This is a genomic window from Hamadaea sp., from assembly GCF_013362815.1.
Taxonomy (GTDB): domain Bacteria; phylum Actinomycetota; class Actinomycetes; order Mycobacteriales; family Micromonosporaceae; genus Hamadaea.
Genome location: NZ_JABFVK010000099.1, coordinates 1 through 42,095 on the forward strand (window position 1 = coordinate 1; position 42,095 = coordinate 42,095).

Annotated in this window: 35 protein-coding genes; 9 read left to right on the forward strand and 26 right to left on the reverse strand. The window is 67.2% G+C overall.

Annotation, left to right across the window (positions count from 1 at the left end):
- Positions 1 to 9,711, reverse strand: a 9,711-nt coding sequence (locus HOV77_RS31940; protein ID WP_290869194.1) for a LamG-like jellyroll fold domain-containing protein, incomplete at its 3' end; no start/stop codon positions are given.
- A 184-nt stretch (positions 9,712 to 9,895) separates the two neighbouring features.
- Between HOV77_RS31940 and HOV77_RS31945 the strand changes: the two genes are divergently transcribed.
- The 3 genes from HOV77_RS31945 to lysS all read left to right on the forward strand — a co-directional run bounded on the left by HOV77_RS31945 (position 9,896) and on the right by lysS (position 12,779).
- Positions 9,896 to 10,342, forward strand: a complete 447-nt coding sequence (locus HOV77_RS31945; RefSeq protein WP_290869197.1) for a MarR family winged helix-turn-helix transcriptional regulator — start codon at positions 9,896 to 9,898, stop codon at positions 10,340 to 10,342.
- A gap of 174 nt (positions 10,343 to 10,516) precedes the next feature.
- Entirely contained in the window at positions 10,517 to 10,969 is a 453-nt protein-coding gene (locus HOV77_RS31950; RefSeq protein ID WP_290869200.1) for a hypothetical protein, read from the forward strand.
- Between the two features lie 94 nt (positions 10,970 to 11,063).
- A complete protein-coding gene (lysS, locus tag HOV77_RS31955) occupies positions 11,064 to 12,779 on the forward strand; it encodes a lysine--tRNA ligase (RefSeq protein ID WP_290869202.1) in 1,716 nt (571 codons plus the stop codon).
- On the opposite strand, the gene HOV77_RS31960 is transcribed toward lysS, so the two are convergent.
- The 8 genes from HOV77_RS31960 to HOV77_RS31995 all read right to left on the reverse strand — a co-directional run bounded on the left by HOV77_RS31960 (position 12,776) and on the right by HOV77_RS31995 (position 21,378).
- A complete protein-coding gene (locus tag HOV77_RS31960) occupies positions 12,776 to 13,534 on the reverse strand; it encodes a hypothetical protein (RefSeq protein ID WP_290869205.1) in 759 nt (252 codons plus the stop codon). The two genes, lysS and HOV77_RS31960, sit on opposite strands and share 4 nt — an antisense overlap.
- Positions 13,535 to 13,537: 3 nt before the next feature.
- Positions 13,538 to 13,807: a hypothetical protein gene (locus tag HOV77_RS31965; protein WP_290869208.1), complete on the reverse strand. Its 270-nt coding sequence runs from the start codon at positions 13,805 to 13,807 to the stop codon at positions 13,538 to 13,540.
- A gap of 50 nt (positions 13,808 to 13,857) precedes the next feature.
- Complete coding sequence (locus tag HOV77_RS31970) at positions 13,858 to 16,050, reverse strand: TIM-barrel domain-containing protein (RefSeq protein WP_290869211.1); 2,193 nt, start codon at positions 16,048 to 16,050, stop codon at positions 13,858 to 13,860.
- Positions 16,047 to 17,108 (reverse strand): glycoside hydrolase family 15 protein, encoded by a 1,062-nt coding sequence (locus HOV77_RS31975; RefSeq protein ID WP_290869214.1) that lies wholly within the window; start codon positions 17,106 to 17,108, stop codon positions 16,047 to 16,049. The genes HOV77_RS31970 and HOV77_RS31975 overlap by 4 nt, the downstream gene beginning before the upstream one ends.
- 65 nt (positions 17,109 to 17,173) lie before the next feature.
- Complete coding sequence (locus tag HOV77_RS31980; RefSeq protein ID WP_290869217.1) at positions 17,174 to 18,454, reverse strand: sugar ABC transporter substrate-binding protein; 1,281 nt, start codon at positions 18,452 to 18,454, stop codon at positions 17,174 to 17,176.
- A gap of 44 nt (positions 18,455 to 18,498) precedes the next feature.
- The gene (locus HOV77_RS31985) at positions 18,499 to 19,311 is read right to left on the reverse strand and encodes a carbohydrate ABC transporter permease (RefSeq protein ID WP_290869220.1); all 813 of its coding nucleotides are present in this window, start codon (positions 19,309 to 19,311) and stop codon (positions 18,499 to 18,501) included.
- Positions 19,304 to 20,185, reverse strand: coding sequence for a sugar ABC transporter permease (locus HOV77_RS31990; RefSeq protein WP_290869223.1), 882 nt, complete (start codon positions 20,183 to 20,185; stop codon positions 19,304 to 19,306). Before HOV77_RS31990 ends, HOV77_RS31985 begins: the two co-directional genes overlap by 8 nt.
- Complete coding sequence (locus HOV77_RS31995; protein ID WP_290869226.1) at positions 20,182 to 21,378, reverse strand: ROK family transcriptional regulator; 1,197 nt, start codon at positions 21,376 to 21,378, stop codon at positions 20,182 to 20,184. The genes HOV77_RS31990 and HOV77_RS31995 overlap by 4 nt, the downstream gene beginning before the upstream one ends.
- 215 nt (positions 21,379 to 21,593) lie before the next feature.
- Between HOV77_RS31995 and HOV77_RS32000 the strand changes: the two genes are divergently transcribed.
- Positions 21,594 to 22,298, forward strand: a complete 705-nt coding sequence (locus tag HOV77_RS32000) for an HAD family hydrolase (RefSeq protein ID WP_290869229.1) — start codon at positions 21,594 to 21,596, stop codon at positions 22,296 to 22,298.
- Positions 22,299 to 22,747: 449 nt separating this feature from the next.
- Here HOV77_RS32000 and HOV77_RS32005 read toward each other — a convergent pair whose 3' ends face one another.
- On the reverse strand, positions 22,748 to 23,353 hold the full coding sequence (locus HOV77_RS32005; protein WP_290869232.1) for a hypothetical protein: 606 nt from the start codon (positions 23,351 to 23,353) through the stop codon (positions 22,748 to 22,750).
- 24 nt (positions 23,354 to 23,377) lie between these two features.
- Positions 23,378 to 24,106, reverse strand: coding sequence for a GrpB family protein (locus tag HOV77_RS32010; protein WP_290869235.1), 729 nt, complete (start codon positions 24,104 to 24,106; stop codon positions 23,378 to 23,380).
- 85 nt (positions 24,107 to 24,191) lie between these two features.
- Between HOV77_RS32010 and HOV77_RS32015 the strand changes: the two genes are divergently transcribed.
- Together HOV77_RS32015 and HOV77_RS32020 are read left to right on the forward strand one after the other, a co-directional pair.
- Positions 24,192 to 25,193: an NAD-dependent epimerase/dehydratase family protein gene (locus HOV77_RS32015; protein WP_290869238.1), complete on the forward strand. Its 1,002-nt coding sequence runs from the start codon at positions 24,192 to 24,194 to the stop codon at positions 25,191 to 25,193.
- 100 nt (positions 25,194 to 25,293) lie between these two features.
- Entirely contained in the window at positions 25,294 to 26,808 is a 1,515-nt protein-coding gene (locus tag HOV77_RS32020; RefSeq protein ID WP_290869240.1) for an ATP-dependent DNA ligase, read from the forward strand.
- Positions 26,809 to 26,899: 91 nt separating this feature from the next.
- Here HOV77_RS32020 and HOV77_RS32025 read toward each other — a convergent pair whose 3' ends face one another.
- The 15 genes from HOV77_RS32025 to HOV77_RS32095 all read right to left on the reverse strand — a co-directional run bounded on the left by HOV77_RS32025 (position 26,900) and on the right by HOV77_RS32095 (position 37,699).
- Complete coding sequence (locus tag HOV77_RS32025) at positions 26,900 to 27,943, reverse strand: ROK family protein (RefSeq protein ID WP_290869243.1); 1,044 nt, start codon at positions 27,941 to 27,943, stop codon at positions 26,900 to 26,902.
- Positions 27,944 to 28,059: 116 nt separating this feature from the next.
- On the reverse strand, positions 28,060 to 29,256 hold the full coding sequence (locus tag HOV77_RS32030) for a site-specific integrase (protein WP_290869245.1): 1,197 nt from the start codon (positions 29,254 to 29,256) through the stop codon (positions 28,060 to 28,062).
- Positions 29,253 to 29,474, reverse strand: coding sequence for a helix-turn-helix domain-containing protein (locus HOV77_RS32035; protein ID WP_290869248.1), 222 nt, complete (start codon positions 29,472 to 29,474; stop codon positions 29,253 to 29,255). Before HOV77_RS32035 ends, HOV77_RS32030 begins: the two co-directional genes overlap by 4 nt.
- A gap of 188 nt (positions 29,475 to 29,662) precedes the next feature.
- Positions 29,663 to 31,480, reverse strand: coding sequence for a replication initiator (locus HOV77_RS32040; RefSeq protein ID WP_290869251.1), 1,818 nt, complete (start codon positions 31,478 to 31,480; stop codon positions 29,663 to 29,665).
- Positions 31,477 to 32,436, reverse strand: coding sequence for a DUF2637 domain-containing protein (locus tag HOV77_RS32045; RefSeq protein ID WP_290869254.1), 960 nt, complete (start codon positions 32,434 to 32,436; stop codon positions 31,477 to 31,479). The genes HOV77_RS32040 and HOV77_RS32045 overlap by 4 nt, the downstream gene beginning before the upstream one ends.
- On the reverse strand, positions 32,433 to 32,888 hold the full coding sequence (locus HOV77_RS32050; RefSeq protein ID WP_290869256.1) for a DUF3307 domain-containing protein: 456 nt from the start codon (positions 32,886 to 32,888) through the stop codon (positions 32,433 to 32,435). Before HOV77_RS32050 ends, HOV77_RS32045 begins: the two co-directional genes overlap by 4 nt.
- Positions 32,885 to 33,262, reverse strand: coding sequence for a hypothetical protein (locus HOV77_RS32055; RefSeq protein WP_290869259.1), 378 nt, complete (start codon positions 33,260 to 33,262; stop codon positions 32,885 to 32,887). The genes HOV77_RS32050 and HOV77_RS32055 overlap by 4 nt, the downstream gene beginning before the upstream one ends.
- Entirely contained in the window at positions 33,259 to 33,576 is a 318-nt protein-coding gene (locus tag HOV77_RS32060) for a hypothetical protein (RefSeq protein ID WP_290869262.1), read from the reverse strand. The genes HOV77_RS32055 and HOV77_RS32060 overlap by 4 nt, the downstream gene beginning before the upstream one ends.
- On the reverse strand, positions 33,573 to 34,253 hold the full coding sequence (locus HOV77_RS32065; protein ID WP_290869265.1) for a DNA cytosine methyltransferase: 681 nt from the start codon (positions 34,251 to 34,253) through the stop codon (positions 33,573 to 33,575). Before HOV77_RS32065 ends, HOV77_RS32060 begins: the two co-directional genes overlap by 4 nt.
- Positions 34,250 to 34,633, reverse strand: coding sequence for a hypothetical protein (locus HOV77_RS32070; RefSeq protein ID WP_290869267.1), 384 nt, complete (start codon positions 34,631 to 34,633; stop codon positions 34,250 to 34,252). Before HOV77_RS32070 ends, HOV77_RS32065 begins: the two co-directional genes overlap by 4 nt.
- Positions 34,630 to 34,986 (reverse strand): hypothetical protein, encoded by a 357-nt coding sequence (locus HOV77_RS32075; protein WP_290869270.1) that lies wholly within the window; start codon positions 34,984 to 34,986, stop codon positions 34,630 to 34,632. Before HOV77_RS32075 ends, HOV77_RS32070 begins: the two co-directional genes overlap by 4 nt.
- A 97-nt stretch (positions 34,987 to 35,083) precedes the next feature.
- Positions 35,084 to 35,380, reverse strand: coding sequence for a hypothetical protein (locus HOV77_RS32080; RefSeq protein ID WP_290869273.1), 297 nt, complete (start codon positions 35,378 to 35,380; stop codon positions 35,084 to 35,086).
- Positions 35,381 to 35,398: 18 nt separating this feature from the next.
- Positions 35,399 to 36,232 (reverse strand): FtsK/SpoIIIE domain-containing protein, encoded by an 834-nt coding sequence (locus HOV77_RS32085; protein ID WP_290869289.1) that lies wholly within the window; start codon positions 36,230 to 36,232, stop codon positions 35,399 to 35,401.
- 21 nt (positions 36,233 to 36,253) lie between these two features.
- Positions 36,254 to 37,225: a hypothetical protein gene (locus HOV77_RS32090; protein WP_290869276.1), complete on the reverse strand. Its 972-nt coding sequence runs from the start codon at positions 37,223 to 37,225 to the stop codon at positions 36,254 to 36,256.
- A gap of 126 nt (positions 37,226 to 37,351) precedes the next feature.
- Positions 37,352 to 37,699 carry a hypothetical protein gene (locus HOV77_RS32095; protein ID WP_290869279.1) on the reverse strand — a complete coding sequence of 116 codons (348 nt, stop codon included), beginning with the start codon at positions 37,697 to 37,699 and terminating at the stop codon, positions 37,352 to 37,354.
- A 152-nt stretch (positions 37,700 to 37,851) separates the two neighbouring features.
- Between HOV77_RS32095 and HOV77_RS32100 the strand changes: the two genes are divergently transcribed.
- The 3 genes from HOV77_RS32100 (at position 37,852) to HOV77_RS32110 (ending at position 40,901) form a co-directional block, all read left to right on the forward strand.
- Positions 37,852 to 38,211, forward strand: coding sequence for a GntR family transcriptional regulator (locus HOV77_RS32100; protein ID WP_290869281.1), 360 nt, complete (start codon positions 37,852 to 37,854; stop codon positions 38,209 to 38,211).
- 230 nt (positions 38,212 to 38,441) lie between these two features.
- Complete coding sequence (locus tag HOV77_RS32105; RefSeq protein ID WP_290869284.1) at positions 38,442 to 39,929, forward strand: helix-turn-helix transcriptional regulator; 1,488 nt, start codon at positions 38,442 to 38,444, stop codon at positions 39,927 to 39,929.
- 9 nt (positions 39,930 to 39,938) lie between these two features.
- The gene (locus HOV77_RS32110) at positions 39,939 to 40,901 is read left to right on the forward strand and encodes an NAD-dependent epimerase/dehydratase family protein (RefSeq protein WP_290869287.1); all 963 of its coding nucleotides are present in this window, start codon (positions 39,939 to 39,941) and stop codon (positions 40,899 to 40,901) included.
- Positions 40,902 to 42,095: the final 1,194 nt, after the last annotated feature.

A 42,095-nucleotide genomic window follows, 5' to 3' on the forward strand; every position in this document is an offset into this window, starting at 1 on the left:
CGCTCCACCGGCGAACCCGGCGATCATGCGCCCGCCGACCTTCGCCGCGAAGCCGCCCATCGCTCCGGCCACCTTGCCCGCGACCAGACCGCCGACGCCGCCGGTGACGACCCCGATGCCGCCTTGAAGAGCGCCTTGGCCCAGCGACCCGAGAGCGTCCTTGAAGCCGTGGATGTTGCCTTGGGCGGCGTCCTTGCCGAGGTTGATCAGCGCGGCCGCCCCGATGGCACAGGCGGCGGCTCCGGCCCCGGCGGTGACCGCGGTGCAGGCGATGCCCGCCGCCACCCCCGCGACGATCGCGCCGATCTGGATCAGCGTGTCCTTATGTTCCTTCACCCATTTCGCGGTTGCGTGATAGGCGTCCTTGACCTTGTTGGCCGCCGCTTTGACGGTCTTGGTGACCTTGGCGACGATCCGCGAGCCGGCCTGCTTGATCCGGTGGTAGGCGTTCTTGACCTTCTGTTTGATGTGGTTGTAGGTCTTCGCCACGTAGTGCTTGACCCGGTGATACGTGTGTTTGACCCAGTTGACGGCCTTCTTGTACTTCTTCTTGACGTAATGGACCGCCCGGTGGACGACATGTTTGATCGCCCGCGTCACCCGGTGGACGGCCTTGCGGATCTTGTGCACCGCCTTCTTGACGTGGTGCACGACCTTCTTCGCGACGTGCGTCGCCGCGTGCCAGGTGGATCGCGCGTAGTAGGAGGCGTAGCTCCAGGCGGTCGAGTGGGTGACCTTGTGCACGACCTTCTTTACGGCCTTCTTGACCGCCTTGAACGGGTTCCAGCCCCAGTGCCCGGTCGTGTCGATGGTCTGCAGCGGGTTGCCGTCGCCGTACTGGTAGTGGTTGGCGTCGATGGAGTCCGGGACCGGGTCGTTGTCGACGGTGTCGCGGTTGTCGAACTGGCCGGTCGCCGGGTTGTACCAGCGTGCGTGCATGTTCACCCGGTTGGCGACACTGTCGGTCCACTCCGACTGATAACCCAGGTTGCCGACCTTGCCCGCGGTCGCGGTGACCGTCCCGAACGGGTCGTACGTCGACGATCCGGCCAGCGCCGCCCCGGTCGCGGTGAACTGCCCGACCAGGTCGGTGTGCAGATCGGCCCAGGCGAACACCCCGGTGCCAGAGGTGGGTTTGACGCCGAGGACGTCACCGTCGGGGTCCCGGCTGTAGGTGGCCGTCCCGTCGCCGGCCACATCGTTGGCCAACCCCGAATAGGACAGGCTGGTGGTCCCGGCGGTCAGCACCCGGCCGAGACTGTCGTAGGTGTACGCCTGCCCGCCGATCGCGGTCTGCTGCCCGTAGGCGTCACTGGCCAGGGTTTGGGTGGTCGACCCGGTGACCGTCGACTTCAACGTGCCCCGGGCGGTGTAGGTGTAGGTCGTCGACCCGTCCCCGACGAGCTGGTCGCGTTCGTCGTAGACCATCGCCTTCGCGCCGAGCTGCGTGCGGTTGCCCGACGCGTCATACGCGTACGTGGTGGTCGTGGCGCCGTTGTTCCACGACGTCAGCCGACCGGCCCAGTCATAGCTGTAGGTGTGCGCCGCCGACCCGGCGAATCCGGTCGTGGTCTTCGACGTCTCCCGCCCGTCCAGGTCATACCCGTAGACGATCGAGGCGACCGTTGCCCCGGCGGAGGTCTTCAACGTGTCCGACGCCAACCGGCTGGCACTGTCATACCCGAAGTTCCGCGAGTCACCGCTGCCGTAGGTCTGCTTGGTCACCCGCGACAACCCGTCATAGGTGTACGCCACGCTCTGTCCAGTCGCAGCGTCGGTCACCCCCGACAGCCGATCCACCGTGTCATACGAGTACGTGCTGGTTCCGGAGGCGTCCGTACGCCCGGACACCAACCCGTCACCGTTGTAGGTGAAGCTCGACGCCCCCGACGGACCGGATGCGGTGGTCAGGAACCCGCGGTCGTTGTAGGCGAACGTGTCCGTCCCAGACCCGGCCTTCATCGACGTCAACTGCCCGGCCAGGTCGTAGCCGAACGTGCGGTCGGCCGTGGCGACCTCCGCCCCCGACCCGGTCTGGGCGGTGAGGTTGCCGACGGTGTCGTAGGTGTTGGCGACCACCACCCCACCGGGCTGGGTCTGCTTCACCGCCCGCCCCGCCGCGTCGTAGGAGATCGTCCACGTGCGGTCGTTCGGGTTCGCCGATGTCGCCGGCTCGATCTGCGACTCCAGCAACCCCCACGAGTTGTACGTCGACAGATGCTTGTTGCCCCGCCCGTCGGTGTACCGGGTCCGGTGGCCCTCCACGTCATACCCGAACGAGGTGGTGATCGACGCCGTGGCCGAGATCGGCTGCGTCTCCCCGGTCACCATCCCCGTCGCGTCATACGCAAACGTCGTCGTATGCCCGAGCGCGTCGGTCGTGCTCACCTGATTGCCGTTGCCGTCATAAGCCGCTGAGATCTTCGAGATCAGCGACCCGTTCGTCGCGTACGCCTTCGCAGTGATGTTGTTGCCCGGCTCGTCGTAGACCGCCGTACGCTTCGACCCGTCCGGGGCGGTCACGGCGACCTGCCGACCGAGGTGGTCGTACTTGTACTGGGTTGCGTTTCCGGCCGCGTCCGTCTCCGCTGTCGTGTCACCCACCGAGTTCGTGGTGTAGGTGACGTAGGAGCCGGACGGCCGGGTCACCTTCTGCACGAAGCCACCGCTGTTGAAGGTGTAGCTCGTCGTGTACGCACTCGACGTGGACCGCTCGAACACCGACTCGGAGACCTGGCGGCCGAGATAGTCGTAGGTGGACTCGGCGTACGCACCCAGCGGGTTGACCATCCGCAGCAGCTCGTCGTTCAGGTCGTACGCATACGTGGTCACCGCGCCGTTGGGTTCGGTCGCCTTGGACAGCCGGCCCTGCTGGTCATACTCGTAGGTAGTGACCTTGCCGAAGGGATCGGTGGTGGAGGTGACGTCGCCCGAGCCGTTGAAGGTCTTCGAGACCGTCGCGGTGATGGGCGTACCGCCGGGCGGTGTGTAAGACGGCAGCTTCGTCGAGGTCGGCCGGCCCGAGGCGTCCCGGGTGATGACGGTGACGTTGCCGTCCGGGTCCCGCAGTTCGACCTCGTCGCCGAAAGTGTCGTAACCGGTGGTGGTGACCGGCCGCGAGCTGACCGGCGTACCGCCGTTGGTCTCGGCCATGACGGCAGCGCTCGTCGTGGCGACGAGGTTGTCGGACTCGTCGTATTCGTAGTACTCGGTGTTGCCGAGCGGATCGGTCTCCGAGAGCTTCAAGCCGCGCTGGTCATAGGTGTAGTTCGTCGTGTTGTACGCGTCGCCGATCGGCCGTCCGGACTGGCCGTTGCCGTACAACGTGGACACTTCGGCAGCGCTCAGCGCCCGCTGGTAGACCTGCACGTTGCCGATCGAGCCGTTGAACGGCGCCTCTTGCGCCCCGTTGTACTTGGAGCGGCCGATGACGAGCGGCCCGTTCGAGGCGATGGGTGTCGTGTCGGTCGCCGTGCCTTGCGCGGTTCCGTTGGCGTACAACGTCATCTGGCCGTTGGCCGAGTTGTAGACGCCCACCAGATGCGTCCACGTGTTCAACGTGGGTGCGGCGGTGGACTGCGCCGTCGCCGAGGTCGGCGAGGTGGTGTCCGTCAGGTTCCGGGTGAACGACCAGCGGTTCGGGCCCTTGAGGTACTGGAGGTTGAACCCGGAGTTCACCGACGCGTCCTGCGACACCGCGGTCTGTCCGGCGGTGTTGACCGCCAGCTTCACCCAAGCCGAGACGCTGAAGCTCTGCGTCGTGTTGAGCACCGGCCCGGGCGTGGTCGCCCAGCCGGTGGTTCCGTTGAACACGCCCGCGCCACCGGACCAGGTCACGCCGCTTGTGGCGGTCGCCGTGTTGTCGCCGCCAGAGTTGTCCACGACCTCGGTGCCGGACGACGGGTTCAGCCGCCACCAGCCGTCGGGCTTGCCCGCGCCGAGCGTACGCGCCCAGTCGGAGGTCACCCGGCCGGCGGTGTCGAACGTGCTGCCCACGCCGGTGACATAGCCGGTGTTGTCCGAGAAGTACTTGGCGGTGACGAGGTCGTCGTTGTTGTAGGTGTAGCTGGTCTTGCGAGCCACCCCGTTGGGGTCGAGCGTCTCACCGGTGACCCGGCCCACCGCGTCCACCGTGTACTTGGTCTCGGTGACGTTGTTGTTACTCAGCTCCCGGATCACGTTGCCGGCCGCGTCGTACTCGGTCTGCTCGGCGACATACGACTGGCTGCCGTCGGCGTTCTTCTTGATCACCGCAACCTGGAGGTTGTTGTCGGTGTAGGTGAACGCCGTCACGAACCCCATCGCATCGGTGATCGACGCCAACCGGCCCGCCGGGTCGTACGCCCGCGACTCGGTCACCAGATCCCGCGCCGTGATCGGATTGTTCGGATCACCGGTGTACCCGATGAGCGTGGAGGTCAGCAGATGCCCGTTCGCGTCGTACGCGTACCGCGTCTCCACCCCGGTCTCGTCGACCTCCCGCGTCATGTTCCCGTAGAGGTCGTAGGAGAACGTCGACACCTTGCCACTGGCGTCCGTCGCCGTCGCAATATGCCCCAACGCGTCATAGCTGTTCTGCAACGTACGCGCGGCGTCCCCGCCGGTCGCGTCGCTGACGGTCTGCTGGGTGATCTGCCCGTCGAAGTTGTAGACCGTCGTCGTGACCGGGGTATGCACAGCGCCCGTCACCCGGTTGGTCGTCGCCGGATCGGTCTGCCGAGTAATCCGGCCGAGCTTGTCGTAGACGACCTGTGTCACGACACCGTTCGGATAGCCGTCGGAGATCTCGGTCTTGGTGACCACCCGACCTTGGCCGTCATAGGCGAGTTTCGTCACCAGCCCGGCGGGGTCGGTCACCTGTGCCACGTCACCGTTGGCGAAGTACGTGGTCGTCTGCACCTGACCACCCGGCGACGTCGTACGCCACGGCAGTCCGGCCGGGGCGAACCCGACGTCGGCTGCCGCGATCGTCGTACCGTCGGTGTACTCGGTCTTGGCAATGCGGCCCAACGCGTCGGTCGTCTTCGTCTTGTTGCCCAGCGCGTCGTACTCGAACTTCGTCAGATACGTGTTGTCCGTCGCGCTGGCCGACCGCCCGTCCCTGATCTCGGTGATCTGATCGTTGCGCAGATCCCCTGGTGACGCGGTATTCAGGTAGTACGAGTAGTAGACGGTCGAACACTTCCCGGCCGACCGGTCCTGGCAGGTCTGCTCCGAGATGGTGTTGCCTCGGGCGTCGTACTCACTGGTGGTGACGTTGCCGTTCGGATCGGTCACCGTACGCAGATAGCCGTCCTTGTAGCCGTATGTGGTCTGCCGTTCCTGCGTACCGTCGGTCCAGATCTCGGCCACCTGACGGTTGCCGTTGTCAACGTCATACAAGTACGTCGTGGTGGCGTTCATCGGGTCGGTCACGACGATCTTCTTCGCCAGCGCCGCACCCGCCGCGCTCGCCGAGGCGTTCTTGCTCGCCGCGACCTGATCCGCGACCTGCGCGGCGGTCAGGCTCGTCTTGTAGAAGGCGAACTCGCCGATCGATCCCGGGAAGTAGCCCGCGTTGTCCCCGTCGTTTCCGGCCCAGCTCGCCGACCACTTGCCCGCGCCCAGGTAGGCGTAGGTCGCTGTGGTCGCCGCCAGCGCCGCGTTGCGGGTGCCGACGAGCGTCCCGTCCAGGTAGAGAGACTGGCTGGTACTTGTCGCCGACAGCGCCACGTGGTGCCATTTACCGTCGGCGACCGAGGCCGTCGTGGTCAAGACGTTCGCGGCGCTTCCGGTCCAGAATCCCCCGCGCAGCTTGCCGTCCACACCTACATACAGCGCCGGGGTCCAATAGCCACTCACGCTCAGATCGCCATTCATAGGCATGCTTTGGTACGCGTAGAGCACGCCGCCCTTGGTGGACCCCGAGGGCATGCTGAACCACATCGAGATGGAGTTCGGGCCAGTGGTCGGGATGTCGGTCGCCGGTAGCTCCACATAGGAAGACGTGCCGTCGAACCTGCCCGCCGTCGCGTCCGCGAACGGGCCCGGCGAACCCAACGTCACCGTGCTGTACGTCCCGGTCCCGCCGTTGACCTCGTTGACCGCCTCCGACACACCGGTCTCGTTCATCCGCAGATAATCAGCCGGGCCACCGGACAACACCGACGCCGCATACACCTGCGACGACCCGGCCACCGTCGACGAGCTGATCTTCCACGTGCCGTTGTGCTCATCGACCACCTGCGTCACGACCCCGCTCACCGGGTCATAGGAGATCTGCGCCGCCGTCGCCCCCGACGGGCGCACGATCTTCGTCAACGGATGCGCCGCCACCGAAGCCGCCCCCCGCAAACCCGCCACATCCGCAGCCGTCAACGTCCGGTCGAACAACGCCACATCCGAGATCGACCCGGTGAAATAGTTCGCGAACCCCTGACTGGACGTGCCCGACTGATGTGACTGATCCGGCCACGCCCCACCCAAGAACCCCGCACCCACATACTCATGCGTCGCGCTGTACGCGTCGATCAACGTGATCAGGCCACTGCGGGAACCCACCAGCTGCCCGTCGAGGTACAAGGTTTGGGTGTTGCCGGCCCCGGCCAGCACCAGATGATGCCACGCCCCGTCGGTCACCGGGTTCGCCGACACGATCCCCGCACTGACGTCGTTGGTCCAAAACGCCGCCCGCAACCGGCCACTACTACCGATATAAATACCCGGGGTGTAGTTACCCGCCGTCGTGCCGCCGGTGATCGGATCCTTCTGATAGGAGAACAGCACCGCGTCGGGGGTAGTCGTCTTGAACCACATGCTCACCGACTGGTAACTCGCCGCACTGACCAGCTTGCCCGGCACCTCCACGTAGGAGGAGGTGCCGTTGAACCCGGCAGCCGTCGCCGCCGACCCCGGCAACGGACCCGCCTGACCCAACGCCACGTTGGCGTAGGTCGCCGCGTCCGTGCCCCCGTTGTCCAGGACATCACTAGCCGCCTTGACCGCACCCGCGCCTTCCGACAACCGCCAATACGAGTGCGGACCCGCATCCAGCAACGCCGTCGGATACTGCGACCCCGTCCCATACTCATACGTCGTGCAATGCGCGTAATCCGTCGGCGGGCACACCCTCGTCAACTGATCCCCGCTGTACGCATACGACCAGGTCGAAACGGTGCTGGAGTCCCCGGCTGTGGCCGGGTCGGTGTAGACCGTGGCGACGTGGGCCTTGCCCGCCCCCGCCGGCGTCGACCACGTCAAATGCAGCGCCCGACCCGACGCCGACGTCATCGTCTCGACCTGACCCGCCGCGTTGTACGCCAGCGCCAGCGTCCGCCCGGCCGCATCCTTGATCGACGTGATCGCATACACACCATCCGTGCCGGGCGTACCCGCCACCAGACGCGTGAACAAATAGGTCGTGCCGTCCTTGTCGACCAGCGAATAACCACCCGTCACCGTGGTGAACACCGCATACCGGCCCGACGGCGGATTGAACGACCCATCCGCGTTCCGCCCGAACGCCACCTCCGTACCCGTCGGATACGTGATCACCGCAGTCTTGCCGTTGGCGCTGGCCATCCGCTCGGTCACATTGGCATCGACCACCGTGGACCAGCCCGCGCCGAACGCCAACCCGGTACGCGGATCACGACTGTTGTACGACCGCTGCACCGCCAACGCCGGACCCACCGTCGCAACCTGGGCGTCCATCGCCTCCGTCGTATAGTTGCCCGCGCTCGGCTCGAACCCACGCCCACCGGCATCCTGCGACAACCCCGACGTCACCAAAGGCTGCGGCGGTGGCGTCGACAACGGGAAGTAATACGCCACATTCAACGGATCCGGACTCGTCGCCCACCCGTCGTACGACACCACCCACCAGTAATAGGTCTTCGACCACTGCAACTTGCCCGCCGGCACCGTCCAGCTCGACGAACTCGTCCACCCCGACGTCGCCACCAAAGCACCCGACGCATCATTGACCTTGTAGTTGTACTGAACCGCCGCCTTCGGCCACACATCCGGGTCATGACCCCGCGCCAGCAACTCCGGCGTCAACGACGTCGCCTGATAATCCCGCGGCGGATACTGCGAATCGATCTGCGGCGCAACATTCGGCGTATACGTCACCGACAGATACGGCGCACACGTATGACTGTCACACACCGCCCCCGACGGACCATTCCGCGACGTGAACCGCTTGAAATCCGTCGTCGCCGTCTGCGACGCATCCAACCCCAAACCATTGTTCGCCAGCGTCCCGCTCAACCACCCGTCCAACGTCGCCTTCGTCAACGGCACACTCACCCAGGAGCCGACCGTCCGGTCGCTGCCGGTGTTGGCGCACGCCTGCGAGTAGTTCGTCGGGGTGGCGGTACCGATCTGGGAACCGAAGGTGGGACCGGTGTAGTTCACGCTGCCGTAGCGAGCGGTGTCGACCTCCCACGAGGTGGTGATCGGGTGCACCGTGAACGGCTGCGCCGAACAACTTCCCTGCCAAGTCAGGAACAGCTTGAGACTCGCCGAGGTGATCCGCAGCCCGGCGAAGGTGGCGGCGAAATCGGTGAAGTGCATCAGGGCCTTGCCGCGGTGCGTACCGCCGTCCCAGGTGCCGATGGCCAGGTCGTCCTCGCCGGAATGATCGGTGTCGGTTCCGTAGTACACGTAGGTGTCGCCGGTCGTCGCGAACTCCGTCGTCGGGTCGATCGTCACCGGATAGACCCGCTCGGGCGCGTTCAGCCAGGCCTGGTCGACGCTGACTCGCAGGCCGATCCCGCCATCCACCTCGACCAGGGCGTACTTCACCGCGTTGGAACTGGTGAACTCGCCGCTCGCCTGGTCGAACTTCGAGTCGTGCATGAACCCCGGGGGAATACGGCCCTTGACGGTGCCCTTGTCGTCGGCGAGGACGACGCCGCCGCTGTCGTCCAGGCTCGGTGTCAGCCCGTCGAGCTTGAGCGGGAACACCCACTCCGTCGTGGTGCCCCGTTCCCGCAGAACGATCGACTCCTTGACACCGCTTTGGCGGGACTCCACAACGAGGTCCGTCCCGGGCAGCACCCCGGCATACGTGACCGCGTACGCCCCGGCCTGCGCCGGAACGGCAGCCGCCCCGCGCAATGAGTAGCCGAACCCGACGCCGTCGAACGATGCGGAGACCAAGCTTTTGTCATCGCCCCGCCGGGCGAACTGCAACCCCAGCTGATTCGCCCGCTGCCCCAGCCGATCCCCGGCCGACGTCACCTGCGGATCGATCCTCTGCCAGGCGCCCTTGGCGTCCCGGTAGTTGATCGCACCCTGGGACACCTCCCGGGTGTAGCTGCCGTCCGGGTTGGCGAACAGATCCGAGCCGGCCGTGGACCCGTCGGCCTTCCGCGTGCTCTTCCCAGGCGCGAAACCCTGTACGCCCGGCGTCGTCAGCCGTTGCGTCTTGCCGTCCTGGCGTTCGGCGGGCGCCTTGTCCGGAGCCCGGCCCGCCCCGCCTGATGCCTTCGTGTCGGCGTACCCGACGTAGTGGCCCTTCCCCGCCGCCGATCCACTCTCCTGCGCGGGACCGATCGGCTTACCTCCCGCGAAGGCCGACGGCGCGGCCAGCCAGGACCACAACCAGCTCACTTTCAGGTCCACCGGACCGAAGATCGTCGCCGGTTGCGGAGTGGCTGTGACCAGCAGCATCACCGCTGTGAGAAGGAATCCCGCAAGTACGCGGCGGCGGCCAGGACGGTCCATCGTGGACTCCTCTCGACGGCACTCCAGTGGAGGTGTCTGCGAGTGTGCTGTAAACCTTTCCATTTAGCAATAGGTCGATGTAACAGCTTCACGTCGACGGTCGCGATCAACGTGATCGATTAACCATTCGGGAGTCCCGAGGCATTTAGTTGCCATGGATATAGTTGCCATGTACCGTATCGGCATGGCGTACGACGACACCGCGACCGGGCGACTCCTCTGGCAGGTCACCACCAGGTGGCGGACGGCAGTGGACCGCGCGATCGCGCCGCTGGGTCTCACCCACGCGCAGTACGCCCTGCTCGGCTCGCTCTACGTGTTGACCCGCGCCGGGCAGCAGCCCAGCCAGCGTCAGCTCGCCGACGCGGCCGGGCTCGAACCGATCTACGTCTCCAAGCTGATCCGCAGTCTGGAGGCCGCCGGCCTGGTCACTCGGAATGCGCACCCGGCCGACACCCGCGCCCGGCAGCTCGGCCTGACCAGCCAAGGCACGGAGTCCTTCCTGGCAGCGGTGAAGATCGTGCACGCGCTCCAGGACGAGCTCACCGCGCCGATCGGCGGTTCGGGCTCCGAGCGCAACCGGGAACTCATCCGCACCCTCCGGGCTCTCCTCGGAGGGCCTGCCACGTAACCCGCGCCGCCGCGACCTGTCCGGGCGCTGGATCACCTCCGGCGCTGGATCACCTCCGGCGCTGGATCACCTCCGGCGCTGGATCAGAGTTCTCGGTCGAATCTTGCGCCGTGATTCGACCCGGATCCGTGATCCGGTGCTGATCTTGAGGCGGCGCACCAGACAGGAGTGATCATGACGCAGTCCATCCCGACGCTGACCGGCCAGGACATCGCCGAGGCTCAGGGCGCTCTCCGCGCGCTGCTCGACACGATGCTCGCCGGGACCGACGCCACCGCCAACGAATTCATCACCCTGCGAGTCCTCGCCGTACGCGGCCCGTATGAGGATCCGGGCGTACTGCACGACTTCCTCGTCAGCCAACGACAGCTCGACCTCACTCCGCTGGGGGCAGCAGATCTGCTGGCCGGGCTCGAGGAGGCCGGACTGGCTGAGGGCACCGCCCGGGCGGCCGGACCGGCCCGGATCACCGACGCCGGCAAGCGGGTCCTGACCCGGCTGACCGAGCTGACCAGTCCGGCCACCCGGCAGGTGTTCGGCGATCTCGACCCCGCCGAGCTGGCCACCGCCCGTCGCGTCCTGGCTGAGGTGACACAGCGGGCGGATCAGCTGCGCGCCGCGATCTGACAGTGGCGGCCCGCACACTAACCCGTGTGCGGGCCGCGCTGCCGATCAGGAAGAATGGACCGGACCGCACTGACGTGGGAGAAGGACCGGACGAATGACGCAGAGCACGATCGAAGCCGACTGGGTGTCCCGTTTCGCCGACGAGGTGATCGCCGCGCATGAGAAGCGTGGCTCCCAGAAGCCGATCGTCTGCGCGTCCGGGCTCAGCCCGTCCGGCCCGGTGCACCTCGGCAACCTGCGCGAGGTCATGACGCCGCACCTGGTCGCCGATGAGATCCGCCGCCGGGGGCACGACTGCGTACACGTCTTGTCGTGGGACGACTTCGACCGGCTGCGCAAGGTCCCGCACGGCGTCGACGAAGCCTGGAACGAGCACATCGGCAAGCCGCTGTCCGCCGTCCCAGCCCCGCCGGGCAGCGCGTACGCGTCGTGGGCGGAGCACTACAAGGCCCCGATGCGGGCTGCCCTCGCCGAGCTGGGCATCGAGGTACGCGAGATCAGCCAGACCGAGATGTACACCTCCGGGGCGTACCGGGAGCAGATCCTGCTGGCCATGCGAGAGCGGGAGAAGATCGACTCCGTCCTGGGCCGATACCGGACGAAGAAGAAGGCGGCGGTCGACTCGCTCGACGACTCGGCCGACGAGAACGAGCGCGAGCAGGCCGAGGGTTCCGGAGCCGCCAGCGAGGAAGACGGCGGCACCGCCGCGGGCTACTTCCCCTACAAGCCCTACTGCTCGGTCTGCGGCCGCGACCTCACCACGGTTACGGCGTACGACGACGACACCACCGAGCTGACCTACACCTGCCAGTGCGGCCACGGCGAGACCGTCCTGCTGTCCGAGTACAACGGCGGCAAGCTGGTCTGGAAGGTCGACTGGCCGATGCGGTGGGCGTACGAGGGCGTGGAGTTCGAGCCGTCCGGCGTCGACCACTCCTCCCCCGGCTCCTCCTTCGTCGTGGGTACGCAGCTCGTCCGGGAGGTCTTCGACGCCGACCCGCCGATCGGCCCGATGTACGCCTTCGTCGGCATCTCCGGCATGGCCAAGATGAGCAGCTCCAAGGGCGGGGTCCCGACGGCGGCCGACGCGCTGCAGATCATGGAGGCCCCGGTCCTGCGCTGGCTGTACGCCCGCCGCCGCCCGAATCAGTCCTTCACGGTCGCCTTCGACCAGGAGATCCACCGCCTCTACGACGAGTGGGACGCGACGTCGCGCAAGGTGGCCGACGGGTCCGCCACTCCGGCCGACAGCCTGGCCTACGACCGAGCCGTCCGCACGGTCAGCGCCGGCGAGCTGCCGCTGACCCCGCGCCCGTTCACCTACCGGACGCTGGCCTCGATCGTCGACGTCACCACCGGCCACGACGAGCAGACCCTGCGCATCCTGCGGGACCTCGACCCGGCGAACCCGATCGGCTCGCTCGACGAGGCCCGGCCCCGGCTGGACTGCGCCGACCACTGGGTGAACACGCAGCTCACGCCGGAGGAGCGCACCATCGTCCGGGAGGAGCCGGACGTCGAGCTGCTCGACTCGCTGGACGACGCCCAGCGCGAGTCGCTGCGCCTGCTCGTGGCCGGTCTCGAGGACAACTGGTCGCTCGAAGGGCTCACCACTCTGGTGTACGGCGTACCGAAGCAGCTGCTCGGCCTCCCGATGGACGTCAAGCCGACCCCAGAACTCAAGGTCGCTCAGCGGACGTTCTTCGCCCTGCTCTACCGGCTGCTCGTCAGCCGCGAGACGGGTCCCCGGCTGCCCACCCTGCTGCTGGCGGTCGGCGCCAAGCGCGTACGCACCCTGCTCGGCGGCTAACTCTCGCTTTCTAGAAGGCGCGCCGCCGCCGTGGGATCCATGATGTTGGACCGGGCCTGCTCGTTGCCTGCGAGCGGCCGGTCCGGCAGGGTTGCCTCCGGAAACCAGCCCGACCGATCGCACCCGGGAACGATGTCAAGGATCACCAAGGTGACATTCCCGGGCACCGAGCCCGTGATACGGATCGCCACATAGGTTTCGTGGCCGTGGTCAGCGCGCACCTGAATGCCTAGGCCGAATGAGTCGAGTTCCACACGGTGCTCGCGACCGTCCTGAAGAGACTCACGAAGCAGCCGTGGGATCAGGCTCTCCAATACGCGCACAAACCGGAGGCCCGCCTCAGCTTGCAACCTGAGACGATCGTCGCGCTGCGGCAGAAAGTCCATGATGTACGTGTCGGTGGTGAGCGCCCGCTTGTGCGCAGCGTTGTAGTGTGCACGCGCGCTCTGGCCGTCCGCCGCCAGCGCAGCGTAGAAGTCGTCTGCGCTGCCTGATTCGCGCCATCCGGCGGCGATCAGCCAAGGCAGCTCCGGCTCGACCCACACCGCGCCGCGCCAGCGTTGCACTTTGACCTTGAACAAGACCTGATCGTCAATCGACCGAATGCGCTCATGTCTGCTCTCGCGTTCGCCGAACTGCTCCACAGCCTTGCGGATGATCGGGTGGTCGATCTCGTCGAGCGGGTCGTCGATCGCCGGGATGGGTACCTTCAGATCCTCCTCAAGGCATCGGAGGGTCGGCCGCGGGGGGATCATGGGTCACTCCCGGATTCCGCCGAGCCGTTCGATGTCTTCGGGCGACACGCCGCTCACCATCGCGACCCGAGCGGCGGTCGTGCCGTCCAGCAACCGCATCGCCTCGCTGATCTTGCCGCGAATCTCGTCCCGCCGAGCCGTTATGTACTCCCGCACAGCCTCTGCGACCAGGTCCTTCTTCGTGAGGCCGAGAAAGTGCGCACCCTGCGAGATCAGTTCGTCGATCTCGGGATCGACTTTCAGCGGAGCTGGTCGCTTGACGGCTGCCGACATCGAAACCTCCTCGGTACCCAGGTACCATCGGGTACCAGGGTACCGCGGGATCAGGCGCGGCGATAGACGGGGATCTCGTCGACCGGCACCTCCCGCGTCACCACGGCCGGCCCGGTGTGGCGTACGCCGGTGAAGTAGTCGATCCATTCGCCGGCCGGTAGGTAGACCTGCCATTCGGTGGCGCCGGGCGCGGTCACCGGGGCGACCAGGAGGTCGTCGCCGAGCTGCCATTGCTGCGGCCAGTTCCAGATCTCGGGGTCGCCGGGGTGGTCGAAGAACAGCGGGCGCATCAGCGGCCGGCCGGTCTCGATCGAGCGCGCGGCCTGAGCGGCGAGGTACGGCACCAGTTCCTCACGGAGCTGCGCGAACCGCCGGTAGACCTCGACGACGTCGGCAGAACCCGTGCGGGAGGCGATGTTCCACGGCGTACGGTCCACCGAGGGTTCGCGGTGGTGGTTGAACTCCGAGTGGTACTGCATGATCGGCGCGAAGCAGGCCGCCGCCGCCGATCGCAGGTACAGCTCCGCGTCCGGGATGTCGCCGGAGAATCCGGCCAGGTCCCAGCCCCAGAAGAAGATTCCGCCCACGCCCGCGGTCAGACCGGCCGTGATGGACGCCCGGAACGCCTCCCAGGTCGAGTTCTCGTCGCCCGCCCAGTGTGCCGGGAAGGCGGCCGCGCCGGTGAAACCCGCGCGGCTGAAGGTCACGCCGTCCGTTCCGGTCTCGCGCATCAAGTGGTGGTACGCCTCGGCGTACCGGACGGCGAAGAGGTTGTTGCCGGCGTCGCCCCGGCTGCCGTCGAAGTACCGGAGATCGTGGCCCCAGGCGTGCTCGCCGCCGTCGGTCTTGAACCCGTCGATGCCGAGGTCTTCGAGCAGGTAGCGACGCTTGTCGAGCCACCAGCGCCGGGCCTCCGGATTGGTCCAGTCCGGCAGCAGGGCACCGGGGAACCACCAGCCGCGGTTGTGGTGTGGGCTGCCGTCGGCTTCCTTGATCGCGTACTCGCGGTCGATCATGGTGGCCGCGTCGGCGGCGACCTGCTCGGCGGCCGACTTCGACCCGGTCAGGTCGCCGCGGTCGGTCGGCACCAGCGGGATCTGCCAGAGCAGGACTTTGACGCCCGCGTCGTGCAGTTCGTCCACCATCGCCTTCGGGTCCGGCCAAGCTCCGTCGGCCGGGAAGGTGAAGTCGCTCAGCCGATGCGGAGCGCCGTCGGCGTGCGGTTCGTAGGAGGCGTCGCGGAACGCCACGAAGGTCGCCTCGTCGCTCCAGGCCTCGATGACGATCGCGCCCACCGGGATCTGCTCGGCCAGGCTTCGGCGTACTTCGGTGAGCACGCGCTCCTGCGTGTTCCACTCGTTGCCGCTCATCCACGGGCGGAAGATCCACTCCGGTGGCTGCGGCGGTACGCCGGTCTCCGCGAGGAAGTCCCGCACGATCGAGCCGGGTTCGCCCTGGTAGAGGCGCAGTCGGAGGACGGGGTCGACCGGATCGATCTCGGCCTCGACGAGGAGCCGTCCCGGATCGGTGGCCCCGACGTCGTACCAGGTGCGGCGGGTGGTCTGGACGTGGAAGCCCCAGTCGCCGGCTGCTCCCCCGGTGACGATCGCGAACGGCATCGGCAGATAGGTCCGGTGACCCTGGCGTTTGTACTGCTCGAAGACGGTGGCGTCGAGGACCTCGCCGCGTTGGTCGAGCGCGTGGTAGCGCTCACCGAAGCCGACGACATGCTCGCCTTCCGACAGCCTGAGCGCGAAGCGAACCCGGTGCGCCCCCTGCGACCCCGCGAGCCACTCGACGTCTTCCACAGTAGACGCCGAGCCCGAGGCCTCCAGGGTGCCTCCAGAAGACTGCCACGACACTGGGACCACTGCGAACGGGCCGAGCCGCGTACCGCCACCGTCCACGACGTAGGAGGTATCCCTGTCGGCCACCGCAGTCGCGAGCCACAGAACCAGGCCGCCGGTGTCGGGAACAGCGCTGGCCGCCTCGGTCAGGTGACCGGCCGCGCCGGCGGGTGGCGCCGACTGCGCCCCGAAGTCGCAGGTCACCGACGCCGGATCGACCGGTTCGGCCGCAATCCGGGAACCGTCGGCGAAGAATACGTCCACAGTCGACACCGATGGCTCGGCCAGCACCCGGATCTCGAAGGTCTCTCCCACGACCGGACGCGCGGGCACCCGCTGATCGAGGTCGTAGCGATAGGGATGTTCGGTCCCGAAGGGACGATGCGAAAGGGTCATGAGTCCAGCTCCAGCGCGAGGATGATGTGCAGCGCGTGCGACCAGAGCAGCGGCGTCGCCACCGGACCCCATTTGGCCGTCCACTCGGCGATGTACGCCGGGTCCTGGGTGTCGCCGCTGACCTGCTCCGGCAGCCAGCCCTCGGCCGTCGCCTGGGCGGCCACCCAGGCCAGCCGTTCCCGGGCGAGCTCGGTCCGCCCGGTACGCGCCTCGTACCAGCCGAGCCAGGCGGTCAGGATCAGCCACTCCCCGCCGCCGTAGAAGGTGTCGCCGAGGTATCGGTAGACCCCGGTGCGACGCAGCTCTGTGCGTACCCGTTGGTAGGTGCCTTCGGCGATCTCCGGCGTGACCAGCCCGAACGGGGTGAGGCAGGCGAGCAGGCTGCCGTCCACCGCGCTGGAGCCGAGCCACTTGACCAGTGACCCGTCGACGGTGCCCGGACCGGCGATCAGCTCGCGCAGCCGCGCGAGCATCTCCTCCGCGGCCTTGCGGTCGGCGAGCAGATCGGTGCTGAGCACGGCGGCCAGCCCGGCCGCGACCGAGCCGAGAGTGGAGACGTGCCGGTGCTCGGCGTGCTCCTCCCACCAGTCGTAGCAGGCGTCCGCGCCGAACGTCGCCAGATAGTCCACAGTGGTCTCGACGGCGTCGCGGTAGGGAGCGAGGTCGACGTCGTGCCGCCGCGCGTGTTCCACCAGCGCCCACAGCCAGGTGCCGTAGCCGTCGAGCTGATAGTCCCACCAGGGTTCGTCGCCGTCGCCGCCGTCCAATGTGTAGCGAGTCGGGAGCATCCGCCGGGGATCGATCTCCTCGCCGCGGCGAGCCGCCTCGACCAGCTCGGCGACGTGCCCGGCGCGGGCCGTGATCACCCGAGCGCACCAGCCGTGGAACGCGTCCGCGCTCTCGGTACGCCCAGCGCGGCTCATCGCTTCGGCGATGAACGAGCCGTCGCGCAGCCAGCAGTAGCCGTAGACGGGATAGGTCGGACTGGCCGGGTACGCCCCGCCGGTGTGCTGGTGGCGGGCGATGAGCTCGACGCTCGCCCCGACAGCGGTCTGCACGGTGTTGCTCCTCGTTAAGCTAGGGCGGGCTCGGCCGACTTCACCTCGGCCGAGCCCCTGAGGTGTTACTTGATCAGCGCGGTGACTGCAGCGGCAGCCTCGTCCAGCGCCTGCTGCGCGGTCGCCTGGCCCGACGCGGCCTTCTCCAGGGCCTTGGTGACCAGGTCCTGCATCTGCGCCTGCTGGTCGCCGATGACCGGGGGCAGCGCGACGGCGTTCAGCGAGTCGAAGACGGCCTGCCGGTTGGCCGGCGGCGTCTGCTTGAGGTAGCTGTCGAAGGCGGTCTGGTCGTTGACGGCCGGCAGTTCCCAGCTGGAGGCGAGCCGCGTCTGGACGGTCGTGTCCGAAGTGCTGAGGAACCGGGCCCACTTCCAGGCGGCGGTGCCCTTCTTCGTCTTGGCGGACACGGCGGTGGCGTTGAAGAAGACCGCACTGGCCTTCTGCGCCTTACCGGGTTCGACGACGATGTCATAGCCGAGGTCCTTCGCGTCGGCCAGCGAGCTGAACATCCAGATGCCGCTGTGCCACATGGCGAGCTTGCCCGACTTGAACAACGCGGTGTCGTAGTCCGCCTTGCCGCCGATCTCGGCGACCGTCGGCTGGACCGTGCCCGGCTTGCCGAGCAGCCACTGCGCGGCCTCCAGGCCCTTGGCGTCGTTGAAGGTCGCCTTCTTGCCGTCCTCGGACAGGAACGAGCCGCCGTTCTGGGCGAGCGCCTTGTAGAACTCGTAGAACGTCACCGGCTGGTAGTCGCCGTAGACGCCCTTGGCCTTGTCGGTCAGCTTCTCGGCCGCCGCCTTCTCGTCGTCCCAGGTCCACGACGCCGTCGGGTACGCCACCCCGGCCGCGTCGAACAGCTTGGAGTTGTAGAAGAGCACGACGTCGGAGAAGGTCGAGGGCATGCCGTACTGCTTGCCCTTGAGCTGGAAGGCTTGCAGCGCCTTGGGATACACGCGGTCGGCTTTGTAATCCGAGTCGGCCTTCGCGACGTCGTCCAGCCCCATGAGCGCACCGGCCTTGGCGTACGTCACGAAGTTCTCGTAGTTCAGCTCGAACGTGTCGGGCGCGTTGCCCCCGGCGATCGAGGTCTGCAACTTGGTGAAGTAGTCGGCGTACGCGGCCGTCTGGACCTCCACCGTGATGCCCGGGTTCTGCTTCTCGAACTCCGCCTTGAGCGCGTCCAGTTCCTTCAGGTGGTCCGGCGCGGCGGAGAAGGTGAAGTAGGTGATCTTTCCGGTAGCGGACTCCGTGGACGTGCCGGAGTCGCCACCCCCGCAGGCGGCGAGCAGACCGGCCACGGTCACTGCCGCGGCGGCCGCCGCCAGGAGGCGTCGGGTAGTTCTCATCGAATCTCCAACTGGTGAGGGACGGTATTACTGGACTTGCTGTCTCAGCCCTTCATGCCGGTGAAGGCGATGCCCCGGACCACGTAGCGCTGGGCGAAGACGTAGAGCACGAGGATGGGCAGGATGCTCGCCGTGGACCCGGCCATGACCACGTTCCAGGCCGGGCCGTAGCGGCCGAGCAGTAGCGACAGGCCGACGGGCAGCGTGGTGTGCGCCTCGGTCTGCGCGATCACGAGCGGCCAGAGGAAGGCGTTCCAGCTGGCCATGAAGGCGAATACGGCGAACGTCGCCAGCGCCGGGCCCACCAGCGGCAGCAGGACCCGCCAGAACACCCGGAACGGACCGGCTCCGTCCACATAGGCCGCTTCGTCCAACTCCTTCGGCAACGCCATGAAGGCCTGCCGGAGCATGAAGACTCCGAAGCTCGACACCGCGGTGGGGAGCAGCAGTCCGGCGTACGTGTCGACGAGGCCGAGCGAGCGCATCTCGATGAACAGCGGCACGATGATCACCTGCATCGGGATCATCATCGTGGCCAGGTACAGCACGAACAGGGCGTTGCTTCCCTTGAACCGCAACCGGCTGAAGGCGTACGCCGCCGTCGCGCTCGTGAACAATTGCAGCAGGGTCGACACGATCGCCACCCCGAGGCTGTTCGCGGCGAACCGCCAGAACGGGAACGCGCTCGCCAGTCGTGCGTACGGGTCGGTGGTGACCGGGTCCGGCAACAGGGCAGCATCGGCATTGCTCATCTGCGCGTCACCGGTCAACGAGGTGGCCAGCATCCACAGGAACGGCCCGATCATCGCCACCGCACCCAAGGTGAGCAGCGCGTATCGCAGGATCTTCCTAGTCATACTGCACCCACCGCCGCTGCAACCTCAGCTGCGCCACCGTGACGACCAGGATGATCGCGAACAGCACGATGCTCATCGCGGAGGCGTAGCCGACCCGGCCGTAGCTGAAGGCGTACCGGACGATCTGCTCGACCACGACGCTGCTCGCGCCGCCCGGCCCGCCGCCGGTCATCACCCAGACCTGGTCGAAGACCTGGAAGCCGTTGATCAAGCTGATCACCGTGACGAAGAAAAGGGACGGGCTGAGCAGCGGCAGCGTGATGCTGCGCAGCCGCCGCCACGCCGATGCGCCGTCGAGGTCCGCCGCCTCCAGCAGGTCCTTCGGGATCGCCTGAAGTCCCGCGAGCAGGATGACCGCGACGAATCCGACGTCCTTCCAGACCGAGGCCAGGACGACCGACGGCATCGCCCAGGTCGGATCGGTCCACCAGCCCGGCCCGTCGATGCCGACCAGGCCCAGCGCCTTGTCGACGAGCCCACCCGCCGGGTTGAGCAGCCACTTCCACAACAGCGAGATGGCGACCCAGCTGCTCACCACGGGCAGGAAGAACATCGCGCGGTAGAGCGTCATCGCGGGCAGCTTCGCGTTGAGCAGCAACGCCACTGCCAACCCCAGGATCAGCACGAGCGGCAGATAGCCCGCGAGGTAGAGCAGTGTGTGCAGCAACGCGGCGTGGAAATCGGCGTCCTTGGCCAGCTCCGCGTAATTGTCAAGGCCGACGAAGCTCGGCACGCCGATCAGGTTCCAGTCCTGGAAGCTCACCCAGACCGTGCCGATCATCGGCCCGATCCAGAACGCCAGCAGCGTGACCAGGCTCGGCGCGAGGAAGATCGCCGCGACGCCCGCGTTCCTCCAGCGCCGTTGCGCGCTCACGCTCCGGCCTCCAGAGAGAAGGCCGCGAGCCGCGATCGCACCGCGTCAGCCTGGGGGTCCGCGTTGAAAGTGAAAGGGGTACGCAGAACGAGGGCAGCTGCTCCCAGTGCCCATTTCGCGTCATCCCAGGGATCGACATGCACCGAGATCCGGTCGGCGAATCCGGGGAACACGCCGTTGGTGAAGGCAGGCTCGAAGCCGACCGCCAGGTGGGGCCACGCTCGGCTGCCCTCGCCGCTGACGAGGATCGCCTGCGGGTCGAGGACGACCGACAATCCGGCGACGGCCAGCCCGAGCCGCCTGCCGGCCTCGGCGTACACCTGCTGGGCCTCCTTGTCCCCTTGGTCGGCCCGCTTCTTGAGCTCCTCGGGAGTCTTCGTGCCGGCCTGCTTCATCAAAGCCTCGTCGGAGAGGTACGTCTCCAAGCAGCCCCGCCGTCCGCAGTGGCAGGGCAGCCCGTTCTCCGGATCGACGGGCAGGTGGCCCAGCTCCCCGGCCGCGCCATGCCCACCGCGTCGGAGGTCGCCGCCGGAGAACACCGCCGCGCCGACGCCCCGGCCCAGGGTGACCGTGAGGAAGTCCTCGTAGGGACGGCCCAACCCGTACAGGTGCTCATAGGCGGCCAGCGTGTTGACGTCGTTGTCCACCAACACCGGTACGCCGACCAGCTGCGACAGGTAGTCGGCCAGCGGCATGCGCTTCCACCCGAGCAGTTGCGCCTGCACCAGCCCGGTGCCGGTGTCCACGAAGCCGGGAATGCCCACCCCGACCCCCAAGAACGTCGGCTGGTCGCCTTGAGGAATACGCGGGGTCAGCAGCTCGGCGAGGGCGTCGAACGGATTGGCCTTGAGCGCGTCGACCGGCGCGGAGAACGTGTCGAGCACCGTCCCGTCCAGATCCGCGTGCACACCGGTGACGTGCCCGGCCGCGACCTTGACGCCGATCGCCGACGCCGCCGATCCAGCCACGGCGAGCAACTCACCCGGCCGGCCGCCGCGCGAGGCGTCGTCGTCGACCTTGTGCAGCACTCCGGCCTCGATGAACGACCGCGTCACGGCCGTCACCGTCGGCGGACTGAGCCCGAGCCGCCGGGCGATGTCCGCCCGTGAGATGGGCCCATGCCTGCCGACCAGCGCCAGAATCGCCGTCCGGTTGACATCCCGCAGCCGGGGGCCGGAGGTCGCGGAGACCATTCGAGCACTTCCTTCCGAGACTATGTTTCGTCGCTGAATTAACGTAGCCGCGCTTCTCCTCGCTCGTCAACCCCCGGTCCCGCGCCGTGCTCTCTCCCGCGCTCTCTCGCGCCGCGCCTTTTCGCGCCGGATCAGGGTTCTGGGCCGAATCTTGACCCGTGATTCGACCGCGATCCCTGATCTGGTGGTGATCTTGGGGCGTGGGATCATGGCGCATGCGCGCGATCGTCTTCGACTACTACGGCACCCTGTCGAACCCGGCCGGCGAAAGCGAGCGGCGCGAGCTGTACTCGCGTACCGGTGAAGTGCTCGGCATCGACGGCGACGTGTTCTGGGGCGCGATGGTCGACACGTTCCGCGAACGGATCATCGGTGCGTACGGCGACACCCGGGCCACCCTGCTCGCGATGGCTCGCCGCTGCGGGGTCGATCCGTCCGAGAGCGTACTCACCGCAGCGCTCCGGGCGCAGCTGGACGGCGCACGGCATACACAGCGCCCCCGCCCGGACGCGGTCAAGACACTGACTGCGTTGCGAGAACGAGGTTTCCGGCTCGCGCTGATGAGCGACTGCAGCAGCGAACTCGTCGAAGACTGGCCGAACAACCCGTTCGCACCGCTGATCGACGCCCCCGTCTTCAGCTGGCGCGAACGAATCCGCAAGCCCGCCCCGGAGTTGTACGCCGCCGCCGCTTCCCGGCTCGGGGTGTCACTCGCCGAGTGCTGGTACGTCGGCGACGGCGGCGGACGGGAACTACGCGGCGCTCACGACGCCGGTATGCGTCCGGTGCTGGTCACGAATGCCGCACATCCGGAGGCGGCACAGCATCGAGCCGACCCGGACGACCACCTTCCGGAGTACTCAGTGGACGACCTGCCGGAACTCCTCGACCTCTGCCTCATCCCCGCCGCCGAGCTTTAGAGCCCGTTGGTACAGGGTTCGGGGCGCACGCCAAGATCGTGTGCCCGTGGTCTGCGATTTCTGGCCAGAATTGATGATCAAGTACCCGTGGTCAGCGGAAATCAGCCTTCTGGCGCATACGACGGGCACATGTCGGCCGATGCGAGCCGAAAATCGCAGACCCAGGGAACTTGATCATACTCAGATAAAGCACCGTACTCGGGCTTCGCGACTCCCTTGATGCTTGGTCACGGCTCGCAACGCCGTCTGGGGGCTCCCGGGCATCAGATCCTGCGAGAATCCGGCTGATCGAGTTTTATCGATAGCGGCGTTGGCATCGAGACGCACATGCTGCGATGTCGGCCTCCTGCCGATCGTTCCTCCTGGGTATTCCAACGCCGGTATTCCAACGCCGCTGCGACATCCGATCGGAGCCATGGCGGGTCACGTGCCGACTGAGCGGGTGCATGCTAGTCAACGGGCCGGCCCAGGTGACCACCGCGGCCGTCACGCCGCACGTACGCGATCACTTCCCGCAAGGCCTCGTCATCACTCGAGGTTTCCGCCTCGGAAAGCGCCTCGACCAGCCGAGGCGTCATCCCGTCGATTCCGTACGCCAAGGTGATCGCCTGACGACGAGAAGGGCCGGAGGCCCTCGCGATCACGTCGTAGACGGCGTCCAGGGCGTCGACAAGTGCCAGCCGGAGAATTTCGCGTTCCTCCGGCGTTCCGGAGTCGTCCGGGTCATCCGGATCGTCGGCGCTGATGAGATCGATGATTCCGATCGCTGTCGCCCGAGCGTCCTCGGACTCGTCCACCAACATCCAGCGGGCCAGGAAAGGGATGACATACGGCGCAGCCTGGATGAAGAACCCCTCGTAGATGACCTCGTCTTCCAGCATCCGCCGCAAACGCCAAAAGTCTTCCAGCGTCTTCGCCTTCGTGACCAAGGCCGTGATCAGGTCCGGCACTGCCGAGGCGTTCGCTCCTGGGCGAGCGCTGCAGAGTGCCCGCCAGGGAACTTCGTACAGGCCGTCGAGGACCCAGGCCGTCATCTCTTCGTCGACGGAACCCATCAATTCGTCCGCTGGCACCAGATGTCAGGGGCGCCAGGCAGTGGCGGTCGCCCACTGCTCGGCGGCGCCGATCACCAGGTCCACCACCGGATCCTTCACGTCCGTGTACGCGACCCGATCCGGGACGTTGTCCGCAAGCACCCGCTTGAACTGGGCGTACGCCGGAATCGCGGCGGGGTGCGCGCGGAACCAGTCGCGGAACAACAAGGCGAGACGTTCGTTCGGTGACCCCACGACGCGTACGTGGAGGTTCACGTCGCCGGACGGGTGGTTCCGCCGTCGCCAGAAGCGCTTCGCCCATCGGGCGGGATCGTCGCCGCTTCCGGCCGGCACGTGATCGGAGTTGAACGCCGTACGCTCGAATCCGAGTTCGGCCAGTGGTGCGGCGAACGCCCCTGCGGCGGTGTCGAGGTCGGAGACGCTGATCTGCAGGTCGAGCAGGTCCTTCGCGGCCATCCCGGGAATCGCCGTACTGCCGATGTGCTCGATTCGCGACGCCGCCGGTCCGAGAGCGCTCGCGAGTTCACTGATGAGCGATTGCGCCCGCGCCGGCCATCCTTCGTCGTAGTCGCTGACGACCGCACGATCCGATGGGAAGGTGATCGCCTGCGCGACGATCACTCGGTCGCCGTCGAACGTCAGCGCCGGAGAACCGTGCAACTCGTAGCCGTCGGCCAGGGCCTCGCTCACCCGTTCGCAGAACGTGGAGTCGTCCGGTCCGGTCAGCACTCGATACGGCAGCGGCAGGCTCATGACGGGAATGGTATCGGCTGACGGATCTTGCGCTGTCGGCGAACTGCGTTGGGCGTACCAGCTGATGGGGTGTTGAGTGGGCCGCATGGAGATCCTAGTTCTGGGCGGCACGGCCTTTCTGGGCCGGGAGTACGCGAGCCAGGCGGTCGCGCGCGGGCATCGGGTGACGTGTCTGGCGCGTGGCGAGAGCGGCGCGGTGGCCGAGGGTTCGACGCTGGTCGTGGCGGACCGGACGGAACCGGGAGCCTACGACGCGGTCGCGGACCGGGAGTGGGACGCGGTCGTCGAGGTGTCTTGGCAGCCGGGACTGGTACGCGGAGCCCTGAACGCCTTGGCGGACAAGGCCAGGCATTGGACCTACGTGTCGTCGGGCAACGCCTACGCGTCGTTCGAGACGCCCGGCGCCGACGAGTCGTTTCCGCTACGCGCGGCGACCGAGCTGGACGTCGTGGAGCAGGATCTCTATGGCGAGGCCAAAGTCGCCTGCGAACAGGCCTCGCAGGCGGCACTCGGCGACCGGCTGGTGATCGCGCGCGCCGGGTTGATCGGCGGTCCCGGCGATCGCAGCGACCGGGCCGGATACTGGGTGGCGCGGGCGGCCCGAGCGCCGGAGGAGCCGCTGCTCGTGCCGGACACCCCAGACGTGGCGACCCAGGTGATCGACGTACGCGACCTCGCCGCCTGGCTGCTCGACCTCGGCGAATCCGGCACGGCCGGGGTGTTCGACACGGTCGGGCCGATCGTCCCCTTCGCGGAGTGGATCGAGCTGTGCCGGCAGGTCGGCGGGCATACCGGACCCGTCGTACGCGCCTCCGCGGAATGGCTGCTGGCCCAGGACGTCAAGGAATACATGGGGCCCGATTCGTTCGCGATGTGGCTCGTGGCTGACGACTACGCCGGGTGGTCTCGGCGTACGGGGGCTGCCGCGGTGGCTGCCGGGCTGGTTCATCGGTCCCGCTCCGCCTTCCTGGAGGACGTGCTGGCGTGGGAGCGTTCGCTTGGGCTCGACCGGTATCGGCGGGCTGGGCTCTCTTCCGCTCGCGAACGCTCGCTACTCACTGCTCTTTCTCGCGTTATCCCGGGATAACGTCCCTTTCCGGGCGCGGGAGGCCGCGTTATCCCGGATCCTGCGATGATCATGCGCTCGATGAGCAGCGCGTGTCGTACGCCGGTGTCACGATGGGAGCGTGCTGTTCGCAGAGGTAGCCGCGACGTCGGAGGCGGTGGCGGCGACGTCCGGTCGCAAAGCCAAGATCGAATTGCTGGCGAAGACGCTGCGCGGGCTCGCCTCCGACGAGGCCGAGGCCGGTGCCGCTTTCCTCGCCGGTGAGCTGCGGCAGCGTACGACCGGGGTGGGGTGGGCGACATTACAGGCACTGCCCTCGCCGACCGAGGTCGCCACGCTCACGGTCGGGCAGGTCGCGGCCACCGTCGACCGGCTCGCCGCGATCAGCGGCACGGGCTCGCAGGCCCGGCGCAAGGAAGAGGTCCAGGCACTGTTCGGGGCGGCGACCGCGCCCGAGCAGAAACTGCTGCGGGGTCTGTTCACGGGCGAGGTCCGCCAGGGGGCGCTCGCGGGGGTCCTGGCCGAGGCCATCGCACAGGCCGCGGATGTTCCGGCAGCGGCGGTACGCCGTGCGCTGCTCCTCAGCGGAGACCTCGCGTTCGTCGCCGCGACCGCGTTACGAGGTGGCGCCGCCGCGCTCGGGGAGTTCACGCTGGCCGTCGGCCGTCCGCTCGCGCCGATGCTGGCTCAGGCCGCTTCCGGGGTCGACGAGGCGCTGACCGTCACCGGTGTGCCCGCCATGGCCGACGTCAAGCTCGACGGCGTACGCATCCAGGTGCACAAGTCGGGCGACGAGGTGACCGTCTTCAGCCGGAGTCTGGACGACCTCACCTCCCGGCTGCCGGAGATCGTGGCCGCCGTCCGCTCGCTGCCCGCTCGCGAGCTGGTGCTCGACGGCGAGGCCCTCGCGCTGGACGAACAGGGTCGGCCGCATCCGTTCCAGATCACCGCATCGCTCGCCGCCACCCGATCGGGCGCGCCGGGCGGGTTGATCGCGAAGTTCTTCGACCTGCTGCATGCCGACGGACGCGATTACCTCGACGAACCCGGGCATCGGCGCTGGGCCGCCCTCGCCTCGATCGTCCCCGCCGATCTGCTCATCGACCGGCAGACCGTCACCTCCACCGAGGAGGCCGAGGAGTTCTTCGCGGCGGCGATCATGGGCGGCAACGAGGGACTCGTCATCAAATCCGTGGACGCCGCCTACGACGTCGGCCGCCGGGGCGGCGCTTGGGTGAAGGTGAAGCCGCGGCACACCCTCGACCTGGTGGTGCTGGCCGTCGAGTGGGGTCATGGACGGCGTACGGGACTGCTGTCGAACCTGCACCTGGGCGCGCGGGATCCGCGTACGGGTGGATTCGTGATGCTGGGCAAGACGTTCAAGGGACTCACCGACGAGATGCTGCGCTGGCAGACGCAGCGCTTCCTGGAACTCGCCGTCGACCGCGGCGACTGGGTCGTCACCGTACGCCCCGAGCAGGTGGTGGAAGTGGCCTTCGACGGCGTGCAGACCAGTCCGCGCTACCCCGGCGGTGTGGCTCTGCGGTTCGCCCGGGTGCTGCGGTATCGCGACGACAAGCGGGCCGACGAGGCGGACACCATCGACGAGGTACTACGCATTCGCAGCGGCTCGTAACGCACGCTCCGCGCTTCGCGCTGGCGCATGCGCGCCGCGCCTTGATCAGCGGAAATTTCGCGGGGTCATAGCCCCGCGAAACTTCCGCTGATCATGGCGCGGCCAACGCGTCGACGGCGTCCGGCGACAGCACTCGGCGTACGACCAGCTCGACGAGCCCGACCGTCGCGGCTTCCACCTCCGGCGGCGAAGCGACGACGCGCAACTCTCCAACGCTGTGCGGCATCGCCACCGAACGCACCACTTCGTCCACTATCGACACCACGGACGGCTGCGCCCCGATCGACCCCCCGAGGACCAGCGTACGCGGATTGACCAGCGCGATCAGCGAGGCGAGGACGCCACCCACCCGGCGTGCCGCCGCTACCGGCGACGCACCCTGGAGGGCGTACCCGGCGGCGAAGGCCGCGAGACAGCCACGTCGTCCGCAGCGGCACAGCGGCCCGTCCGGGTCGACGAGGATGTGCCCGATGTCCCCGGCCGCGCCGTCGGCCCCGGTGAGGCAGCGCCCGTCCACGACGACGCCCGCGCCGATGCCACTGGACCACTTCACCCCCAGCACGACACCACCGGCGAGAGACAGCGCCGCGCCCAGGGCGAACGCCCGAGCGTCGTTCTCGAACACCACCGGGACCTCCCAAAGCCGCTGCATTCGCGCAGCGGGAAACGACGGCAGCACCGTCGACGGCGAAGGCAGCCCGGTCAGGGGCGAGATCGGCGCGGGCAGCCCGACCCCGACTCCGATCAGCCGCTCGCCAATCGCCGGTCCCAACTCGGCGGCGACCCCGAGCAGTTCGGTGACGATGGTGCCAGGATCAGCGGGGTCTACGCGGAGCGAAACGAACCGCAGCGGCCGGCCGTCGACGCCGCTGTAGCAGACCCGAGCGTGCGTATGCCCGACGTCGAAGGTCAGCACCACCATCGACCGGTCGTCGAACCGGATCAGTTGAGGCGGCCGGCCGCCCTCGGACCGCGTCGATCCCGCCTCATGGATGAGACCGGCCGCGAACAGCGGGGCGAGCCGCTCCAGCAACGTCGGCCGGGACATGCCGGTGGCGTCGAGCAGCTCCCGCCTCGTCCAGTGTGGACGCGTACGGATCAGGGCAAGCAGGTGACCGGGTCCGGTAACAGGCATGTGCTGACCTCTTGACAGCTATTCAAACGCGTTTGCCGCTGAGTGGGTAACGATCTACCCAGCTCAGCGACGTTCACGCGCACTCTCGTCAAACTGCTGAGTGACTAACTGGGTGACTATGCCTGCTCCTCAGGATCTTCCTCAGACTCGGGCGCTTCCTCCTCCTTGAAGATCTCATCCATCGCCACCGCGCCACCCAGCAGTACGGGTCGAAGTTGATGACGATAGACCTGCTCGGTTACGGCCGTTCCGGCGTGACCGACGAGATCCGCGATGTCCTCCAGCCGCACACCGCTGTCCGACAGGATCGAGACGAAGCTGTGCCTCAGTTCCCGAGGCGTCCAGTCCTTCGGCGGAAGACCCGCCCTGCGGATGACACTCCGAAACGCCGTCCGGACGTTTCCCGCGTCAAGTGGTCGCCCCGTCTTGGTCGCGAACACCAGACCCAGTTCATGCCAACGGTCCCCCGCCGTCGCTCGCTCCTGAGCCTGTCTGACCCGAAGACGAGCCAGCGCATCGACGCACCTGTTGGGCAGTGCTAACGACCGCCGTGACTTTCGCGTCTTGGTATCACCATCCGTGCGCACACTCCGCCAGACCTCGACCGAGGGCGGCGTGGGCGGATCGCCTTCCGGCCTGCCGCCCATGTCCACATGACGCCAGGTGAGTGCCCGCATCTCTTCCGTCCGTGCCCCCGTAAGCAGAGAGAGCACGATGTAGGCGTGAATCCTGCTGCTTTCGGCGGCGTCTAGCACCGCCTTCGCCTGGGACAGCGTCAGTGCCTTTGAGGGTCTTCCTGGCTTCTGCCCCTTTGGGACCGAGCAGAGCGCCACGACGTTGCGCTTAACCTTGTCGCGCGCCATGGCACGCATGACCGACCGGTTGAGTAGCGAGAGAACGATTCGCAGCGTACGCGTGCTCAGCGTCCTCGCTTCGCGTGCGAGCCATCGGTCTACGTCATCTGCTCGTAGATCGCGCAACTTACGTGCGCCCAACCCTGGGAGCACGTGGTTTCGGCACAGATTCGAGTAGTTCTTTCGCGTGTCTTCGGCCTGAGTGGTGAGGCCGAACGACAGCCAGTCGTTCACTGCGTCTGCAACCGTGAAGTTCTGCGGGGCGATGGCCAACCCGTCTTCATGGTCGCGCAAGACTTCCTTGAGTTTGGTCTTGGCCTCGGTCTTGGTCTTCCCGCTGCCTTTGCGGGTGATTCGCTTCCCGGCCGGGGTGTAGCCGATGGTGGCTTCGGCGATCCAGCGTTGGCGGCTTTCGCTCCAGTAGAGTCCGCCGTCTCCCCTGCTGCGTCGCGTGGTCATGCGGCGGCTCCGGCTTCGCGCTCCAGGAGCGTGACATAGTCGGTGATGGCGGTGGCGGGGACGAGGCGGCTACGGCCTTCCTTGACCGTACGCAGTCGCCCGGATCGGATCAGTTCGTATATGACGGTCCGGGAGAGGCTGAGGAGGTTCATCGCCTCGGGGACCTTGTACAAGGCCTTACGGGCGTCCTCCTTTGAGACGAGTGCTGTGGTTGTCATGGACGTGGGTTGCTCCTTCCTTGAGTTCCGGCCGCTGGGGGCCGACAGAGTTTGGACTTGCTGCGCTGGCGGCAGGTCTCGGTTCTGTCCTCTATGGAGTTCTCAAGGAACGGTGGTGCTGTCCGGAGGATTTGCTGTTTGGGTCTTCTGCAGGGCGGTGCCGGCCTGGAAATCCTTCGGCCCGGGGATCAGTGCCAGGTGGTGGCGACGTCGTTGGTGAGGGCGTCGCGGGCGGCTTGGCGTCGGGCGCGGGCGAGGGCTGCGCTGGTGTTGGCGAGGAGGGCGTCGCCGCTGTTGTGCCAGCCGATTCCGGCGAAGGTGAAGCTGCCGACGATGAGGGTGGTTTCTTCGGCCGTGTGGTCGGCGGTGCGTACGACGGCGTCGGCCGCAGCTGGGGTGGTTTCGGTGCGCCGGAATTCGATGCGGGCGGCGCGCAGCGCCGCGAAGGTGACCGAGTAGCGGCGGGCTTTGGTGAATAGGTGCCCGCCGACGCCGAACATGTGAGCCCACCGGCGCAGCCGGGCGTAGGGGTTGTCGTTGGCGAGCTTGCGCTGGTTGGCCCGTTGGGTGTCAATGTCTTCTTGACGGGTGGGGTTGCAGTCGATGCACATGGCCAGCCGGGTGCGTCGGCCGCAGTCGGGGCACGTCCACGGCTCTGCGAGGCGGGCGGTGCGCCAAGTGGGTACGAGTCGGCCGGAGCCGATGACATGGCATTCGGCCCGGGGCCGTCCGATGCGCCAGCAGGCGTGTACGAGCCGTCCGACGTGGGTGTCGGGTTCGATCGCGCGGACGTCGGCTTCGGTGAGGCGTTTGGAGACGAACCCGGTTATCTCGGTGCTCTTGGTGGAGTATTTGGCGAGGTATCCGGCGACCTGCTGGTCAGAGATTTCGCCGCGTCCGGTGACGTTGACGTGGCGGACGTCGAGAGCTTTCGGGTCGCCCCAGGTGATGGGCCAGCCACCGGGCCGGTCCGGATGGTCCGGGGTGGTAAAGCTGATATGCGCGGCGGCGTGCCGCAACGCGGCTTCGATGTCGTGGGAGGTGAAACCGGCCGGTGAGGGCACGATCCGGGCCGGGTCGGTGGGGTCGAGGCCGTCCAGGCGCAGGATGCCGTGGTAGTGCAGGGCGGCGCGTTGCTGGAGTTCGTGGACTTTGCCGTGGGACAGGCCGACCGGTGACTTGCGCACGGTGTTGCCGGACGCGGTGACCACGATGGCGTCGGGGAGTCCGCGGTCGCGGGCCAGGCCGTGGAGGTAGCGTTCCGCAGCTTGCTTGGTGCGCCGCCACAGTTCGGGGGCGTAGAGGTTCCACACGACGTGGTGGTCGTGGTCGTAGCAGTCCAAGCACAGCGGACGGCCGAGCCGGGAATCGCCCTCCTCATGCCGGGCGAAGCAGACCAGGCTTTGGCCGTGCGGGCAGGTTTTGACGTCGCCTTTGCCGGTGCGGGCGCGGCACGGATTCGGCCGGCAATCGCAGCGGGCCCGCCGCTGACACGTGTGCTTGCCCACGACTCGGGTGTGCACCGGCCCGAACGAGGGTGCGGTGAGGGTGGCGAACACTGCCGGATGGGTCGCGACCGTCTTGGGGACGCCTTTGCCGCCGACGAGCCCAGCCCGGATGAGCTGGTAGGCGTCTTGCTGATACAACTTCGCGCACGCAGGACAGACCGAGGCTCGCCGGTTGCCGCAGGCTTTGTAGAGCACGCCGTCGGGCATCTGGTCGGTGTAGCGGGCGTCGATGATGGTCGCCCGGTCACCGGTACGGACGATCGTGAACAGGCCACCGGTCAGCCGGACGGGTTGCGAGCACGCAGCAGCTGGGGCGATGTGGGCGTACCAGGCGTCCATGTCGGTCGACGCGGCGCGGACGGCGATGTGGTCACGGGTCGTCTCGGGCCGGAAGGCCCGCCACGGCTCGGACTGCCGGGGGTGGGTGCGGGTCGGCTCGGCGGCCGGGGCCGCACCCAGCACGGGGCTGGGTGCGACGGTCGGGGTCGAGACGTTCACCGGCGGTTGCTCACAAGCTTGCCGTTGACGGTCGCGGTCGGCTTGGTGTTGGTCGGGTCGAGGTTGAGCACGGCGAGGATCTGGGCGGCGTCGCGGGTGTCGATACGCAGCCGGACGGCCAGTTCGCCAGCGGTGATCGGTTCTCCGGTGGTGGCATGGTGCGCTTGGGCGGTGTGCCGGGCGCGTGACAGCAGAGCGGCCGGGACCGGACGGCCCAGGGGGACGCTCGGGGCGACTGCGGGGGTTGAGGTCGCAGCCGACTCGGCGGCGGTGGGCGCCGGTGCGACGGGCACCGTGTCGGGTGCACGGGTCGCGACAGGTTCGGCCGTGTCAGATGCCGGGGAGACGACCGCCGTAGGCGGCTGGACTGCCGGGGCGGATCGGACCGGGACGGGCTCAGATGTCGGGGTGTCAACGACGACCGGGACCGGCACCGGCCGGGCCGGGACAATCTGCGGAGACGCGGTGGCGGTCGCCGTGGTGGACGGCGTGACCGAAGTCGTAGTGGTGTTCAGGGTGGTGCGGCGGGGTTTGGCTCCGGTGGCCAGGATGGCTGCGGTGGCCATGACCATGAGTCCGTCGACGGCTAGCGGTCCGACGGTGGACACGAAGGTGTCTTCGCCGTAGTGGGCAAGCAGCCCGGACAGGTGCTGGTAGGAGACGGCTCCGGCCACGAGGGTGACGGGGAGCATGCCGCCCCAGCGGATGACTTTCCAGATGCGGCCGTTGGGCCAGCCGATGCGGGCGAGGATTTCGACCGCGATGAACAGGAAGACGGGCCAGACGATCGCTGAGACGACCTGGCCGGGTTCGGGCTGCCAGTCGGCGGGTGCGCCGACAGGGACGATGAACGAATGGCCGATGTTGGCGGCGATGGACACCAGTCCGCCGAGGATGGCTCCGGTGTAGGCCCAGCCACGACCGGGCAGGCCGGAACGGGTTTTGGGGCTGGTCATGCGATCACCACCAGGGCGGTGATGAACAGCCAGCCGATGTGCCAGGACTGGTCCAGCGCGTACGCGCCGGTGCCCAGCGACGGGTTGTCGTCGTGGCCGGGGCGGGGTGTGCCCAGGCGGTAGAACCGGTCGCAGCCGGTGAGGCGGGCGAGTTTGGCCAGGGGTGTGCGCCGGTCGGCGAAGTAGTGGGTCAGGGCCGAGACGGTGAGTCCGGCGACGGTGGCGGGTAGGTGCAGGGTCAGACCGGTGTAGTGGGCCATGGCCAGGAGGGCGAGGACTGCGGTTGCGATGTAGGTGGTGACGTGGGCGGCGCAGGCGATGCGTCCGGCCCGGCCGGGCTGGCCTTTACGGTCGGCCTGGTACTGGGTCTGAATCCAGTGGTCGGCCACCTGGTGGGCGGCGTACAGAGCGGCGAACACGGCCGCGAACGCGGCTATGCGGGTGTCGGTCATGAGAGGTCTCCTTGCCGTGCGGTGCGGCGGAAGGCGGTGACGTCGAACAGGTCACCGGTGACCGGTGGTTGTGGGCGCGTGGAAGGGTTGGCGCGCAAGGGTTTGGGTTTGGTCAGGCGCAGGTTTTCGAACGCCTCAGCTGGGAGGCGTTTGGTGTGGTTGGGGTTTTCGTGGTGGCGGCGCAGCAGCAGCGGCCGGACCACGGCGAGGGTGGGGCAGTCGCCGGTGGTGTCGTTGTCGGCGAACCGGTGACCGCAGCCAGGGCAGACCATGGCGGCGGGCAGACCACGGAAGTGGTCTGCGAACACGTCGATCAGCGTGGCGACCGTGACGGCCAGTCCAGCTGTGAGCAGGCGGGGATCTACCGGTGTCATGGCATGTCACCGCCGCCCCAGCGTTGTTGTGCTGCTTGCCGGGAGATGCCCAGGACGCGGCCGATGTCGGCCCACGAGTAGGGCGGGTTCGCCTTACGCAGTCCGCGTACGGCGGTGGCGATCGCGTCGTCGACCTCGTTGGACAGGGCGACGAGATCGGTGAGGGCTTCGATGTCGGCTTCGTCGCCGACACGGCGGGCGAACGCCCGCATGATGCGTTTGGCGAACGCGGCAAACGCCGGGTTCTCCACGGTGTCGCGGCGGCGTTGCGCCGGGACGGGTGTCAACGGGGTCTTGACGTTCGGGGTGCTCATCGGGCACCGCCGGTCGGGATCAGGGCGGCGAGCAGTTGTTCGCCGATGAACCGGGTCATGGCCGGCGGGATGGCCTGGGAGAGTTCCTCGCGGGTCATCCAGTCGATGCCCATGACCGTCTGCCGGTCGGTGAACGAGCCTTTCCAGCCGTGGCCTTGGCCGCTGTCACCGGTGCCGTAGACGCCGATGATCCGGCCGCGTTTGGTGTGGCAGTAGCAGCCACCGGCACCCATGAGCAGCCGGTTGGATTCGAAGCGTCGATGCCGGCGTAGCCATACCCGGCCGCGGGTCGCGGTGTCGGTGTGCAGACCGAACTCGGTACCGCACAAGGTGACGGCCCCGGGCATGTCCGCTCCGGGAACGTTTTCGATCACATACGGCCGGCCCAGGATGTCCAGGGCGGTGCGGGTGGCGTCGAGCAGCCATCCGGTTCCGTCGTGGCCGACGACGTTGGCCAACGGGGTGTGGTCGTGGCATGGCGGCGAGGCGTGGATCGCGTCGAACCGGTCGCCGTGGGCGGCCAGGAACTCCAGAGCATCGCCCTGGTGGAACGTGAACGGATAGTTGGGTTGCGGACGGTTGTCGACACCGACGACGTCGAAGCCGGCCAGGTGGTAGCCCATGCTCGCGCCACCGGCGCAGCAGAACAGGTCCAGCAGACGCGGGCGCGCGGTCATGCCGCACCACCAGCATGCTTGGACTCCCACGCGTCGGCAGCCGACCGCAGTGCGGTGATGACCGTGTCGGCGGTTTGGCCGTCCCGGTCGTTCCAGTCGGCGATAGGCAGGTCCGACTGCTTCGGGTTCAGGCCGAGGTGGCGGACGAAGAAGTCTTCGGCCTCGTAGTAGCTGTCCAGCCCGTCGAGGGTGGCGGGGTAGGCCACGCCGCAGGCGGCGTAGTAGATCGCACCGCTCGCGCAGGCGGGCGGGAACGCAGCGGCGGTGCTGCGGTCGTAGTAGTTGTCGGTGGTCCAGCCGTACACCTGGAGGTAGGTCGCGGCGTCCCGCAGGATCTGCGCCGGAGTGGCAACCGGCGTCGGGTTGGTGGGGGTGTTCATCGGGTGTGCCTCCCGAGTGCGTAGCCGACGACTCCGGCCGGCATTCCAGTGGTGGTGGGTTCGTCTTCGTCGGTGGGCCGCTCGTAGGCCAAAGCGGCGTGGTATTCGCGGCTGATCTGCTCGTTGGCAGCGCAGGTGCTCAGGGCACGGGAGATGAGCTCGGCGGCGACCGGATCGGTGACACGGTCGGCGAGCTCGGTGAGGATCTGGCCCAGGTAGTGGGCGAGGAACGCGTCGCGGACACGGTCAGGGCGTCCGGCGAGGCGGGTGAGGGTGGCGCGCCCGGCAGCGAGGGGGTCTCGCATCGAGGTCACCGGTTCGGTGAGCCGGGGCAGGGTGAGGGTAGGGTGCATGACAGCCACGTCCCTTCGTGGATGGTGGAATGGCCGTCCGGACCAGGGCTTCACTTGCCGGTTAGGACCTGGTCCGGGCGGTGCTGGTGAACTGCGGTTATCGGTTGACGCTGGCCAGCTGTCGCCGCCAGGCGTGCAGTTCCTTCTCATAGGCGCGCTGGGCCGCCGTGGTGATCTGGGCGGCGTCACGCTGGATCCGATACAGGGCGTGGGCGATGCCCGGCGCACAGGTGGTGCACGCGTACATGCGGGGTTCGAACTCGCGGGGCTTGACCCACCGGCCGCACGGCTCGCACAAGACCTGGGTGACCTTCGGCCGCTGGAACCGGGCCGCCTTGTGCCCGACCGTGACGGCCGCGTCGGTGATGCGCTGGCGCAGTTTCGGCTTGCTCATGACGGTGTCCTTTCCGGCTCAGGCGGCGAGTGCGTGTTGCGGGCGGCGGATGTAGGCGGCGTAGTCGGCGAGGTGGATCACGTCGTCGTCGGTCAGATAAGCGGCCTTGACCAGCTTCGGTGTGCCGCCTTCGGCGATCAGCAGACCCGAGCCCTGATTGGTCGGGTCGAGGCTGTTGGCGGTGTAGCCCTTCGAGGCCCAGCCATGGCCCAGCACGATGTCCGACGACGAGTCGTTGGACGTGCGGCCGCAGAACCGCCACGCGAACAGATCCCGCAAGCTGGTCGGGATGATGTCGCTGGAGGGGCGTTGGGTCGCGGCCAGGACGATGATGCCGACCGCACGGCCCCGGGCGACCAGGTCCCGCAGCAGAGCCGAGAACATGTCCTGTTCGGTCTTGGAGCCGACGGTGGCGGAAAAGTACGCGATCTCGTCAATCACGATGAGGATCGCGGAGAACGCATCATCGCGGGTGATCTTGCGGCGGCGGTGCTGGCGCAGATAGGCGTAGCGGTTGTCCATCACCTGCTGCACCCGCAACAGGGTGCGGATCGCGTGTTTCTGGTCCGGGCCGACGAACACGTCGGCGACTTGCTCCCACAGGCCGAGTTCGACCTGCTTGCCGTCGATCAGACACAGGCGGCAGTCGGCCGACAGGGCGGCGTGCGCCAGATAGTTCGACAGCAGCGACGATTTGCCCGCGCCGGGCTCACCGCCGATCAGCTTGTTGCGGTACATCATGGTCACGTAGACCGGCTTGCCGAACTCGTCCACCCCGATGAACACCGGGTCGAAGATCGACAGGTTCGGCGCGACCGGAATCGCAGGCCGCACGAACGCGGAACCAAGCATGCTCACGGCAGGAACCTCCTTTCAGATGAAGGCGTCGTTGGGGTCATCGGGCAACGAACGGCCGGACGGGCTAGAACCGTTGCCGCCGTTGGCATTGCTGCCGTTGCCGTTTGGGCGGGGACGCGGGACACGGCCGGTGGGGCGTTCGGGGTCGGCAGGTTCGGGCACGTCGGGCAGGTCCAGGCCGACCGGGGGCATGCCCGGCGACAGCGGCACGATCGTGGGGTCGAAACCAGTGCCCCGGCCCACACCGGCAAGCGGGTTGATCACGAGGGCGGTCAGCGGGTCGCGGCGGGAGATGTCGATCCGGACCCGGGCGGCGTTCGACTGCGAGGCACGCGAGACGCGGACCTGGTCGGCGCGGCAGGTTTCCGCCAAAGCGCCGAGCTGACGTTCCAGATCCGCGTAGGTCAGACCCGGGCGCAGAAGGATGGTGACGCGTTCCCCGGCCGGGGTCGGCCACGCCATCCCGATCAGCGGCAGACTCCCCGCCCGGCCGTGGCCACCGGAGCGGACCATCGGGGCGAACGCGGTCCGCAGCCGATGCCGCACCGCGAAACACCACACGATCGCCACGACCCGATGCCGAATGGCCGGCACGGCGGCCGGAACCCCGACCAGCACCACCAAGACGACAAGCGAGACCGGGACGTTGGTGGCGTTGGCCAGGGCGGGCCAGCCGAGGAACACGACAAGACCGGCCGTGATCAGATCAGCCCACCACCACAAGGCGCGCAGCAGCGGCCAGATCAGCACCACCGACGCGACCAGCAGACCCAGCACGAACCCGATCACCGCCCCGGCGAGCAGGCCCAGCAGCGGGTGCCACACGTGGGAAAGAACCGTGGCCGAGATCAGACCGGTGACGATCGCGACGATCCAGAACGTCAACTGCGCCTTGCGCTGAAACTGCACCCGCACCGGCTGGTCCACCAAAGTGACGCTGCCGGTGTGCTGACGGCCGAACAGGCCACCAGAACTAGAATTGGACACGACGAGTCCCCCTCCTTGCAGGGTCAGGACTTGGCAGGTCCGGGGTCGCAGCGACGCCAATCACTACGCGACCCCGGACACTCAAAGCTTGAGAAGAAAATGCCGAGAGTTGCTGGCAGTTGCCGGTCAGCCGACCGACGCGAGAACCTGCGCCGGGCGGATCTCAGCGGCCTTGAACGACACGCCCTGCCGCACCGACTTGTTCCGGTCCAGATTCGCCCACGGGATGATCTCCAAATCGACCACCTCGACCGGCTGACGCCACTTCACCGCCGGAGCCGAAGCCGACGCCACCGACACCGCCATCGTGTCCGCACCCTCGTCCTCGCCCTTCCACGCGGTCAGCTCCACCACCCACACTGGGTAGCCGCTGTTCACGTCGACCTTCTGCCGACCCTCGTTGTCCACCTTCGGAGCCGCCGACTTCGCGACCTCGAACTCGATCCCGTCCGTCTTGAGCTTGTAGCTCGCCATCGTTGATTCCTCCTGTGGTGTGCGCTCTCAGCGCTCGATTCGGCTTGTGCGTTTGACTGTACCAGCCTCTTCTAGTTCGTACTAGTACGATATCAAGATTTTCTAGAGCGTGCTGGCTCGCTTTAGTCGGACCGATTGCCTAGCCTGTAGGCGTGCCCATCAGCCCGAACGACCCACGCCCTAGCTACGTGCAGATTGCCGATCACCTGCGAAAGAAGATCGAAAGCGGCGAGCTTGCTCCGGGTCAACGCCTGCCTTCCGGACGCCAGATGGCAGAGGAGTATGGCGTCGCTGCCATGACCGTTCAGCAGGCCATCGGTGAACTCGGCGACCTCGTCGTGCGGTGGCAAGGACGCGGCGTTTTCGTCCGCGAACATGACAGCACCTCCGGCAGCAGTGAATCCCTCACGGTCCAGGACGTTGTGGACCATCTTGCCGCCCTTCGGGCATCGTTCGAGAACTTGGAGTCGCGGGTAGCGAAGCTGGAGGCGCAGCGGACCCGGCAGTCGTGATCGCATCCACCCGGAGGCTGAGACGCTTGGCTCGCGCATTGAGGTCTGCGATCTCGCTTGCGATCTCGCGCATCAGGTCCGACGTCATGCATCTAGGACACCAGCCAAGTCGAAGCGTTGAAACGCATGCATGTCGTCAGGACAGGGGAGGTCGATAGGCATTGACTAGGCATCTACTGTCCGATGCAATAGGCCCAGACCACTCTGACGGGGACGGGGGGACCTGGAAGATGCCGCTCAACGCTGACGCAGCAACGCCGAATCTGGCCCTGTACAACCTTCGCGACGCAGCAGGACAGTCCCAACAGGACGTTGCCGAAGCCGTCAACCGGTTGGCCGGTACGGGCGGCAAGACCGGTTCGGTCACTGCGAATCAGGTGAGCCGGTGGGAACGCGGAGTCACTCGCCCTTCCCCGTTCTACCGCCGACTACTCTCTGAACACTTCGGAGTCTCGGTCGAGGCTCTCGGCCTTGTCCGGCCCCGTGAAGCTCTTCATGACCGTGAAGGGACCGCCACTCCTGCTCCATCGTTCGAGATCCAGGCACCGGCAGCGACAGGCCCTCATCCACTCGTCACCAACAGCCAGAGTGAGTGGCGGGCGATTCGACGCGCTCTAAACTCCAACCGAGTTGCACTCGCCCACAGCGTCGCTGCCCTCTATGAGGCTGGTACGACTTTGGCCGGCACTGGACTACTAGCCAACCCAGACCTGTTGCCGCCGGATGCTCTGCCGCTAGAAGCTGTGGAACTGGAGCCGGACGACCGCGCGGCGCGACCGGAGGTCACCGGCAAGGAAGACTTCGCCGATCATGTCCGCCCCCTGATCGATCCCGGACGTCGGTTCCATCGCTACAGCCACGCCGTTCGAGGGTTGGACCACCCCCGGCTCTTCGAGAACCGCATGCTCTGGCGGCTCCTCGACATCTCGTGGAACGCCCAAGCGGGATACATGGCCTTCGGCGACACGTCGTACTTCGAGCAAGTCGACGTTTGTGAGGCGCTTGCCCATGAAGCTGCGGCCTCGCTCATTTCGGCGGACGGACGCGTCTCCCCTGCGACATGGAAGGGGCTCGGAATTCGGCGCAGGCTAGGCGATCCCTTCGACCTTGGCAGCCGGGCATTGGGCACGTCGACCGACACGTTGACCATCCGTCGCGATCGATACGGCGCGACATTCGTCCTTCACGATCGCAACGCGGGCAACGTTGCCGTTGCTGGCGGGATGCTGCACGTCATGCCCTGTGGCGTCTTCCAGCCATCGAGCATCAGTCAAGCCGCGCTTGCCGCCGACTTCAGCCTTTGGCGCAACATCATGCGGGAGTACTCGGAGGAATTCCTCGGCAATCCGGAGCATGACGGCGACGGCCACCCCATCGATTACTCCGCGCCGCCCTTCGACATGTTCGAGCAAGGGCGATCGGCAGGCAAGATCCGGCCATACTGCCTCGGATTCGGGCTGGACGCCTTGACGCTCTACGGCGAGATCCTTACCACCGTGGTCTTTGACGCCGACGTCTACGACACTCTGTTTGGCAACATGGTCGACGCCAATGAGGAAGGCACCGTCGTGAAGACCGGGCGCGTGCATCCGACATCGGCAATTCCGTTCACAGAGCACACCATCAGGGAACTGATCGGGTCGAAGCGCCTCGCTCCAGCCGCAGCCGCATGCCTTCAGCTTGCCTGGCAACACCGCCACACGCTGCTTGCCGACTAGGAGACAATCTTGCGAGTTCTTGTCACCGGTGGCACCGGGTTCCTCGGCCGAGCGGTGGTCGCAGAGCTAGCCAGTCACGGTGCGCTAGTAACGGCCCTCACGCACACTCGGCCGGGGCTCTCGATTCCCGGTGCCGATAGCGTCCGCAGGGCAGACCTACGGCACCTGATCGGACTAGCTGACGTCGTTAACGAGATCCAGCCGGACGCGATCTGCCACCTCGCCGCGCTCGCCACTGCGCGGGAGTCTTTCGCCAAGGCGATCGAGTACTACGACGTCAACGTCACCGGGACAATCAACCTCCTGCGAGCGGTCGAAGCTGCCCGGCTTAAGCGGCCCCCGAAGGTCATCTTTGCATCGACCAACGCCGTCTACGGCTCCGGCAAATCCGGCGCGCTTACCGAGGACGACCCGCCAAATCCAGAGAGCCCGTACGCAGCTTCAAAGCTCGCAGCCGAGCAGTTGATCAGCGGGTACGCCCGAACCGGGGCGATCGGAGCCTCGATTCTCCGCTGCTTCAATATCGCTGGCGCAACAGCGGACGGCTATGGCGACCCGGATCAAACCCGGATCATCTCCAACGTCATCCGAGCAGCCAATGGTGAGATCCCGCACGTGACAGTGAACGGTGACGGCAGCGCAGTCCGAGAATTCACACATGTCTTGGATGTAGCTGAAGCGGTCCGGCTAGCCCTGCGATCCACCGAGGCCGGTTACGGAGAGGTCTTCAACATCGGTACCGGCGTGGGGCTCTCCATGATGGAGGTCATCCGAGCTGGTGAACGCATCACCGGGCGTTCCATCGAGATCGTCCATCGGCCGCCCGCACACGAGCCACATACTCTGGTCGCAAATGTCAGCAAGGCACGGGCTTCGCTTGGCTGGAAAGCTCGCCGCTCATCCATCGATCGGATTCTCGCAGATGCATGGAAGGCTACGAACCGCGGCCAGCGTCAGGTAAAGGCTCGATAGGATGCCAGACCTGAGCGGAAGTCAAGCATGGCAGGCAATTCGAGCGCTGCGCGCAGCCCCGACAGGAAGGGCACGCAGGGATCCGGATAGGCAGCACACATTCGTAGCTGCCTTACGTCAAGCGGAAGAACTCGCGGCTGCGTCGGACGCGGCCGGGTACGCGGCCAGGCCACTGCCGCTCTTCTATTGCTTGAGTCAAGCTGGACGGGCCATAGCAGCAGCGCATCACCCTGGAGATTCTGCACTCCGAGCCCATGGCCTCTCGATTCCCCCAAGCAATCCCCCACGTCCACTCCTTAAGACTCTTGTGAAGCCCCAAAAGCGGCTGGACGATTCGTTCGGCGGTGTAGCGGTATCCATCGGGTCTCCGACACTTAGTGGCGCTGTTGAACTCGGTGCGCTGTGGGCTGCGAATCCTGATCTTCGTGACGTTCCGATCCCAGCCAGTGCCGGAAGATGGCCACGCGTACTGGAAGTGCCAATCGGCACACAAGCCCTACCAAGAGAGGTCGATCAGGCTCCGAACGTCTACCCGATCAGTACGGGGGGGATCATTGGAGCTTCAGTTGATCTGCCTGGCACCACCGGGACAGATATTCAACAAGTGTTGAGTGTCTATCCAACACTTCGCACCGCATTCGGCGTGGCCCAAGGCCCCTACGGTGCTGTCCAAGCGGGTCCCAATGATGTCGTGGTGCGAGGTCCCGATCATCAAGGCGTGATGCGAGCAACGATCGGGGTCTCAGCACCTCATCAGACCAACATCGCTGACTTCTGGCGGCGACAACGAGAGATGGCATCCTTCGTAGAGGTTGATCACCGGTACCCCGAGCGGCCGCATCCACATCTAGTTGGGTACGCGATGCCAACGCTTGCAGGCGGGGAGAGCCCGCACCCGCTTCTACTGTGGTGGGCGCTCCTGCTTGGGCTGTCTAGCCTGGCGCGATACGAACCGTCTACCTGGACGGGCGCGATTGACCTCGATTCGTCGGAGCTAGCCGTCAGCCTTGAACGTGTCTTGGACCTCGCCGGGCAACACGTGCCCCGGCGCGTGCTGGAAGCCCTAATGGGTGGTGGCACGAAATCACCGCGCATTGTGTGAGAAGTTTCTTTACGTCTTCAAGGCGGCCATTACGGGCCGCTCGCGCCGTCGACAAAGGGGGCCGGGCCGAAGGCCCGCCGCTTCGCCGGGAC

What these genes read in the sequence shown, in the direction of transcription:
- HOV77_RS31945 (WP_290869197.1), top strand. Translation starts at nt 9,896, where the DNA reads ATGGCGTACGACGACACCGCGACCGGGCGACTCCTCTGGCAGGTCACC.
- HOV77_RS31950 (WP_290869200.1), top strand. Translation starts at nt 10,517, where the DNA reads ATGACGCAGTCCATCCCGACGCTGACCGGCCAGGACATCGCCGAGGCT.
- lysS (WP_290869202.1), top strand. Translation starts at nt 11,064, where the DNA reads ATGACGCAGAGCACGATCGAAGCCGACTGGGTGTCCCGTTTCGCCGAC.
- HOV77_RS31960 (WP_290869205.1), bottom strand. Translation starts at nt 13,534, where the DNA reads ATGATCCCCCCGCGGCCGACCCTCCGATGCCTTGAGGAGGATCTGAAG.
- HOV77_RS31965 (WP_290869208.1), bottom strand. Translation starts at nt 13,807, where the DNA reads ATGTCGGCAGCCGTCAAGCGACCAGCTCCGCTGAAAGTCGATCCCGAG.
- HOV77_RS31970 (WP_290869211.1), bottom strand. Translation starts at nt 16,050, where the DNA reads ATGACCCTTTCGCATCGTCCCTTCGGGACCGAACATCCCTATCGCTAC.
- HOV77_RS31980 (WP_290869217.1), bottom strand. Translation starts at nt 18,454, where the DNA reads ATGAGAACTACCCGACGCCTCCTGGCGGCGGCCGCCGCGGCAGTGACC.
- HOV77_RS31985 (WP_290869220.1), bottom strand. Translation starts at nt 19,311, where the DNA reads ATGACTAGGAAGATCCTGCGATACGCGCTGCTCACCTTGGGTGCGGTG.
- HOV77_RS31995 (WP_290869226.1), bottom strand. Translation starts at nt 21,378, where the DNA reads ATGGTCTCCGCGACCTCCGGCCCCCGGCTGCGGGATGTCAACCGGACG.
- HOV77_RS32000 (WP_290869229.1), top strand. Translation starts at nt 21,594, where the DNA reads ATGCGCGCGATCGTCTTCGACTACTACGGCACCCTGTCGAACCCGGCC.
- HOV77_RS32005 (WP_290869232.1), bottom strand. Translation starts at nt 23,353, where the DNA reads ATGGGTTCCGTCGACGAAGAGATGACGGCCTGGGTCCTCGACGGCCTG.
- HOV77_RS32010 (WP_290869235.1), bottom strand. Translation starts at nt 24,106, where the DNA reads ATGAGCCTGCCGCTGCCGTATCGAGTGCTGACCGGACCGGACGACTCC.
- HOV77_RS32015 (WP_290869238.1), top strand. Translation starts at nt 24,192, where the DNA reads ATGGAGATCCTAGTTCTGGGCGGCACGGCCTTTCTGGGCCGGGAGTAC.
- HOV77_RS32025 (WP_290869243.1), bottom strand. Translation starts at nt 27,943, where the DNA reads ATGCCTGTTACCGGACCCGGTCACCTGCTTGCCCTGATCCGTACGCGT.
- HOV77_RS32030 (WP_290869245.1), bottom strand. Translation starts at nt 29,256, where the DNA reads ATGACCACGCGACGCAGCAGGGGAGACGGCGGACTCTACTGGAGCGAA.
- HOV77_RS32035 (WP_290869248.1), bottom strand. Translation starts at nt 29,474, where the DNA reads ATGACAACCACAGCACTCGTCTCAAAGGAGGACGCCCGTAAGGCCTTG.
- HOV77_RS32045 (WP_290869254.1), bottom strand. Translation starts at nt 32,436, where the DNA reads ATGACCAGCCCCAAAACCCGTTCCGGCCTGCCCGGTCGTGGCTGGGCC.
- HOV77_RS32050 (WP_290869256.1), bottom strand. Translation starts at nt 32,888, where the DNA reads ATGACCGACACCCGCATAGCCGCGTTCGCGGCCGTGTTCGCCGCTCTG.
- HOV77_RS32055 (WP_290869259.1), bottom strand. Translation starts at nt 33,262, where the DNA reads ATGACACCGGTAGATCCCCGCCTGCTCACAGCTGGACTGGCCGTCACG.
- HOV77_RS32060 (WP_290869262.1), bottom strand. Translation starts at nt 33,576, where the DNA reads ATGAGCACCCCGAACGTCAAGACCCCGTTGACACCCGTCCCGGCGCAA.
- HOV77_RS32065 (WP_290869265.1), bottom strand. Translation starts at nt 34,253, where the DNA reads ATGACCGCGCGCCCGCGTCTGCTGGACCTGTTCTGCTGCGCCGGTGGC.
- HOV77_RS32070 (WP_290869267.1), bottom strand. Translation starts at nt 34,633, where the DNA reads ATGAACACCCCCACCAACCCGACGCCGGTTGCCACTCCGGCGCAGATC.
- HOV77_RS32075 (WP_290869270.1), bottom strand. Translation starts at nt 34,986, where the DNA reads ATGCACCCTACCCTCACCCTGCCCCGGCTCACCGAACCGGTGACCTCG.
- HOV77_RS32080 (WP_290869273.1), bottom strand. Translation starts at nt 35,380, where the DNA reads ATGAGCAAGCCGAAACTGCGCCAGCGCATCACCGACGCGGCCGTCACG.
- HOV77_RS32085 (WP_290869289.1), bottom strand. Translation starts at nt 36,232, where the DNA reads ATGCTTGGTTCCGCGTTCGTGCGGCCTGCGATTCCGGTCGCGCCGAAC.
- HOV77_RS32095 (WP_290869279.1), bottom strand. Translation starts at nt 37,699, where the DNA reads ATGGCGAGCTACAAGCTCAAGACGGACGGGATCGAGTTCGAGGTCGCG.
- HOV77_RS32105 (WP_290869284.1), top strand. Translation starts at nt 38,442, where the DNA reads ATGCCGCTCAACGCTGACGCAGCAACGCCGAATCTGGCCCTGTACAAC.